At 54.2% G+C, this 54,927-nt stretch carries 45 protein-coding genes; 2 read left to right on the top strand and 43 right to left on the bottom strand.

From position 1 onward, the window contains the following. Nucleotides 1–602 precede the first annotated feature (602 nt). The 6 genes from HMPREF1546_RS00715 to HMPREF1546_RS17950 all read right to left on the bottom strand — a co-directional run bounded on the left by HMPREF1546_RS00715 (nt 603) and on the right by HMPREF1546_RS17950 (nt 5,263). Nucleotides 603–1,265: a FadR/GntR family transcriptional regulator gene (locus HMPREF1546_RS00715; protein WP_021750118.1), complete on the bottom strand. Its 663-nt coding sequence runs from the start codon at nt 1,263–1,265 to the stop codon at nt 603–605. Nucleotides 1,266–1,955: 690 nt separating this feature from the next. Continuing rightward, nucleotides 1,956–2,342 (bottom strand): hypothetical protein, encoded by a 387-nt coding sequence (locus HMPREF1546_RS00710; RefSeq protein ID WP_021750121.1) that lies wholly within the window; start codon nt 2,340–2,342, stop codon nt 1,956–1,958. A 142-nt stretch (nt 2,343–2,484) separates the two neighbouring features. Further along, entirely contained in the window at nt 2,485–3,780 is a 1,296-nt protein-coding gene (locus tag HMPREF1546_RS00705; protein ID WP_021750122.1) for a tyrosine-type recombinase/integrase, read from the bottom strand. A 109-nt stretch (nt 3,781–3,889) separates the two neighbouring features. Beyond that, nucleotides 3,890–4,102 carry a helix-turn-helix domain-containing protein gene (locus HMPREF1546_RS00700; RefSeq protein ID WP_021750123.1) on the bottom strand — a complete coding sequence of 71 codons (213 nt, stop codon included), beginning with the start codon at nt 4,100–4,102 and terminating at the stop codon, nt 3,890–3,892. Nucleotides 4,103–4,587: 485 nt separating this feature from the next. Further along, nucleotides 4,588–4,842, bottom strand: a complete 255-nt coding sequence (locus tag HMPREF1546_RS00695) for a helix-turn-helix domain-containing protein (RefSeq protein WP_021750125.1) — start codon at nt 4,840–4,842, stop codon at nt 4,588–4,590. After that, entirely contained in the window at nt 4,823–5,263 is a 441-nt protein-coding gene (locus HMPREF1546_RS17950) for a sigma-70 family RNA polymerase sigma factor (protein ID WP_036630760.1), read from the bottom strand. Before HMPREF1546_RS17950 ends, HMPREF1546_RS00695 begins: the two co-directional genes overlap by 20 nt. Before the next feature lie 408 nt (nt 5,264–5,671). Between HMPREF1546_RS17950 and HMPREF1546_RS00685 the strand changes: the two genes are divergently transcribed. After that, nucleotides 5,672–6,031 (top strand): helix-turn-helix transcriptional regulator, encoded by a 360-nt coding sequence (locus tag HMPREF1546_RS00685; protein WP_021750127.1) that lies wholly within the window; start codon nt 5,672–5,674, stop codon nt 6,029–6,031. A gap of 115 nt (nt 6,032–6,146) precedes the next feature. Here the strand turns inward: HMPREF1546_RS00685 and HMPREF1546_RS00680 are convergent, their stop codons facing one another. From HMPREF1546_RS00680 to HMPREF1546_RS00490, 37 genes are all read right to left on the bottom strand, one after another. Then, nucleotides 6,147–11,525 carry an S-layer homology domain-containing protein gene (locus tag HMPREF1546_RS00680; protein ID WP_021750128.1) on the bottom strand — a complete coding sequence of 1,793 codons (5,379 nt, stop codon included), beginning with the start codon at nt 11,523–11,525 and terminating at the stop codon, nt 6,147–6,149. Beyond that, on the bottom strand, nt 11,522–11,866 hold the full coding sequence (locus HMPREF1546_RS00675; protein WP_021750129.1) for a hypothetical protein: 345 nt from the start codon (nt 11,864–11,866) through the stop codon (nt 11,522–11,524). Before HMPREF1546_RS00675 ends, HMPREF1546_RS00680 begins: the two co-directional genes overlap by 4 nt. Before the next feature lie 155 nt (nt 11,867–12,021). Continuing rightward, nucleotides 12,022–12,645: a PrsW family glutamic-type intramembrane protease gene (locus tag HMPREF1546_RS00670; RefSeq protein WP_021750130.1), complete on the bottom strand. Its 624-nt coding sequence runs from the start codon at nt 12,643–12,645 to the stop codon at nt 12,022–12,024. Then, nucleotides 12,642–13,268 (bottom strand): hypothetical protein, encoded by a 627-nt coding sequence (locus HMPREF1546_RS00665; RefSeq protein WP_021750131.1) that lies wholly within the window; start codon nt 13,266–13,268, stop codon nt 12,642–12,644. Before HMPREF1546_RS00665 ends, HMPREF1546_RS00670 begins: the two co-directional genes overlap by 4 nt. Beyond that, nucleotides 13,252–13,620: a hypothetical protein gene (locus HMPREF1546_RS00660; protein ID WP_021750132.1), complete on the bottom strand. Its 369-nt coding sequence runs from the start codon at nt 13,618–13,620 to the stop codon at nt 13,252–13,254. The genes HMPREF1546_RS00665 and HMPREF1546_RS00660 overlap by 17 nt, the downstream gene beginning before the upstream one ends. Then, nucleotides 13,607–14,155 carry an RNA polymerase sigma factor gene (locus HMPREF1546_RS00655; protein WP_196059406.1) on the bottom strand — a complete coding sequence of 183 codons (549 nt, stop codon included), beginning with the start codon at nt 14,153–14,155 and terminating at the stop codon, nt 13,607–13,609. Before HMPREF1546_RS00655 ends, HMPREF1546_RS00660 begins: the two co-directional genes overlap by 14 nt. A gap of 107 nt (nt 14,156–14,262) precedes the next feature. Next, entirely contained in the window at nt 14,263–15,468 is a 1,206-nt protein-coding gene (locus HMPREF1546_RS00650; RefSeq protein ID WP_147629888.1) for a C40 family peptidase, read from the bottom strand. 757 nt (nt 15,469–16,225) lie between these two features. Then, nucleotides 16,226–18,580, bottom strand: coding sequence for a VirB4-like conjugal transfer ATPase, CD1110 family (locus tag HMPREF1546_RS00645; protein ID WP_021750135.1), 2,355 nt, complete (start codon nt 18,578–18,580; stop codon nt 16,226–16,228). Then, nucleotides 18,577–18,915, bottom strand: coding sequence for a PrgI family protein (locus tag HMPREF1546_RS00640; RefSeq protein WP_021750136.1), 339 nt, complete (start codon nt 18,913–18,915; stop codon nt 18,577–18,579). The genes HMPREF1546_RS00645 and HMPREF1546_RS00640 overlap by 4 nt, the downstream gene beginning before the upstream one ends. A 295-nt stretch (nt 18,916–19,210) precedes the next feature. Next, on the bottom strand, nt 19,211–20,050 hold the full coding sequence (locus tag HMPREF1546_RS00630) for a hypothetical protein (protein ID WP_021750138.1): 840 nt from the start codon (nt 20,048–20,050) through the stop codon (nt 19,211–19,213). A 67-nt stretch (nt 20,051–20,117) separates the two neighbouring features. Further along, nucleotides 20,118–20,426 (bottom strand): TrbC/VirB2 family protein, encoded by a 309-nt coding sequence (locus HMPREF1546_RS00625; protein ID WP_301546158.1) that lies wholly within the window; start codon nt 20,424–20,426, stop codon nt 20,118–20,120. Continuing rightward, nucleotides 20,416–22,218 (bottom strand): VirD4-like conjugal transfer protein, CD1115 family, encoded by a 1,803-nt coding sequence (locus tag HMPREF1546_RS00620; RefSeq protein WP_021750140.1) that lies wholly within the window; start codon nt 22,216–22,218, stop codon nt 20,416–20,418. The genes HMPREF1546_RS00625 and HMPREF1546_RS00620 overlap by 11 nt, the downstream gene beginning before the upstream one ends. Nucleotides 22,219–22,221: 3 nt before the next feature. Further along, the gene (locus HMPREF1546_RS00615) at nt 22,222–27,396 is read right to left on the bottom strand and encodes a SpaA isopeptide-forming pilin-related protein (protein WP_021750141.1); all 5,175 of its coding nucleotides are present in this window, start codon (nt 27,394–27,396) and stop codon (nt 22,222–22,224) included. A gap of 80 nt (nt 27,397–27,476) precedes the next feature. Continuing rightward, complete coding sequence (locus HMPREF1546_RS00610; RefSeq protein WP_021750142.1) at nt 27,477–28,295, bottom strand: hypothetical protein; 819 nt, start codon at nt 28,293–28,295, stop codon at nt 27,477–27,479. A 63-nt stretch (nt 28,296–28,358) separates the two neighbouring features. Beyond that, a complete protein-coding gene (locus tag HMPREF1546_RS00605) occupies nt 28,359–29,144 on the bottom strand; it encodes a class D sortase (RefSeq protein ID WP_021750143.1) in 786 nt (261 codons plus the stop codon). Then, nucleotides 29,141–30,082, bottom strand: a complete 942-nt coding sequence (locus tag HMPREF1546_RS00600) for a hypothetical protein (RefSeq protein WP_021750144.1) — start codon at nt 30,080–30,082, stop codon at nt 29,141–29,143. The genes HMPREF1546_RS00605 and HMPREF1546_RS00600 overlap by 4 nt, the downstream gene beginning before the upstream one ends. Before the next feature lie 16 nt (nt 30,083–30,098). After that, on the bottom strand, nt 30,099–30,980 hold the full coding sequence (locus tag HMPREF1546_RS00595) for a hypothetical protein (protein WP_021750145.1): 882 nt from the start codon (nt 30,978–30,980) through the stop codon (nt 30,099–30,101). A gap of 29 nt (nt 30,981–31,009) precedes the next feature. After that, on the bottom strand, nt 31,010–31,618 hold the full coding sequence (locus HMPREF1546_RS00590; protein WP_021750146.1) for a PcfB family protein: 609 nt from the start codon (nt 31,616–31,618) through the stop codon (nt 31,010–31,012). Beyond that, nucleotides 31,602–32,942: a relaxase/mobilization nuclease domain-containing protein gene (locus HMPREF1546_RS00585; protein WP_021750147.1), complete on the bottom strand. Its 1,341-nt coding sequence runs from the start codon at nt 32,940–32,942 to the stop codon at nt 31,602–31,604. Before HMPREF1546_RS00585 ends, HMPREF1546_RS00590 begins: the two co-directional genes overlap by 17 nt. A 1-nt stretch (nt 32,943) precedes the next feature. Continuing rightward, on the bottom strand, nt 32,944–33,180 hold the full coding sequence (gene mobC, locus HMPREF1546_RS00580) for a plasmid mobilization relaxosome protein MobC (RefSeq protein ID WP_147629886.1): 237 nt from the start codon (nt 33,178–33,180) through the stop codon (nt 32,944–32,946). Nucleotides 33,181–33,389: 209 nt separating this feature from the next. Then, the gene (locus HMPREF1546_RS00575; RefSeq protein WP_021750149.1) at nt 33,390–34,304 is read right to left on the bottom strand and encodes a DUF3991 and TOPRIM domain-containing protein; all 915 of its coding nucleotides are present in this window, start codon (nt 34,302–34,304) and stop codon (nt 33,390–33,392) included. Between the two features lie 113 nt (nt 34,305–34,417). After that, nucleotides 34,418–35,455, bottom strand: a complete 1,038-nt coding sequence (locus tag HMPREF1546_RS00570; protein ID WP_021750150.1) for a virulence RhuM family protein — start codon at nt 35,453–35,455, stop codon at nt 34,418–34,420. Nucleotides 35,456–35,468: 13 nt separating this feature from the next. Further along, complete coding sequence (locus HMPREF1546_RS00565) at nt 35,469–35,696, bottom strand: antitoxin VbhA family protein (RefSeq protein ID WP_021750151.1); 228 nt, start codon at nt 35,694–35,696, stop codon at nt 35,469–35,471. A gap of 177 nt (nt 35,697–35,873) precedes the next feature. Then, complete coding sequence (locus HMPREF1546_RS00560; protein ID WP_021750152.1) at nt 35,874–36,635, bottom strand: DUF3848 domain-containing protein; 762 nt, start codon at nt 36,633–36,635, stop codon at nt 35,874–35,876. Between the two features lie 13 nt (nt 36,636–36,648). Then, on the bottom strand, nt 36,649–37,056 hold the full coding sequence (locus HMPREF1546_RS00555; protein ID WP_036630765.1) for a hypothetical protein: 408 nt from the start codon (nt 37,054–37,056) through the stop codon (nt 36,649–36,651). Between the two features lie 24 nt (nt 37,057–37,080). After that, on the bottom strand, nt 37,081–44,697 hold the full coding sequence (locus HMPREF1546_RS00550; protein ID WP_198016078.1) for an LPD11 domain-containing protein: 7,617 nt from the start codon (nt 44,695–44,697) through the stop codon (nt 37,081–37,083). A gap of 122 nt (nt 44,698–44,819) precedes the next feature. Further along, the gene (locus HMPREF1546_RS00545; protein WP_051319921.1) at nt 44,820–45,170 is read right to left on the bottom strand and encodes a TnpV protein; all 351 of its coding nucleotides are present in this window, start codon (nt 45,168–45,170) and stop codon (nt 44,820–44,822) included. 843 nt (nt 45,171–46,013) lie between these two features. After that, nucleotides 46,014–46,835 (bottom strand): LPD28 domain-containing protein, encoded by an 822-nt coding sequence (locus tag HMPREF1546_RS00535; RefSeq protein WP_021750155.1) that lies wholly within the window; start codon nt 46,833–46,835, stop codon nt 46,014–46,016. Further along, complete coding sequence (locus HMPREF1546_RS00530; RefSeq protein WP_021750156.1) at nt 46,832–47,479, bottom strand: YodL domain-containing protein; 648 nt, start codon at nt 47,477–47,479, stop codon at nt 46,832–46,834. Before HMPREF1546_RS00530 ends, HMPREF1546_RS00535 begins: the two co-directional genes overlap by 4 nt. Beyond that, nucleotides 47,476–48,261, bottom strand: coding sequence for a hypothetical protein (locus HMPREF1546_RS00525; protein ID WP_021750157.1), 786 nt, complete (start codon nt 48,259–48,261; stop codon nt 47,476–47,478). Before HMPREF1546_RS00525 ends, HMPREF1546_RS00530 begins: the two co-directional genes overlap by 4 nt. Then, complete coding sequence (locus HMPREF1546_RS00520) at nt 48,258–49,091, bottom strand: hypothetical protein (protein WP_021750158.1); 834 nt, start codon at nt 49,089–49,091, stop codon at nt 48,258–48,260. Before HMPREF1546_RS00520 ends, HMPREF1546_RS00525 begins: the two co-directional genes overlap by 4 nt. A 12-nt stretch (nt 49,092–49,103) precedes the next feature. After that, nucleotides 49,104–50,042 carry a ParB/RepB/Spo0J family partition protein gene (locus tag HMPREF1546_RS00515; protein ID WP_021750159.1) on the bottom strand — a complete coding sequence of 313 codons (939 nt, stop codon included), beginning with the start codon at nt 50,040–50,042 and terminating at the stop codon, nt 49,104–49,106. After that, entirely contained in the window at nt 49,999–50,808 is an 810-nt protein-coding gene (locus HMPREF1546_RS00510) for an AAA family ATPase (RefSeq protein WP_036630767.1), read from the bottom strand. The genes HMPREF1546_RS00515 and HMPREF1546_RS00510 overlap by 44 nt, the downstream gene beginning before the upstream one ends. Nucleotides 50,809–50,869: 61 nt before the next feature. Next, entirely contained in the window at nt 50,870–51,811 is a 942-nt protein-coding gene (locus tag HMPREF1546_RS00505) for a DUF6017 domain-containing protein (protein WP_021750161.1), read from the bottom strand. 583 nt (nt 51,812–52,394) lie between these two features. Then, nucleotides 52,395–52,823 (bottom strand): hypothetical protein, encoded by a 429-nt coding sequence (locus HMPREF1546_RS00500; RefSeq protein ID WP_226870598.1) that lies wholly within the window; start codon nt 52,821–52,823, stop codon nt 52,395–52,397. Beyond that, nucleotides 52,754–53,554, bottom strand: a complete 801-nt coding sequence (locus HMPREF1546_RS00495) for a helix-turn-helix domain-containing protein (RefSeq protein ID WP_021750164.1) — start codon at nt 53,552–53,554, stop codon at nt 52,754–52,756. The genes HMPREF1546_RS00500 and HMPREF1546_RS00495 overlap by 70 nt, the downstream gene beginning before the upstream one ends. Before the next feature lie 38 nt (nt 53,555–53,592). Beyond that, on the bottom strand, nt 53,593–54,342 hold the full coding sequence (locus HMPREF1546_RS00490; RefSeq protein ID WP_021750165.1) for an SMI1/KNR4 family protein: 750 nt from the start codon (nt 54,340–54,342) through the stop codon (nt 53,593–53,595). A 356-nt stretch (nt 54,343–54,698) separates the two neighbouring features. On the opposite strand from HMPREF1546_RS00490, the gene HMPREF1546_RS17945 reads away from it, so the two are divergent. Continuing rightward, a partial coding sequence (locus tag HMPREF1546_RS17945; RefSeq protein ID WP_198145317.1) for a cysteine-rich VLP domain-containing protein occupies nt 54,699–54,927 on the top strand: 229 nt, incomplete at its 3' end.

The following is a 54,927-nucleotide window of genomic DNA, read 5'->3' as shown; positions in this document are numbered from 1 at the left end:
ATGCGGGACAGGTGTACCATTATAGGCTGACAGGGTCGTGGCGAAACAGCCTGCCAGAGCTGCTTTGGGCTAGATGGAACCGCTCTGCACCTTTCTTGCCGTCGTTGATGCAGACTTCCACCTGCACAGGTGGTCTTCGCGCATCCGCTGCATCGCTTTTCCCATTCCGGGGGACTGTCAGCTGATGGGAATCCGCTGTCGGATATTCTGTTTACAAGGAGCACTTATCAACTGCCGGCTTCAGCAGTTGGGTTTCTGAAGGAGGCTAAAGTACCCTTCACTATTAAGCCGAGTTCAGAGGGGTGCTGAGAACCAAAAAAATTATTTTTTCATCATCTTTCGGAGTTCTTTCAAAATTTTATGTTTCCGTTTGTTGACCCCTTTCTGGGAAAGGCCAATCTGACGGGCATATTCCCGTTCTGAGAGATTTTCAAAATAAATTGCTTGACGCTTACCATCAAAATAGTAGCGGACTCTCGATATGGAATCGAGAGTCCGCTGTTTTGTAGGGAGAGGATCTTTTTTGGCAAATGCTTTTAGGAAATGAAAATATCGGGGGAATTTTGTGAGGAAGACGGGCAATTTCTTGGACCACGAAGTCCTCATATCTTATAGTCGCGCAGAGCGTGTTTCATGTGTAGTTCCATAGCAAGCTTGGCTCCGTCAGCATCTCTGTTTTGCAGAAACCGCATAATAAGTTGATGATCCAGCAAGCTGTCCTCGGACATGGTCTGCTGGACTTTGTTTTCCCGAAAGGATTGGATCAGGGCTTTGTGCAGCAGTTCCATCAGCTTGACGCTGAATTCGTTGTGTGTGGCCTGTACGATGGCGTTGTGGAACAGTTGGTTCCCCTCCAGATCCTCGTTCTTGGTGTAGCTGTGGTTGTCCACCTGTCTGCCCAGCGCAAGGATCTGTGCCAGTTCCTCGTCCGTTGCCCGCAAAGCCGCATAATAGGCCATCTGAGGCTCCAGCATCAGCCGCAGTTCGTAGAGGTCGCGCAGCTTTAGGTGCATATATTTCAGCGCGTCAAATCCAAAGTCCTCGCTTACGGGCGACTGTTTGGACACATAGGTTCCGCGGCCGATTTGGATCTCCAACACACCCTGACCAACCAGATAGCGGACAGCGGTTCTGACGGTGTTACAACTGACATGCAATTCCTGCGCCAGACCAGCCTCGTTGGGGAGCTTGTCTCCCGGTTGGTACTTTTTCTGCACGGTGATTAGATCAAGCAGTTTGGAAATGGCAATATCGGAAAGTTTCATATCACATCTGCTTTCTACTGGATTTCCTGGATGCCTCTGCCAGAACCCCAGCGATTTACATGAGGCTATTTCTTATTTTACAGGAGAAATTGTTCTTTCACAATTCCTTTTTCGAAAAAAATCCGATTTTTGAAGAAAAAGATATTTTGAAATCCGCATATTGGAATTCGAGAATTTGTGGAATCTGCCATAGAAATATTCATTTACATTGCGGCTTAGGTCAGTTTACAAGGAACTACACGCAGACCACGAAACGGGGGCTGCTGACAACAAATAAAGGCTGAGTATCAAGCACCGAAAAAGTGCGAGATATTCAGCCTGTTTTGTTGTCCGGGGTTTCCAAAGGGGCTTGCCCCTTGGCACACGACTTTGCTTGCAAAGTGTAGTGTGTTATACGCTCTGTCGGCGTTGCTGCGAAAATGAGGTTGCCGCCGGGTCGGGCAAGGGCATTTGAAGCAGCAGGAAAACAGGGCTGTGATTGCGTGTCGTGGAGCCGCAAGCGCAGGGCTGGTTTCGTCAGCAGACAGGGCGTATATGAAAGCCCCCGTTCCTCGTCCCACGCCGGACTTCGGGACAAAATGTCCCGAACTTGTGGACACACTCACAAAAAGCAAACAGATTTTTCTCTCAAAATTGGAATGGGCGGGGAAGCCATTTTAGGGCTTTGCTATCTCCCTGATAAATGAGAAGTTAAGTTTCGTCCATATATATTTTTATCTCGATGTATTCATGATTTCTTGCATAAGCAAACGACGCTGATTTTCTGATATAGTCAAATATATTTTCGTCTAAATCTTCGTCCCATGTTGTTTCGCTGAAAATTTTATTTTCAGCGGTTGGCTTATACAAGATGACTACATGGATTTGATAAAACTCTTCATCATCATTTGAAAACTGTCGAACTAATGAAATTTGAAAAAATGGTTCTTTTGAAAAAGCAGTAAATGTTCCGGTTTCAAATAAAACCATATCTTCTTCAAGCGGTGTGCTGCACATCTGCTCAAAAACATCAACTATTTCTTCCACAGACATTTTATCCGTTATCTTATCTTCTAAAAACTTAATCAAGTTCTCCATTGATTTTCCTCCTGTAAATTCTTATTTGTAAATCATTTTTCTCAAAAGTGCTGAAATTGCTTGCTTTTCAAGGCGTCTGGATGTTTCTCTGCTCTCAATTTCCCTTGTTTTTTCCCTTGTCAGGAAAGAACAAGGGAAAGTCTTATTGCACCTTGTCCAGCAGTTTCGCGGCGTCTCGCTTGGCTTCCTTACTGGCGTGTGCGTAAATATTCATTGTGGTCGTCACATCCGAATGACCAAGAAGCTCCTGCACGTCCTTCGGCGCTGCGCCGTAGGACAGCAGATTGCTGGTGAAGGTGTGGCGAAGCTGATGGAAATGAAAGCTCTCCATACCGTCCACTCTTTTCTTTGCTATCTGACACACATTGGAAACCGTTGCCGGAGACTCATACCTGCCATCCTGCCGCACACAGACAAGGCTGATCGCCTGATAGCCCTCTGGAGGATGCTCCGAAACCGGCAGGCTGTAAACCTCATAGTAGGTGCGGTTCTTTTCTTCAATGGTCAAGTAGTAATTCTGGCTGTATAGCGGTCCACAGGCAAGGCGGTCAAGCATCTGCGTTTTCTTTGCCTCTTTCAAAATCTCCGCCAGTGTGTTGCAGAAATCCACTGAGCGGATCTTTTTGCGCTTCGTGGTGCCAATCTCCGTCCTGTGCCGCGCCGAGTTGTAGCGGATGCTGCGTCTCACCGTCAGCCGCTGCTCCTTCAAATCAATGTCCTGCCAGGTCAGGCTGCAAGCCTCGCCAATGCGAAGTCCGGTGTAGTATGCGATCTGGATAGGCAGAAGGGCGGGGTTTTTCTTTTTGAACAGCATCTCATTCAATTCAAGAAACTGTTCGTAGGAGATCGTCGGGATAATTGGAACATCCTCATCCGTTCCGTCCTCCGAAAACAGGTCATAATCCTCCGTCCTCTTGCGGTACACGATGTACTGCATGGGGTTGAAGGAGAGATACCGCTTAGGGAATACCGCGAAACGGAACGCACCTTGCAGCACGGCGGAGTATTGCCGCATGGAGCCGCTGCTCAGCGCTTTCCTCACCGTGCCGTCCGGCCATTCACCGCCAAGGCTCAACAGGTCCAGATAGCTTTGCAGATGATCCGGTGTGATCTTCTTCAGTTTGCGGTCGGCGATGGGGTGCTTCTTGATGCGTCTGGCTGTGTCGATGTAGGCGGCCACCGTGCCGTTGCTCAGAGAACCGGGCTTCAGTTCCTCCTCAATCCACTTGTCCAGCAGCCCTGCAAGGGTTAGATTTTCGGATTTTGCTACGAATTGCTTTTCCTCATAATCCGCCATGGCCTTGCGGAGCATGGCTTCCGTTTCGCTCTTGCTCTCAGAACCGGGAAACTCCCTCTGAACGCTGTTGCCGCTGGCATCCTCTACATAGAACCGATAGTACCACTTCTTTCCCTTTTTTCTTACAGAACCTTTTGCCATAGTGCTTCTCCTCTCATAGCGGCAAACGGAGCTGTTATGATGTGTTGTCTGCTATTATAGCAGACCTCACATGAACCGGCAAATAAAAAGCTCCGCACTGTCCTGTCCTTCATCTGACCGCACGGACCTGTTCCCGCACCAGAAGATCTGCACCCTGGTTGGCTTCCATGAACTTATGAATGACATCTATGCGGATGATGTATCTGCGCCCGATCCGCAGTACGGGAATCTTCTCCCATTCCACGAGCTTCCGCATGGTGTTTCTGCCAATGCCTGTATAGTCTGCGGCTTCTTCAATCGTTAAGCCGATTTTATCTGTCATGGGGATACCTCCCAAAATAGTAAAAATTATAGGTTGTTATTATCTCGCTATAAATGATGGCAAAACCGGACGGCGGCTGGCAGCCGCCCACGGGAGTCTCACCCCGGCCCATGCTGATGGGTGCGCCGCGCAATGCTTTGAGGGCGTTCAACGCGGGAGTATCGTTAGCTGAACGGAGGTCATGGCCATCTGTGATGCCACACACAGATGCAAACTGGCTGAATCGCTCGCCCAAATCCTCCTTTCCGTGCGGATCATGGCGCGCCATTTGCTGGGCTTTGCTCCGTTTAGGTTCGTTATCCGGTTGCCTATGAAATTTTCAAGGTACAGCAGATCCGCGCTTTCAGGCGCGTGTGATATTTGGCTGTGGATCAGCCGGGAAAGGCTCCTATCGGGTGATAAGAACCTTTCCTCGCGGATGCACGAATGGCCCGTTGCAGAAGCGTGGAAAGGGGGACACGCTCCTGCACGGGCTGCTATGGGTTTTAGGCTGTTTTGTTTACCTTGAAGTCAAGAATCTTGGTAATCAGCTTGGTCCGCATCCTGCATACCTTTTCTTCATCGAGGCAAAGGTGCGGAACACCGTTTTCGTCATACAGGGTTCTGGTTGCCAGAGCCGCAATATAACGCTCATAGTGCTTCAGCACAGCATTGATCGCGTCCACATTGCCGGACGCTGCCGCTTCGATGGTCGAGTAAGGCAGCAGAGATGCAGCGGCATTACTCAGATTGCGCGCCATCTTCAGTAACCTCCATTTCTTTTTTCAATTCCTTGAGGGACTGAGCGCGCTTGTATTGCACGGTACGGCGTACCATGTCCAGCTTGTCCGCAATTTCCTGATCGGTCATATCAAGGAAATACGCAAGCAGAACAATGTCACGCTTATCATCCGGCAGCACCGTCAGGGCATTGGCGAGATTTTCGTTTTCGATTGCCACATCATAGCCCTGCACATGAAAATGCGTCTGCTCGGACGGATACTCGTCCAGCACATACATTTGGCGCTCCTGCTCCTCTGACAGCTCCGAAAGGGATACCTCATGGTTGGAACGCCACGCGATATGACGCTCATAATCGCGGGCTTCTTCGCGCAGAACCTTCCTGCAAAAGCTGTCGAACTGATGTCTAACGGTTTTCTTTTGGGATGGTGTCAGCTCCAAGAGTCGTTCACCTCCTCTCATGCACCGAGAGGTCGGCTTTCTTCCCCTTTCGCTTCTATCCCGAATGGAAGGTGCGGTTTTGGCAAAGTTTCGGCAAAAATTTTCAAAAAAATTTTCCAACGGCACAATGAGCCGATGGAAAAAGAAAATATGGTAATTTAAGCAATACAAAGCGGTGTAGTTGAATACACCGTTTAGAACCGTAAAAGCTATATGATAAATAGCAGTGCTTCTATCAATTTGACTAAGGTCCGCTATCCGCATCGCACCAACAAACGCGGTCTTTTACTGGAAATTCCTTAATTTAGAAATTTGCTTCAAAAGTACATCTCCTTTCCAATGGTGAGTTACAGTACATCATAACGATGCTCTACATACTAATTTAAGTGAGCTGGAGTACACACTAAAATGGTAGTAGAGGTGATGAATGTGTATATTGCGCTCGATCTTCTGGCAAAGGCTGTGAGAGAGGCCAGAGAGGAACGGGGCCTTTCTCAGCGAGAATTAGCCCGCAAGCTAAGCATGAATACAAGAACGATCATGGATTTGGAGATCTGTCGCAGCAATCCGAAGGGCGAAACTATTTTCCTTATCGCCCGTGAGCTGCACATCAGCTTGGATGCCATTGCACACGCTGGTACCCCTCGTCCGAATTCAGTCAGCGCCGATGTACTGGAGTTCTTCTCTGGAAAAGACGATGCTGAATCAAGGGACTACATCGACCTCTGTCGTCAGGTAGAGAAAATGAAGAAAAAGAAAGATCAGTAACGGAGAAGTAGGGGGTTAAACACCCTGCTTCTTTTTTGCTCCAAAAGATAAAAAGGCGGCGGCAAAGGACATGGTGATCCTTTGCCGCCGTTCTTATTGCGGGGTTAGTATACGGTTACTTGCCCTGATAGGCTCTGAAAAGGAAAGTAACGATTTGTGCGCGGGTGCAGCTATTGTCTGGCCCGAACAGGCCATCACCGATGCCGTTGGTAACGCCGTTCTCTACCGCCCATGCCACAGCGTTTGCATAGTAGCTATCGGTAAGAACATCGCTGAACTCTGCCTTGCTATCGACCAGCTTACCAATGGCACGGAACAGGAAAGTCACGCTCTGAGCACGGGTGCAGGTCGCGTCAGGACTGAATTTGCCATCGCCCGTTCCTGTGGTGATACCGTTTTCTACCGCCCATGCAACCGCCTTTGCATAATAGGCATCAGTGGACACATCGGCGAAACTGCTCATAGCCTTGGGTTCGGGCGAACCGGCAGCACGCCACAGGAAGGTAACGATCTGTGCGCGGGTGCAAGGCTGGTTCGGCCCAAAGAGGCCGTTGCCAATACCGCCGGTGATGCCGTTCTTCGCCGCCCACAAAACCGCGTCAGCATAATAGCTGTTGGCGGGAACATCCGTAAAGAAGTCCTGCGCGGTCTTTTCCGGCGCGAAGCTGGCCTTGATTTCCACCTTGTCCGCGGGCATTTTGAAGGTGTAGATTCCATCGCCCTTGTCGGTCAGCCCCAGCGCCTTGCCGTTCCTATCGGTGACAGTCATGCTTTCCAGCTCATAGCCCGCGTCGGGTTTGGTCGTGATGGTCACGGTGTCGCCCTTGGAGGCGTTCTTCGGCCGAACGGTGATGCTCCCGTTTTCCGTGTCAGGCGCGGTGACAGGCCAGCTCGGCTCATCATAGTCACCGGACGAGGAACCGCCGGAGCTGCTCCAGTTCGCCGTGACCGTTACGGCGGAAGCTGGCATAGTAAAGGTCGTTGTCGCGCTGCTCGCGTCTGCGAAAGTAACACCGCTGTTGGAAGTCCAGCCGCTGAACTGATAGCCACTGCGCGTTCCCGCACGGATTGTGACCATCGCACCCTCAGCGTAGCTCCCAGCGCCCGAATCCTGTGCGTAGCTTCCGTTCACCGTAACAGCATACTGCTCCTGCTTGGTAATCAGCGCAAACTGCAAATCTGATTTGCTCCCTGCGGCATCCTGCGCGTAGAGGGAAAGGACACCGCTGTTTTCATACTCCAGTGTACCGTGAATAGTAAAGGTTCCGTCGCTGCTCGCGTAGACCGACTTACCATCATTTCCGTATAGAATCTCGCTTCCCGCGTCCGCCGTTCCGGTGATTTCATACGCACCCGTGGTCATATCGGCATAGAATATCGGATCAGAGAGGGTCAGCACGGGGGCGGTCTTGTCCACGCTCACCAGCAGGAATACGCTGGTCACATCTTTGGCGGTCGAACTGCCCGTGACGCTTGAAATGCCGTCGATTTTGAACATCAGGCTGCCCTCAAAATCAGGGATTGTATAGCTACCATCCTGGCTCGCCGCAATCTCGTTTTCGGTAGTCTTGTCCATTCTTGTAACCTTGAAAGTAGCATTGGAGTTGTCGTCAGCGCAGCTTACCGCCAGCGTATTCGATTCACCGCCGATATAGGCGTGGTACACGCCATTTTCGTCTGCTGTGCAGGTCGTGCCGTTTACAGAGAGTGTCAGTTTCAGCGGCGTATATTCAGGCAGATACACACCCTCATCCGCAGACTCGGTTTCCGCGCTGTAATACTTGCCGCCCTCGTTCTCAGCATCTTCCTTGTATGCCCTCACGCCGACTTTGTAGGCCTCGTTTGCGGACAGGTTTTTAGACTTTGTTGTTTCTTCTCCGCCCACGGTCAGCGCCATATTGATAGAGGTCGTTTCTTTATCAAGGTCATAGCCAAAGCCGGTGTCGATCCATTTGCCTCCGTTTTTCTGATAAATCGTCACGGCATAGCCGGCAGCATCGTCCACCTTATCCCACTTTGCCGTCATGACCTCGTTTCCGGCCAGCTCCAGCGTAACAGTTTGGGGTGCGGTCGGCTGGTTTTGGTTCTGATAGCTTACCTGAGTATTAAACTGCTGATGGTCGATGGCGACAAGGCCGGTCAGGGTTTCCTTTTCGCCGTTCTCGTCGATGCTTTCCACGCTCTTTTCCGTCATCAGGAAAGAGGTCACATAGTATTCGCCCGATGGGGCCAGCGCACCGCTCTGCGGGATCGTGACTGAGATTTTACTTGCATCCGTTACTTCCTGCTCGTCGATCAGATAATCCGCGCCGCCCTCTTCATTGGCAAAATAGGTGCGAAGCACATACTTTGTATTTTCCTCGGCGTATTTGATTTCACCGGACACCTGATTGCTGTTCAAAGACAAAGCCAGTTCTTCAAACGGAGCAATGGAAACGCCTTGGGATTTCTGCGTGTCAAGCGTAAGCGAGCCCGGGTTGACCTGATAAGTCCCGCCCTCTTTCAGCCGCAGGATCGCCACGCGGTAGTCCTTGTTGTCCTTCTTGTTATGTATGATGTCGGTGTCTGCGTTGATGGCGTAGCTGGAATTGATTTCGTAGCTATTACCCAGCCAGTTGATTTGGATCGGGGTGGTTTCACCACTCTTTGTAACAGACAGAGCTTGTTTAATTTCGTCCTCGGTGATGTTCTTGTCAAATGCCAGCAGGATATACGGCGTTTCGTCTGTACCGGCATTTACTGTGATAGTCGTTGAGTTCTCGCCGCTGGCTGCAAGCGCAACGGGCTCCGCCGCAAGCAGCATGGGGACGTCCTCGCCGCTGTCCTCCGACGGCATGGACTGCACCACTGGCTCAACGCCCTTTTCCGACCAGTCCCATTCGGGCAGTCTGCCGAACCATTTGGTTTCAACATCCCAGCCGCCGCCCCTGCGGAAGTTGGTCTCCACGATATTCGGCACAAGCACCCACAGCCGCGCGTCGATGACACCGGCATACACCCCGGTCATCGCGCCCAGGTACACGTCAATTTTTTTGAAAGCGTTTTTCATTCCCTCGTCAACACTGATGTCCTCGATTGGGAACTCCGTCTGTCCGCCCACAATGAGGTCAACGTCCCAACTGCCAAGCTTCCAACCGCCAATCACGGGCACATCGCTTGGGACCTGCACCTTGCTTTTGACAACGGCGTTGGCGCCCACGCCGAGATACAAATGCTTTGTATCATTTTTCGTACCCGTTCCGCCAAACGCGCCCAGCTCGATGGAGGTATCCAGGATAAATACGTCTATCTCAGTGCTTGGCAGATCCAATTCAAGGGTCTCGGAACCGACGAAGTAAATGCCCTTGTAGGGCGTTCCATGATAGGTCCGCTCCTGGCCGTTGAGCTGGAGAGAATAGCCGAAGCTGTCGATGATGGACGCGTTCGTGCCGACGATACTCACATCGCTGGCTGTGAGGGAAATCTCACTGGGGCCGATGACCACGTCGCCTTTCCCCTCGATGAGATGGAGGTAGGTGCCTTTCAGGGTGCCCCGCAGCTTGAGGGGCGGAATGGCAAAGTAGTCGCCGTTCACCGTGGCGGCAAGATCCTTGAAGCCCGCGCCGCCGCCGTTGAGCTGCCCAATGGGCACCGGAGGAATGAGGGGGATGCCGGGGCTTGCCGACACAAAGAAGTACAGCGTATTGGGGAGCAGGCTGCCGTCCTTTTTGCTGCGCACCAGCTCCAGCTCCGCCTCAGTCTCAAAGAGGTCAAAGGCGTTCAGTTCCAGCGTGAACGCATATTTCTCCTTCCCCTTGAAGGTGTTGACCTCGCCCTTGACCTTCGCCAGCTCCAGCGACAGCGTCTTGGCCGTGTCAAAGCTGCCCGTGGCATGGACGCCATTGACCGTAAATTCATTTTTGTCATTTAAGCCGTAGCCCAGCTCTTTCAAGGTGAAGCTCGCCCCTTCAAAGACCGTCTGGAAGCTGATCCCGCCGGCGAACACCAGGTTTCCCGCGGCATCAGCGGTGACCTTTTCCAGCTTCGCCGTGGCATAGGGGATGTCCACATAGATCACGGCGTCGTTCTTTTCGGGGTCGATCTCAAACAAAAAGCCGTCCTGTGTGAGCTTGATTTTCAATTCCTCGCCCGCGCCGCTGTTCGGCTGATAGAACTTGAAGCTGGGCGCATTCAGGCTCAGGCCACTGTGGGTGATTGTTCCGTCCTTGTGAATGACGAGCTCACCGCCATTTCCCCATGTCGCCGTCACAGAGGGCGAGAGCAGCGCCGCCCCGCCGGTAAAGGCAAAGTCCGTGCCGTTTTTGCTCTCATAGTCGCCGCTGATGAGGGCGACGGGATTTCCGTACCGCTGTTTCAGCGCGTTCAGCGCCGCGTCATCGGCAACATATTCCACCGTTACGCCGTCATTCCCGTCAGCAAAGGCAGCAAGCCGCTTGGCGTTGATGGATACTTCCACCTTGTCCGGCTCTGATGGAACATCAGCCGCATTTTTTGTCAGATTGCGGAAGCCCCAGAGAAAGCGTCCTGAATTCGGATAGATCTTGTCACCGCTGAAATAGTAACCAATATCGTTTCTGCACTCCACGCGGGTGCTGCTGGGGTTATTGCCCGGCGTGACGCTGACCGTATCGGGCAGATAGGCTTTGATGGTCTTATTCTTATAGTAGCCCGACAGTCCTACAAAGGGATTTGCCCAGGCGTAGCCGTCCACATAGACCTCGGTGATGTAGTTGTAGCACCAATCCGTCCCCTGTGAGAAAGATTGCCAGGTATCCAAATCATCCACCTTGCTGGTGATGACGGAGCTTTCGGTTGAAATCTCCTCTTCTGCCTCATTCTTGACGACGGTACGGCTCATCTTGATGGCGGGGCCGTCTGTGGCGTTGGCGTGCCCCATACCGCTGAAGCCGTCGAGGGTATAGCCCCACCAAGCACTCATATCGGTAGCCAGGTTGAGGTCGCCGAAGCTGTTGGCGTTGATTTTGATGTTATCAACGGACGTCAGCACGCCCCATGCGTCTGCTGACGACTTATTTTCTCCGCACTGCACCAGTTCATAGTAAACCGCAGTCGTTGCGGAAACAGATTTCCCGGACAGCTCGAATGTCAGAGCATACTCCGCCTTAATGGCCTTTGTGTCGCCGTTCGGCGTTTTCTCCACAAACGATGCGCTTTTCAGACTGAGCGTTGCGGGATGTGTGATTTCTTTCTTGTTGTAACCGATTCCGTTATCATACGTGATGAACTCGCAGTAGGGCTTCTGCTGGCCGGGGCTGTCCGATGCCGCAGTCGGAGCGGTCGTGAGGATGCCGGTCTGCCTGTTCAGCGTCACACGGATATAGTCGTTTTGTAGGACGAGCGAATTATTGTTCGTGCTCGTCTGCACATTTGTACTGCCAGGCGATATAATGTCCCCCACATAGGCGAGGGCCTGAGAGGGTAGAACGCCCAGCAGCAGGCAGAGGGTCAAAAGCAGGGACAGGATTTTTTTCATGTTGCGTCCTCCTTATGTTCTTGTTCTTGTTTCTGTTTTTGCTTCTCCCGTTCATGCAGCCGCATACAGACGACCGTGATCACCACGGCCAGCATAAACGTCGCCACCGCCACCAGCACATATCCGCCCGCGCTCTCATGCAGCAGGATCGCGCCGTACATTCCTGCGGCATCTATCGGCTGGCCCCGTACCGTCCCTACCGTTCCAACCGTTCCCACAAGGGACAGGAACAGCAGGACGCACAGGGCAAACAAACTGCGGATGCTTCGCCGCGCCTGCCTGCGGCGGTGTTCCGCTATTCGCTTTTTTACTATCGCAACACGCTTTTCTGTATCGTACATACACGCAAAACCTCCTCTCTGAAAACTCAGCTTAAAAAGCCTTTCACTTATATAGGTACAAAAACACAGAAAAACTCTCACCCCAAAATCAAATTTTTTCAAAAAAATTTGAGAGCCGCACAAAGGCAGCTCCCAAAAGAGAAAAATCTATTTCATTATGGTGTCAGACGGCGGGCAAGCGACTTTCCCGCTGTCAGAATCAGCACAGGCAGAAGATAGGCGATATACTGCGCCGCGCCGCCGTAGGCAATCAGCAGATTATAGATCGCATGAAAGGTGATGACCGCTCCCAGCAGGCCGCAGGTTCCGGCAATCTTCAACCACATCCGCCGCCACACATACGCAAGCCCTCCTCCGACGATGGCCCCGCAGATGACATGCATCGCTCCCGTTCCGATGCCCCGGAAGAAAATAAAGGAAAAATGTCCGGCCCCGTTTTGAATCAGATAGCAGACATTTTCAAAGGTGGCAAAGGAAAGCGCAGTGATCACGGCGGCGATCTTGATCTGTTCCGCCCTCGGCTCGAATACCAGAAGGTAAAAGAGCAGCGGCAGAAGCTTCATCACTTCCTCCACCACCGGGGCGATCTCCGCAGTTGCGCCAAAGGTGTCCGCCCCATAAAGTGCGGCGAGAAAGGTATTGATGTAAGCGGAGAGCAGACACGCACCCATTCCCGCAAGGCAAAACAGAAAGAACTTTGTCCGCCGCTTTCCCATGCACAGGGCGGCGATCAGTAGGGGCGACGCCATACAGATAAATACATTTTCAATATAGGTCATTCCCGCACCGCCTTTCCTGTGGCTGGCAGCAGGGCGAAGATGCAGAGCGTCAGCAGAAAGTCAAGCCAGCAGTAGGGGCTGGAAATGGAATCCCCCGGCCAGAAGCAGCCGGAAGTCCAAAGAGCATATTCCGCCGCTACATAGCTCAGCACCCCAATGTGAAAATATTGCATATCACGTGCTGTCCCTACCTGCGCCCGAGCATAAGCAAGGCCACGGATCGCATGATAGGAAACAACGATCATCAAACCGCACCAGAGCAGATTGGAGAGGATGTCTCCAAAGGTGCAGTAAAGCACGCACAACGGAACGCCGATCAAGAGGGCGATTAGGGCTTTGCGTGCCGCAAAGCCCCTTTCCTCCGCGGAGGAAAGCGCGTATTGCAGGATGTAAAGAAAAATGACGCTGGCTACCCAGCCAAACTCCGACACATAAAAGACCTGCGGTGTTTCAGAATATAAAAGCAAATACAGCGTCCAGTACAGAGAGCCGAGGGCAAAGCAGCCATAAAAGCAGGTCAGCAGGAAATACGCCTGTGTCCGGCTTTTCAGATACCGGATTCCGCTCAGGCTAAAGCCCAGCAGGGTAACGATGAATTGCAAAAGGTTACTGACAAGTTCCATCCGCATTGTCCCCCTTTTGCTCCTCCGTCTGTTCCTCTTTGTTCAGCAGACGGATTCGGAAACACAAAATCGTCACGCATACGCCGAGAACAAAGGCAAGCAGTCCGATGACGATATATCCCAGCGTGGCGCTGCCGCCGAACATCGTTGCCGCTGTTTCAAAGCCGGAGGAAATTCCTAGCTCGATTTGCTCCACAATACCGGGCATGAACAGGGAAACGCCCACAATCACCGCAAGACACGCTGCCACGCCGGAAACGGCGGCGATCCGTGCCTGCCGCAGCCTTTTTTGATGCTCTTTTTCCGCGATACGCCGTTTTACTTCTGCAATCCGTTCCTCATGGCTCAACATTTGTGATCCCCTCCCGTTCCAATAATCCGCGCAGACGCTCTTTCCCCCGGTATACTATATTAGTAATCTGCTTCACGCTTTTTCCCATGACCTCGGCGGCCTGCAAGTAACTCATGCCCTCGAAATAGGTCAGATAAAGGGCCTCCCGATAGTCCGGGTTTAACTCATCCATGCAGAAATGCAAAATCTGATCCCGTTCCTTTGTTCGGATGACCTCATCCACCAGCGTTTGTCCGTCCGGCTCCTCGGTCAGGTCATCCAGGTTGAAGAAAAGTCGCCGTCTGCTTTTGTGGCGTAAAGCCATGTGCCGCGCCGCTTTATAGAGGTAAGCCTTAAATCCGCCGTCCCGGATACGGGGCTTTTTCGTGAACAGATAGGAAAAGACTTCAATCATCAAGTCCTCCGCCTCGTGAACATCATGCAGATAACCGTTGATGTAGAGGGTCAGCAGATCGCCGTATTTTTTCATCAGAGCTTCAAGTCCAGCTTCATCACCGTGCAGATATTGCCTGTAAAGTTCTTCGTCGGAGATCATGCCGCCCACGCCCCTTTCCGCTGTCACATCGTCATGTATTATATGCGAATCGGGTCGTTTTTTCAAGAGCATTGACAATCAGGCAAAGAACTACATATTCGTTCCAATCACTCCCGCTGTACATAATAATCAGGTCGTCCGACAGAGGTAAAGCCATCTTTGCCGGTGATGACCACATTGTTATAGCCGCTGGCACAGTGGATGATTAAAATATTTCCGTCCTCATCCCAACCGCCCACCATGCCAACATGGTTATCTTCGGGGTAAAAGACAAGATCTCCCGGCTGTGCGTCCTCCCATAAGATTGGGGTGCAGTAGGTATGCTGCATCATCGCTCCGCCCCCGTGACCGATGATGTAGTCCCCGCCTGTGGCGTTGTAAAATACCCAGTCCACGAATCCGCTGCAATCCAGTCCGTAGGGTCGATAGGTCCCGGTAGTGGAGCTGCCTGCCGCCGTGACCTGCCGCAGCTCGCCCCACCGGACGTCCCAGCCGATCACAAGGGATTTTCCTCCCCAAAAATAATTCACCTTGCCGACAAGAGAACAGGCGGTGCGTACCACCGCCTCGCGCTCCGGGGATAGATCTTCCGGCAGATTGCGGATCAGCGCCGCCGTATCCCCGCTGACGGAGTACGCATCCTCGATCAGCTCCCGCAGGAGTTCCCGCTGCTCCAGCAGCTCGTCCAGCGCCGCGATCTGATTGCGGTTGAAATGATACGCGGTTTTCATTTCCTCTGCCGTTTTTGCGGTAATGGTGATATAGAGGTTTCGCTCCGTCCAGCCGCTATCCTCACCGCTGCCGGGATGGTGAATGACCTCAATGCGGTGGGCTATGGTAGTCATATCCCAAAAGACCGCTTTCAGGCGGGCAATGCGGTCGGCATCCATGGTAGCCACGTCCGCGGCGTCCGCATCGTTACTGCCTGCCACCTTCACCGCGAACACCGCCAGCACCTCGATCCAATCGGCAGGCTGGCCGGTCACGGAGATGGAATCATAATCATCTGCCGTTTGCAGGGTTTCCAACCGCTCATTGAACTCATAGTTGACCTGCGCCACCGCAGCGGAGAGCGGCACAACGCCCGCCTCCCGGCTCTCGTTGGAAAAGAGGATGCCGAAGGGGGACGCCACGATTGCCGCCACAAGGATCACCGTCAGTATCAGCACCAGCACCACCGCACCGCCGCCTGCCGACAGGATCGAGCTGACCGCAGACGCCACTCCTTTCCCGATTTCTTTCACTGCCTGGACTGCCACGCTGCCCAGCTTTTTGGAAGCCCTTCCGCCGCTCTGCGCGGATTCCTGAAGCATCTTCCGCTGCGCCTTTCGCTGTGCCGCCGACTTTGCTTTCTGCATGACGCTTTGTGCAGGCTGTACCTTCCGAAAGGCTCGGCTCTTTGGTGCGTGAACGCCGCCCTTGCGGGGTATCCCTCCGTTTTTCGGAGGAGAGCCTTGCTGTTTTGCAGCGCCGGAGGTCTGGAAAGAATCTGCCGCTGCGCGCCCGCTGCCCTTCTGGACAGCCGGGGTGCGGTGTTCCATTGTTCTTTTTTCGGCAAGGTTCCGCCGATAGGCGGCTTTCGCATTTTCCACGGCTTTCTGCCGCCCACGCTCATGCGGGGCGGCAAGCGGCTTCTCTGCACGGTTGGAATACTGCGGAAAATCTTTCGTTATTCCGACGTCATTTCGTGCAGAAGTTGGCGCGGCAAAATCTTCATATCTCAACGGCGTGTCGGTAAAACCGCTTATGGGCGCATCTTCCGAAAATGGCGCTGTTTGGACGATGTTCCCGTTCTGCAAATCATTTTGTTCTCCACTCAATTTTTGCTTTTCCCTGTGGCGCTTTATCATGCGCCGCGAGGTATCCGCCGCTCCTGCCGCACCACGGCGCATATTTTTCTCCACGCGGTCGGTGGCGTAACGCACGGGATCGCGGCTTTCCGGCTCCTTTTCCCGCTGCCGCTTGTCCATGTGCTGTTTCAGAAGGGAATCGGCGTCTTTAGGCGCGGGGTTCTTCAACTTTGCCTTTGGCGTGTCCATGCCGGGTTTGATCTTCAAGTCCCGCATGGCGTCACTCCTCACCGGGCTTGGTTGACATTAGGCGGTACAGTTCTGTATTTTTGGGCAGCTCATTGGCGAAAGGCACGATGGCCCCGCCTACCTTGATGAGCCCGTGTCCGGCAGGGGCGTTATCTACATAGCTCATCTGCGTATCCGATGCACCCAGCAGTCGGGCAAGCTGCTCCCGGTCGGTGGTGGCCTGATTGAGCATCAGCAGGAACTCGGAGTTTGCGAACATCATACGCGCCGTATTGGACAGCAGACATTCCTCCACATTCTGCGTAATGCCGGTGAGTGTCGCACCGTATTTACGGAAGCGCTTCCAGCACTTGTAGAGGAATTCGCTGCTGTAATTGGTAATGCTGTGTCCGCTGCCGCTCCCATTAGCGAAGAACAGATAGATCTCATCGATGTAGACATGGGTGTATTTTCCCTCTCTGCGGTTCTGGATAACGCGGTTATAGATGGCGTCCAGCATCACCAGCAGGCCCACCGATTTCAGATTTTCGCCCAAGTCCTGAATGTCAAAGCAGAGGATACGGCTTTTTGTGTTGATATTGGTCTGGTGGGAAAATACATTCAAACTGCCTACCGTGAACAGCTCCAATGCCAGCGCGATCCGATGCGCCTCCGGGTTGACCTGCTTCATCAGGTCATCATAGAGATTTTTCAGTGTAGGCGGCTGACCTTGGAAATTCTTGATGTACTCCCGGTAGATGTTGCCCACGCTGCGGTCAATGATGGATTTCTCCTGCGGCTCGATCTTGTCCGCGCCCATGAGCTGTTCATACAGCGACATGATAAACTCGGACTTCATCACCAGCGGCTCCTTGCCGTCGCCATACCCCTCGGACAAGTCCAGCGCATTGATGTGACAGCCGTTTGGGTCAGAGGCAGAAATGGTGATGACCTCGCCGCCCAGCGCTCGGACCAGCTCACCATATTCGCGTTCGGGATCGACAATAATAATGTCATGGTCGGTAGAGAGCGCCAACGCTGTCATTTCCTGCTTTGCCGCCATGCTTTTGCCGGAGCCGGAAACGCCGGTAATAAAACCGTTTCCATTCAAGAGATTGCTGCGGTTACAGATGATGAGGTTATGCGATACGGCGTTGACGCCGTAGTAGATACCGCCCGCGTCCTGAATCTCTTGCGATTTGAATGGCATAAGGACGGCGGTACATTCCGTGGTCAGGGTACGGGTGGCGTCAATGCGCTTTAAGCCGAGGGGCAGCACCGTGTTCAGCGCGTCCTCCTGTTGATAGCGCAGAATGTTGAATTGACAGCCCCGTGCCCGCCCAATGGCTTGCAGGGCCTCGGTGTCCTGGTCAAGCTGTTCGAGGTTATCTGCCAAGTGCGTCAGCGTCACCAAAGCCAACATCATGCGCTGGTCGCGGCTCATGAGGTCGTCCATGAATTCCTTCGTTTCGCTCCGCATCTGCTCCAAGTCATAGGGGATATTGGCGGTAAAATTGTTGTTCTGATTCTGCCGCTGCTGCCAGCGGGTAATATCCGATTCCACGGACATGATCCGCTTGCGAATATCGCTCACTGCTTCGTCCATGGCCACGGGAATAATGTCGATGGAAAGCATCATGTTCCGGGGATAGTCCATCAGCTCCGTGATCATCTCATCAGAAATAAAGCTGGCATATTCCCGCAGGAACAGGGTGCGCCCCACATGATTGCCCAACTCATAGTGATTTTTCTGAAAGGAAATACAGTCCGGGGCGATGCAGTCCCGGAAGTCATGCCCTTTGCGTATGGTGTCCTCCAAATTGAAGCGGAATAGCTGTTCCTCGCCGGGACGATAGAAGTCATGCAGAAGCCGCAGGCGGTCATTGACCGTGATCTCCCGAACGCTGGAGGACATACGGGAAAGGCCCGTGGTGAGGTCCGTTCCGACGCGGGAGAAGAACGCGCGGGCTTCCTCCACACTTTTCTTCTCCGCCGAAACGGTGATATACTTCTCCTGAATGAGATTATTGCTCTCCGCCGCCTTGCCCAAAACAAGCGCGTTATACTCGTTGCGGTAGAGGTCACGGTGGTCACCCTGCATGGGCATGAGCAGCGTCCGCCCAAAGTCCTTTTGATTGAGCTGACGGTTAAAGAGCGTGATCTTCGCCGTGGCTCCGATGGGCAGCGAGTTCAGGAAGGAGCAGTAGGTCATAAAGAGTTCCCTCTGCTTTTCCGGGGAGGCCACGGCATAATTGACATCAAAAAAGCGCCAAGTTTTTGAAAACTTGCCGCTTACCTGAAACACGCCGTCTTGATAAATGCGTTTGATGGGAATGGATTTCTGGACGCTGCGGGGAACGAAAAAGGCGTCTCGTTCCGCGCTGCGCCGATGCTTAAAAAGGATCAATGTTTCTTCACCTCGCGTTTCATCGCTTCTTCATAGTAGTTTTCCGCTTTCCAGACACGCTTGCCTGCCATGATGACCTCTGATTTCAGCCATGCCCACAAAAATCGCTCCAGCGTTAGGCCGTTATACTGAAAAAAGCCCGCAGCGGCCACAGGAGCCGCACCGACGATACACACCCAGCTCACCGTTTCCCGATCCAGCACATGGCTCAGGCTGAAATACAGTCCCACCGCAGCGCCCACCGCCAAAACGGAACAGACAAATTGCCGCACGGACAGGCCGAAAAAGAGCGTTTCGCGGTAGGCTCTAATTTCTTTGTTGATTTTGATTTCCATTGAATTCCTCCGTATTGTTTTGCTGTCTGTGATATGATACGATTAGAAAAATAGTGAAAGGTCGATATGCTCTATGGCATACAATGAACAGCTCTGGCAGGACGCCAAAAAGAAATGCCGCCTGACGGATGATGACATTGCCCGTGCAAAGCGGCTGGGGCTGAATCCCCGCAGTCTTATTAAGAGTATTCCCAGCAAAAGTGAGCCGTGGAAAGCGCCGGTCAGCGTGTGGCTTTGTGAAATGGAAGAAAAGCGTAACCGGAAGGCCGCTCGGCGCAAGGCCAGAAAAGCACAGTCATAATCCCAGCATTTCCTTTGCAATATGGTCGGCGGACTTCACCAATCCTACCAGCACCAGCAGGTTGAATATGACCTCGCCTAAATAGCTCCACACCTGCGTCACCACGGACGCGCTGCTATCCACCACCGGCGTACCGCTGGAGGAAAAGGCTGAAAAGATGATGCAGGCCAGAACGATCACCGCCCCTTCCATGCACACGCCCACATAGCTTCTGAGGAACGCTTTCCCAAAATGGGATGTCCCTTCTCCCGCAAAGGACGCCAGTGCCACCGGGGACAGCGCGGCATACATATAGATCTTAAAAAATCGCCCATAGACGGTGAGGATCATAATGAATGCCAGCACCGTAATAAACAGGCTCCCCAGCAGCGTCACCAGCCAGAGCGGGATACTCTGCCAGAAGCCTACATCCCCAATGGCGTCTGCGATCTCCTGCGGCAGCGCCACGGATGCGCCGGTCAAGCCGCCGATGCTGCCCGCCGCCGTTGCCACAATGCCGCTGCACACATCAAATATATTTGCCAGCAGGTCCATGCCGTAGGTGATACCCAGCTTTGCCAGCACAAAATAGATAAAGTGCCGCAGCAAGTGCTCCGGCCTTTGAAAGTCCCGAAAGCCGGAGGCGCTGCGAAAGATACCGATGGCAAAGAACAGCACCAGCAGCCCGTAGCCGATGGCCTGCATTCCGCCGTTGATGGTCACAATGGTCTGCCAGATGGTGCCGCCCTTGAAGGTCTGGGGCGATTCCGTCAGCAGCGACCACATTTCCGTCATTTTACTGTTCCAAACGCCAAAGGCGTTAGTCAGGTTTTCTACGATCCAGTTGTTATCCAAATGAAAATCACCTCCCGCAAGGGAGCCGGGAGATCCGCCGCAAGGCAGTATCTCCCGGCTCTTTTCATTAGATCGCGCCGATGGCGGTCAGAATCTCCTTCGCAAAGGCGATCATTAAGCCACCAAACAGGCAGAGGAAGCCCTGCGTTCTCTGGCTGGCGTCATGGGACTGGATCGACATACCCACCTGCACGATGCCCCAGCCGAGAATGATCACGCCCAGCGCCTTGATAATGCTGAAAATAAAATCGGAAAGGTTATTTACAATATCCAGCGGATCGCCGCCTGCCGCCAGCGCGGATGTTGTGCAGCAAAGGCAGAGGACGGCAGCACCAGCCGCCGTCCAATAACGCCGCTTCCACTTGTCAGGCTTCATCATGTTGTTTTTCTTCTGTCTGTTCATGTTCGTTTTCCTCCATATCAATAAATTCGTAATCGTCCAGTGATTTGAACGCATAGGGCAGGTCAGGCAGCGCATAATCCGGCGCGCCCTGCGGTTTGTGGATGTATGGCTTTGCCTTGCCGTCCGAGGTCAGTTTGATGTTGGGATGGCGCTTAAGGTTATATTTTCGGTCGATCACCGGGTTCTCGCCGCGGATGAATAAAATCGCTTTATTGGTGTCCAATTTGCGCACTTCATCAATGGTCATCAGGTCGCGGCCCGTCTGCTGGTAGTTCGTGGTGCTGGAGCCGTTTCTACCCTTGGTCAGTCCCCGTGTGCGGGTAGCCAGCGTCTCCCTGCCCAGCAGCTTCACGATAAATTCCAGCGAAGCGGGTTCGTTGCCGCCGCCAAGGAATAAAAGCGTGTCGCAGTTGCCGATGATGCTTTCGTGTTCCTTTTCGTACAGCGCCTTGATCTGCTGCACATTCTGCACGATGATGTTCAAGCCAATGTTGTAGCTGCGGCAGGTAGCGAGGATCTTCGGATAGCTCTCCGGCTGGGCGACATTGGCCCATTCGTCCTGAAGCACCCGCACGGGAATGGGCAGCCGCCCGTTGTATTTCAGGTCCGCGCGGCGGTACAACTCCTGAAAGCATTGCGTATAAAGCATACCCACAAGGTAATTCATGCTGCTGTCATTGACGGGGATGACGCAGAAGATGGCACGCTTGCGCTCGCCAAGACTGCCGAAGTCCATCTCGTCCATTGAGGTCATGGCGGCGTACTGCGGAATATTGAAGGCCGCCAGCCGGACGGCAGCCGTCACAAGAATGGATTTTGCGGTCTTACCGGCCGCTTGCTTGAAAACCTTATATTGCTTTACCGCAACATGGGCGGGCTGCTCCTCCTCTAAGGCCCGGAACAGCATATCCAGAGGACTGCGGTACTGCTCGTCCTCCTCCCGCACATCGGCAAAATTCATCATGTAGAGCATGGTTTCAAAGTTCTGCTCATCCTGCGGCGCTTCATGGATGAGGTAGAGCATGAGTGCGGAATCCAGCGCAACCTCAGCCTTTTCCCAGAAGGGGTCATTGCTGGAGGCGTTACGGGGCGTAGTGTTCTTGATGAGGTTGTCGATGAGGGACAGCACATCCTTTTCCTCCCGCACATAGACGAAGGGATTGTAGCAGTCGGACTGTTCGGGGTCGATGAGATTGAATACCCGCACTTCATAGCCGAGAGATAACAACAGACCGCCTGCGGCTCTCAGCAGTTCCCCTTTGGGGTCCGTGACCAGATAGGAGCAGTTGGCCGAATATAGGCCCGGTTTACAAAAGTAGCGGGTCTTGCCGCTGCCGGAGCCGCCAATAACCAGGATGTTCATGTTGCGCTGGGTGATATAGCCGTCCATGCCCAGCCGGACGCGCTGGGTCAGAATGATGTTGGCATCCTTATGCTGATGATCCATATACTTCCGGTTCAGTTCCTTGGGATTGCCCCATTTGGCGCTGCCGTACTCCTCGCCTGGTCGCCGGTTCTCCCGGCTGGAGTAGTAGAGTGCAATGCCGCAGCCGTAGAGCAGCAGACCCACCAGCATACATTTCAGCGTGTAGGGCGTCCAGTCAATGGAAAAGGGGCGCTCCAGCACTTGACTGAAACGCCCCATCCACTGAAAGAGGTTCATACCGTCCTCATAGGCATAGGCAGCGATTGCCGCCAGCCAGAGAATCAACGGGGAAAGCGCCGCCCACACAGGGGCGGCGCTGCGAAAGTCATTCTGCCGCAAGGCTTAGTACCCCGTCTTGGGCAGCTTCACCGTTGTTTTGGTGTAGACGGTGGTGAGCCAGCGGGAGACTGCCTGAATCCACTGCCCATTGTAAAGACCGCCCACATCCGCCACATTCACAATGCCGGAGTTGTTGGCAAGGCCGCTGCGAGCAGTGGCGTAGATGTACGGCGCTTCCACCTGCGCAAAGCCCGCCTTTACATTTCCAAACACAAACATGACTTCGGTAACACGCTCATTGGCAGCAAGGCCGAGGACAGCAGGGCGGGCGTCCAGCACATAAACCTTGCTGGTGGAGAGATTATCCGCCAAAGTGCGGTAGTCCCCGGAGAGGTTGGTCTTATAGACCACCTTGTAGGAAAGCGGCTGGTTGTAGCTGCCGGTGACGATTTTGCTCAGCGTCACCTGCGCAGGAAGCTGATCGCGCCAATAGAAGGAGTCGAGGGCAACGTTGGAGCTGTTCTTGATCTGTGAGAACACGTAGCGAATCGGCTGACCGGGGACAGCCTGCACAGGGCCGGTTTTCTTAATGGATACGCCGGTGGCAACGCTGGTATTCTGCACTTCAAAGGTGACGATCTGTCCGTTGAACTCCAGATAGGCGGTCATCACTGTGGGGTTGATGGAGTAATTCGCTGGCGCTTTGATCTCGCGGACGGTATAGCGGGACAGGGGCAGCGTCTTGGAAACAGCACGTCCGTTGCGGTCGGACTTGATGGTGTCCACCACATTGCCCGCTTTATCGTAGATCTCAAACACCGCGCCCTCCAGCGGCGTCCCGGCAGGCAGGCCGTTGGTGGCGTTATCGTCTGCGGATTTCTTGATGATCTGGATCTGACCGCACTCCGCGGTATTGCTCCACTCAATTTCTGTGGTGGAGCCGTAACGGACATAGATCGTTTTCAGTTCAGGGTCAAGCACATAACCGTCTGCCGCCTTGATCTCACGCAGATAGTAGCGGCCATCGGCCAGTCCCTCGTCGGCGTAGATGTAGCCGTCCTGATCGGTCACATACTCCCCGATGGGATTGCGATTGCTGTCGTACAGCAGGAACACCGCACCATAGATGCCCTTGCCGGTGGCTTTGTCCACTTTGTGGAGCAAAATGCGGAAGGATTTGTGGTTGGTGATCTCCAGCGTGGCCGTCTGGCCGTCCTTGATCTCAATGCGGTGGGGCGTGGTATCCAGCAGGTAGCCGGACGCAGCCTTCAGCTCCGTCACGGTGTACCAGCCGCGCTCCACTTCAGGAAGCTGAATGACGCCGTTACGGTCTGTGGTGTAGCTGCCGATGATCTCGCCGTTCATCTTACGCACCTCAAACTGAACGCCGGAGATGCGCTTGCCGCTGTCCTCATCACTCTTGATGAGGATAAGCCCGCCGATGGGTTTGTTGGTAAAGGTGAGCGTCTGCGTGTCGTTGGTGTTGACCACCACGGTCTGCGGGGTGCTGTCCAGTACATAGCCGGGGATCGTTGCGGTTTCCGTCACCACATAGGTGTCGGGAGCCAGCCCAGAGAGAATGATTTTACCGTTTTCGTCGGTGTAATAGAGTCCGTTGGAGCTGATCTGTCCCTCAGCGTCCGCGACAAACTGGCCGGAGGAAGTGGTAACGGTAAAAGTCACGCCTTTCAGTGCCTTGCCGGTCACAGCGTCCTTCTTTACAATGATGAGCGATCCTTTCGGCGCGTTGCGGAACTCCAGCGTCACGGTCTGGCCCGCCTTGATGGTGGCCGTCTGCGGTGTGTCATCCAGCACATAGCCGTTCTTGGCGCGGGTCTCTTTCACCACCAGCGTCGTGCCGGGGTTGATATTGCTGATCGTGAAGCTGCCCGCGCTATCCGTCACGAATTTGCCGTTGGCGTCACCCACCACCGTTCCGTCCGCAGTGGTGACGAAAAACTCCACATCCGAGAGGGGCGCATGGGTCACGCTGTCGATCTTTTTCACTAACAAGCTGCCTTTAGGACTGTTGCCGAAGTAGAACTGCACCACATCCTGCTGCTTGCCGCTGATATAGGCGGTCTGGGGTGCGGTGTCAATGACATGGCCGCTGTCGCTGGCAAGCTCCTCCACAATGTAAGTGCCTTCTTTCAGGCCGGTAACGGTAAAGCTGCCGTTGGCAGAAGTCTTGTAAGTGCCGATGACCGTACCGCCCGTCCCGCTGGTGCCGCCGAGGTACTTCACTTGGAATACAGCGTTGCTCACCGCTTCGCCGGTGACAGAATCATACTTCCACACCACCAGCGCGGAAAGGGGAACATTTTCAAAGGTCAGCACTTTGCCGGTGCCGGACTTGATGTAGACCTCCTGCGTGGCCTCCTTGATGGCGTACCCCGTGGGCGGCTCCTGCTCCGTTACCTTGTACCAGCCGTCCCGCAAACCGGTGAGCTGGAACTGACCGTTCTCGCCGGTGTAGTAGGTGCCGAGGTCGTTGATCTCACCGCTGCCGGTGTTGTTGCTGGCGTAGGTAACATGGAACTTTGCACCCTGCAAGGGATCACCGGTCACACTGTCCACCTTTTTGACGGTCAGCGCGGGCTTCTGATGATTTTCAAAATAAACGGTGTGGTCGCGGTTAGGGTAGAGGGTGGCAAGCTGAGAGGGCGCGTCCAGCAGATACGGCGACGGCACGGATTTTTCGCTGATTTCATACACGCCGGGGAGCAAGTTCTTCAGCTCCGCCTTGCCCTCGCTGTCTGTCTTGATCTGATCGACGCTGTGGCCGTCTGCGGCGCGGACTTCAAACACAGTGTCCGCAATCGGCTCGCCGGTGTCGGCGTCGTGCTTATATACGATGAGATTGGGGCGCTTCTGGTTTTCGATGGTCAGGGTGCTGGTTCGGCCTGCGAACAGCTCCATGTGATACTCCCGCAGGTCGAGGATGTGAGAGGAATCCGTGGCGGTTTCCCGCACGGAGTACACGCCGGGCTCCAAATCGGCAATCAGAATTTCGCCCTGCTCGTTGGTGGTGCGGTCGAGATAATGCGTCCCGTCCTCGATCTTGGCAATACGGAAATGAACATTTTTCAGGCGGCTCCCGTCCGAGCTGGTCTTAATGATCTGCAAGGAGGGCTTGATGGTATTGGTGAATACGAACTGTGCGTCCTCGTTGGGGGCAAGCTGGATGATGCGCTGGGCCTGGTCGATGATATAGCCCTCACAGGCTTTTTCCGTTACCACATAAGCGCCGGTGGGGAGCTTGGAAAGGTCAATTTCGCCGTTCCGGTCGGTGGTAAATTCCTTGGGGCCGTAATCACCAGCCACGGACTTAATTTCAAAAACTGCGTTGGGAATGACCTTGCTGGGGTCGGTACTGTCTACCTTGATGAGCCGCATACCGGGCTTCACATCGTTGAAGAACAGCAGTTCCTTGATGCCGTTCCCTGCGGTCAGCTCCACCTCCTGCGGCGTGGTATCGAGGATGTGACCGTCGCTGCCGGTATCCACCTCCACGGCGCGGTAGGTGCCGGGGGCAGCGTCCGTCAAGAGAATTTCGCCAAACTCGTCCGTCTTAAATTTGCCGAGAGAAACGCTGTCACGGAAAATCTCGAAGGTGACATTGGGCATGGCAACCATGTTCTTGCGGTCATATTTGATGATCCGCAGACCGGGCAGCTCCTTGTTCACGAGAGAAAAGGTCGTGGTTTCGCCGGTGGCTACGGCAGCCGTATAGGTGGCGTCGTCCTTCAGCCAGCCGGAGGGGGCGGTGATTTCGCGGATTTCATACGCACCGGGCTTGATCTCATCGAAAATGGCATAGCCCGCAAAATTGGTTTCAGCGGTGTAGGTCACGCCGCTCTCGATGTGCTTGATCTGCACCATGGCACCGGGCAGGTGCGCCCCGGTGTCGGACAGCTTTTCCACGCGAAGGGTGCCGTAAGGCTCATTCCAACAGGTCAGCTCCGCCACCTTGCCGTACTCCACCCTGATATTCTGTGCGGGCGTATCACTGAGCAGGTGATCCAAAGGCGCGACACGCTCGTACACGGTGTAGTTGCCCGCCAGCGTCAGGGGGATGGTCACGGTGCCGTCTGAGCCGGTGGCGAAGGTGCCGACGGTGGCTCCGTCGGGATCGACCACCTCAAAAATGGCACCGCCGAGAGGGGTATCTGTACCCTCTTCCAGCTTGATGATCTTCAGACCGGTGTCGGGCGCTTCGGGCTTTTCCCCATCGCTGAAATTACTGTATGCGGACAGTCTCATTGTGGTAGTGGGGTCGGTGTCGCACATATAATTCTGGAGCTGGCCGTATTTGCTGACCTCCGCGCAGGTGGCATAGAACACAGCGTATTTGTAAACATCGGTGGTAAAAGAAAGCTGGACACTGCCGGTCTTGCCTGCCACCGCAGAGGCGGGGTACAGCACCTTGAACTTGCCAGCATAGCCGTCCCCGGTGCCGGAGGTGGTGATGGTGGTAATATCCTTATTGTCCATGTCCACGATCCGCGTTCCGGCAGGGACAGAGGCGGGATCAGAAAAACTGACACGGATGGCGTAGTTGCATACCCATGTATCCGAATGGACGGTGAATACCTGCTGTTTGTATTGCTGGCCATTGACGGTAACAGCATAAGCGGTATCACGGTCAGCCGTGGCGGTGACGCGGGGCGAGTACACCTTGCTCCAAGCTGTGCCGCGCACATAGATGTCCTTGGCAACGGCAAGGATAGCCTGCGCCCGCTGCAATTCCGTGCCGGTCAGGTTGGGGTTGACCTTCAGGTTATTGATGTTCCAGTTGGGAAGCAGATAGCACCACAGCGCCATCTTGGTCGCATAGTAGGCGTGGTACTTGTTCTCCAGCTTCAGCTCCGAAAGGCCGCGGGTAGGATAGCCGCTGGCGATGATACCCATGACCTTTGGATCGCTGCCCTTTTCCTTGGCGATGTATTTGATGCTCTCGCCGGGGCCTACCGTCTGCGGCACACCTGTTGTATTCGGATTGACGCAGTAGGCAGGAATCTCCTTGTTTTTTCCGTTGGCATCCACATGGTTGAAATAGGTGTAGATCAGCTCACGGATTCGCCCGTTGATGGAGAGGTAAGAGAGCTTCTTCTCTCCGTTGTAGATATTGACCTCGCCCAGGGCTTCCTCCTCACTGCTGGCGGCAAGGGCCGTGGCCGGGAGCATTCCCAACACCATGACCACCAACAGCAGCATGGAGATCAATCGTTTTTTCATAGTACGTTCCTCCTGAATTTTTTGGATATAAAAAAGGCGGTATGCTTTTCACATACCGCCTGCGTGTGGATATGAATTTTTCAGCTCACATGGATGCTGTACTCCGTGTACTGGAATACGCCGTTTTTGTAGACATTCCATGCCTCCAGAGAGTAAGTCCCCGGAGGACAGGAATTAAACAACTCGGTGATCTGCTCCGAGCGCCACGGCCAAAAGCTCTGCGGTGTAACCTCTGCGGGAATGGTCAGGTTGATCTTCACCTTGTCATTCCCGCTGGGAAATTTCACCGGCTGGCCGTTCTGCCATGTTTCGGGGTTGTCCCCGATGGCATTATACAAGGTGTAGAGCATACGGCGCGTTTCATAGAGATTACGCTGGAATAGGTAGTCCTGCCCGCCGCTGGTGAAGTGACGCGCCTCCGCTCTCGGCATTTCCGGTTGGGGCAGCTTGCTCCAATCACAGGTGGCGGTGGGCAGCTCTCCCAGCGGTGCGCTGGAAAAAGCGTTTTTATCCCAGCGGGACACATCGGTGATGGTGTAGTCGGTCCCGTCGTCGCAGCGGATCACATCACCCACCCTGGGAACATACCGGGAACCGTCTGTGGGTGCTGCGGCAGTCTGCTGGGGTGCGGTTCCGGTGTAGGGCTTTCCGTTTTCCACCTGCACACAGCCGTTGTCGCTGTCCCAATAAACATTGAAACCGACCTGTTCGCCAATGTCCCGCAGCTTCACATAGTTGTTGCCGTTGATGACATAGGCTTCCATCTGCGCTTCTTTTCCATCTACGACAATGCGATGGTGACTGCGCTCTGCCATGATCCCGGCAGCAAAGGCCGTGGTAGTGACGCCAGCCAACAGCAGGCAGGTAAGAAAACCGGCTGCAAAACTTCCTCGCTTCATTGTCTGTACCTCCTATGTTTTGATAGATACAGCATAGCGCGGCTTATTTCTGTTGTCAAAAAATCAACTGGCCTTTGCCTGCACACACCAGCGGTAATCCGGCTGGTTCATCACGCAGGTGACAAGGGTGATGATATTTTCCGTGCTGTCGCTCAGAACACTGGTATCGTCCACGCCGATCTTACTGACAGAGTACACCTCATAGCTGCGTGTGCCGAGCTGGGTAGTCAGCTTGATGGTGTCCCCAAGGTCAAGGGTGTGAATTTTGCCAAAGTGATTGTTGACGCCGCGATTATGGCCCGCAATCGCCACATTGCCTTCCCAAATGGAGGTGCTGGCAAAATGGCCTGCGCCCTTGCGGAGTGCGTCTGCGTCTGTCCCTTGATACACCTTGACAGACAGACCGAGGGTGGGGATTTTCAGCGTACCGAGATAGCCGCCGCTGTAATAGAGGTCTTTCGTGACCGCGGTGTACTTTACCGGCGTGTAGGAGCCGGTATTTCCACCAGCGGTGCTGCTGGAAGCGGAGGGCGGCAGGACGGTCACACCGCCTGTGCCGCTGGTCGTTCCCGCGACTGAACTGCTCACAAGGTTTGGCGTCAGCAGCTCCCCAGCGTTTAGTGTGTAGCTGGTCGGACTTCCGAAAGCAGGTGGGATATAGGCGGCGTTTTTGCTGCGGTCGGTATTTGCAGGCTTATCCATCGTGACATAAATGGTATCGTCCGAGGTGGGGCGTCCGAACACACCTGCGTCCGGGCCGTCAAAGTGATACTCCAATGCCGATGCAGGCATGGAAAAAGCCGCCAGCATACAGCAGGCGGCCAGCAGCGTGGTCAGATATTTTTTCATGCGGCGTACCCTCTTTTCTTATTGATGTAGTGGCGATAGCCCTTATAACCGGCATAGCCGCAGCCGCCCAGCGCCGCAGCGCCCACGGGGATCAGCAGCCAAAGCCAGTTAAAATCAACTCCGCTCTTTGCCGATGCCGCAGCACCGACGCTGGAAAAAACGGCAGTGTAGACCACCGTATCACAGCTTGTACGGGTGATGTCACCCTTATAGTCTGCCGTGACGGTGTAGCCGGTGGCATACTTGCTGGTGGCGGTGCCGGTGTAGCTTGCCACAGCAGTGTAGCGAATGGGAATGTCGTAGCCGTCCGTGGGATCGACCGCCGCCTCCTGCCAGCTTACATCGGCAAGGGTCAGGGTGCGGCCATTTTCGTTCACGGACTTGGGGACAAGGGACACATCCGCGTCGGAGAGGTTGGGATAGGTGCGCTCTGCCGTCACCGTGCGGCTGCTGGTTCCATAGCCTACCGCCTCCACCTGAATGGTGGTGTGGTCAAGGGACAGGACACCCTCATAGCCGTCCTCGGTCTTTATCTCCAGCTTCGGCTCCAGCATTTTCAGAATTTCCGCCATGTCCTTGGTCTTGCTCTCCAGCGTGACCACCTCGATATGCTCCCGCGTGTCCGTTTCTGTCTGGTCATTTTTCAGCAAATCAAGGAGCGTATAGGTGCGGCCCTCGCGCTCAAAGTCAGCGGTGGGGATCGTGGTGGGATCGTCCTTTGCGGTCAGGTAATAGACCTTTTCCAAACGGTAGACACCGTTTTCCTCGCTGGCCCTGACCTCGGCGGGATAGGCGGAAATGCCGGGTAGCGTATCTGCGGCAGAGATCATTGTGGATACCGTATCGGCTTCTGTCATGGGCTCTGCGGCCAGCGCCGCGACGCTCATGCTGCACAGCATCAGCGCCGTGCAGAGTGCAAACGCAAGTTTCTTTTTCACATTACGCCTCCCTTTCTTAACGAACGGGCCGGTTCTGCTCCGGCTGCTTTCGCTCCTGCGGAGAGATCTCACGCTGAATATCATTTTGCAGCTTGCGGAAATACTTTTGCAGGCTGTCCACCACGCCGCGGCGATCCTGCACCTCCATACCGTCAAACACCTGCCCCACGCGGCTCACATCGGGCTGCGGGGTCTCCACGCCGAAATTGCGGCAGAGCATATAGCTGACGCTCTCGGCGTCCATGGCGCAGTCCTCGCGGGTATAGTAGGGATAGCGTCCGTGGTCATGGATACCGGCGTGGACAATCTCACGGGAGAGCGCCGCAAAGATCTTGCTATCGATCAGGCGGCTGGATACCGTAATGCTCTGCGTTTTAGGATCATAAACGGCGTCCTGATACATGGTGCTGCTGGTGACCACGGGAACGGGGGAGCTGTCCAGCAATCGGCGCAGGGCGGCATCCATTTCCGGCGTATTGTCTTTCAGGCTCAGCGCCGGAACACCGGCCTTGCCGTGGGTCTGGGAAATGTCGAACACACGCCCGATCTTATAGCCGTGATGCTCCCTTCCGTCCTTCACATAGGTGTCTGACACACGGATCTTCATGCCGTTCTCGTCACGGTTGACGCTGCGCCCCAGCCGGTTCCACACCTCCAGACTGTTGATGTAGGTGATCTCCGGGTTCTGCGCCATCGCCAGCATCACATTGGATGCGCTGTATCGCGGGTTGATGGCCTGCGTGTCCAGATAGTGGAGGTATGCGCCGGGTTCGCTGGTGACGTGCATGACCGCATCGTCGGATAGCTGCCCCAATTCCTCGCGCTCCGCTGTTTTCTTTGCCTTCCAGTCCTCGTCCCTCTGCTGCTTCTGCTGGATCAAATCGTCTAACTTTGCCATGTTCGTTTCTCCTTCTCAAAATCAATTTATTACCGCGTAGGCATAGCCTTTTGAATGGCTTCCCGCACGGTGTCCTTGGTGGGAGCTGTGCCATCCCGTTCTGCCGCGGCTTGCAGTGCCATCAGGCGGCTGCGGACAGAGGGGCGGGCGTCAGCCTTCTCCGTAGCCGGTTCCGTAGACGCTCTCGCACCAGTCCCGCGCTCCTTGGAGCTGTTCTCGGACGGAGCGCGGGCGTTCTCTTTTTTTGCGGCAGTATCCTCCTTCACCGGGGCGGGATAACCCATGCGTTCAAAAATGCGGTTGATCTGCTTGGCATCCCTTGCCTTCGCCATGATCTCCACCGTGCCGGTCTTTTCCACCTTGTTGACGATGGGGTAAAACAGGACGCCATAGCGTTTGGCTTCCATCTGAAAGCCCTTCAAGTCCTCCTGCTTGACGGAAAAGATCGTCAGCTCCTCGCCGTCGTGGATCAGGCGCTTGAGGTTGGTTTTACCGGCGAGCTTCTGATTGTCGTTGGCAAGGGCAATCAGAAGGGCGGCAAGATTTTTCGCCCCCAGCCCTGCCAGCTTGAGGGCGCTCTCGGTGATCTGGATACCCTCACGCACCATCAGGTCAGCGGTTTCACCGTTGGTACTCATGCTCGTGTTCCTCCTTGTTCTTTAGATTTTTCTGCCGTTCAGCCTGCGCCTGCTGGCACTGCTGGGATACCCTCGGAATGTCTGCCTGTATCCTGCGGCACAGACGCAGTTCCCGGCGTTTCTCCCGCAGGGCGGCAGTCTGCTGTTGGATCTCCGCGCTGTACTTGGCTTGTGCTTCTTCATCGCTGGTGTTCCTCCTTTCCTGATAAAGTGGTTTTCTCTGTTCCTCCAGCAAGCGGATGTCCCACTCCAGCACACGGATGCGCTGCTCCAGCTCCGTCTCGGTAGTGATTCCTCTTGATAAAAGGTATTTGAATTGCTGCTCATACCGCTCCAAATGAATGACCTCCCGCTTGACGGAAAAGGGCAGCTTGGGCGGCGGCTTTTTCCGCCTTCCCCCACGCAGCAGGTAGAGGTAGCGGAGATAGAGCGCATGAAAGCCTGTGATCTTCTTTTTTCGGACGGTGGACAGCTTACCCTTCACGCGGTAACGCTTGACGGTATGGGTGACGGTCGGCGGGGTCATGCCGCCGTGCCGCTGGCGGGAGAGCCGCAGCAGAATATCCGCTTCGGTGTAGCCCTCGCCCAGACTGTCCAGCCGGATCGCCCGCTTTGCGCCGGGGGGCTTGACCGTGGTGTATTTCCGATTGGGGCTGCGGCGTACCTCGTAACCGTTCTTTCGCAGCAGCATGAGAAAGGTATCGTAGGTGTAGGCTTGGTGGATGATGGCGTCAATGTCGGCGCGGATCACGCCGCGCACGGTGGGCTTGCCGCCCTGCTCTGCCTTCCACTCGGCGTAATGCTTGCCCTTGCCCTGCGGGGCGATGACGGATAGGTCGTTTTCCCGGCACAGTGCGTCTGAGGTACCGCGCACATCGTTGTAGTAGCTCTCCGGGCTGGAATGATACTTGTGGCCGTCCGTGCGGGAGACAGAATTGACCACGATGTGATTATGGGGATGGGCCTTGTCCAAATGGGTCCCGATGACGGCTTCAAAATCCTCACCAAATAATCGCCGCGCAAACTCGCATCCGATCTCATGGGCCTGCTCCGGCGTCACCTCGCCGGGTGCAAAGGATTGGATGAAGTGGTAGCCGAGAACGCCGCCCGTCTTTTTGTATTTCTTTTTCGTTTTCTGCATGGCAGCAAAGGCGGTTTCGGCAGACCGGCAGTTCAGCGTGGTCACAAAGCGCACAGTATCGGTTTTCTCTGGGTCAGCGGTGTAGACGATCCGCTCGTCCAGCTCGGTCTTTTCCCCATTGACGGCGTACTTCACGCGGTCGTCCAGCCTTGCGCGGATGGCGAATACCTTGGTGTATGCCATGTCACAGCCGCTCCGCGATGTTCCAGATCGTTTCCTGCGCCGCCGTGATCGCTGCGATGTCCTCACCGCTGGCAAAGCCGCGGGCGTTGACCGCGCGGGCGATCTGATTGATGTTATTGCCGATGGCGGCAAGCTGGCGGCGTATTTCAGCGTATTCGTTGGGTGGCCTTGGCCGCATTTTTTCACCGGCGATCAATGTGCGAAGATAGACCTCCATGGGGAAACCGGAAATTGCCACCTGCTCCTTCAGATGCCGGTGTTCCGTTTCGTTCAAACGGAGAAGAATAGAGATAGATCGTTTTCTGATAATAGATTCCTCCTTGAAATAGGATGGGGTCTTAGGGGGCTTGCTCCCCTAACAAGCGCATTTGGATAGCCAAATGCTATGCTTGCGACTGCAAAGCAGCCGCAGGCCGCTTGCAGTCCTAAACCAGCCGAAAAAGAAAATCAGCGCGCCTCACCGCCACGGGTCTTTACCCTGCCGCTGATTCCTTTCACAAGCCGGAGCTGGTCGTTGTAGTCCTTTCCGCGCCGTGGTGGGTTGTCGATGACCTCATACTCGGAAAGTTTCTTTTGAATGGCTGCGGATGCCGCCCGTCCCGGCCCGTCGTTATCCAGACACAGCACGATCCGCGCCACGCCGGGATTGTCCTTCAGGTATTGCTCCAGCGCCGCAGGGAATCGGATCGAGCCATCCTTCCGCGGCTGATAGATGCCGGAGAGGGACAGTGTATTGGCGGCGCGCCAATCCTGCCCGCGCAGCTTCAGCAGCGTCAGGTAAGAAAGGGCGTCTATGGCGGATTCAAACACGCAGAGGGTTTTGCCACCGGCGCAAAGGGGAACGGCAAAGGAAAACCGCTTATCGCTGCCGGAGACTTCACCGGCGAAGGTGGTTTCTGAGAGCGTCCCACGCAGTGCGCCGTAGGCAGGGATTCCATATTTGTAGCCCACAAATACGCAGTTATGATGCTCTGCATCCTCGTAAAGCTGCCCGTGCTTGATGCAGTGGTTGATAATTTCCGCATCAATGCCGCGGCTCCGAAGATATGCAAAAACACGCCGGGTGTCGGCGTGTTTGGGTGGAAGGGTAAATTCAGTTTTCGGGAGCGGTGCGGTTGGCTCTGATTTGGTCGGCACACGGGGCGGTTCCCCAAGGATACGCTGCACGGCATCCAAAAAGGAAACACCCTCCACTGTTGTCAGATAGTCCAGTGCAGTTATGCCGCCGATACCCCGCGACCACCAGCACCATTTTCCATTGGAGATTTTCAGGCTGTCGTGGGTGCGGGTGGCATAGGTATCTCCGCCGATATGTACCAGTTCCTCCGGCTCAAACCGCCGCAGATAGGTCAATAGGTCCATCTCGCGGGCGGCGGCAAGCTGGTCTTTTGATAGATAGGGTATGGGGAATCACCTCCGGGTATCAGAAAAGCCGTCTGCATTTCTGCAAACGGCTTCTGAGTAATATGAATCGCTTATTGATCGCTCTTTTTCAGCAATTTTTGCTCAGCGCTTTCCAATGCGGCAATGTAGTCCTTTTCACCTCTGGATAATTCGACAGACTGAAGTTCTTTGTATTTTCGGTATTCTTCCTTGGCTTTCTTCTCCGCTGCGGCTGCGCTGATTTTTCCTGCATGAGTCAATATCTCATGTTTAGAGAGCTTGAGGAATCCATCCAGCGTGTCGATCCAGTCTGACATATACATAGGAATGCGTCGGCGGGCCTGCATCTCTGCGAGATCAAGGTAAGCCGATACAATGTCATTAAGTGCCAGTAGCTCGTCCTCGGTACAGTAATTTTTAGCAACGAGGGCATCGCTCTGGGTAGGATGACTTCCGGAAAATGAGCGCAACCCCATGTTGGGCTTGCTGCTGTCTGCGCTGTAAAAAATCTTTTCTGCCGCCGTCTGACCGTGAGCGGCCCAGTGCATTTTGTTCTGGACGGTTTTGAAGAAAAGGACGGAGGCTTCTGTCCGCGGGTCATAATCCACGCTGGTGGCGTAAATGTCCAGGACTTTGCGCCAGAACACCTTTTCGGAGGAACGGATGTCGCGGATGCGATCCATCAGCTCATCAAAATAGTTGCCGCCGCCAGCTTGCTTCAGAAGCTCATCGTTCATGGCAAAGCCCTTAATGAGGTATTCTTTCAGCACGGAATTGGCCCAAATTCGGAATTGGGTGCCGCGCAGCGACTTCACGCGATAGCCCACAGAGATGATGACATCCAAATTGTAATATTTTGTAGGATAGTTTTTCCCGTCAGCGGCAGTTGTCAAGGATTCCTTGACAACTGAATTTGACTGAAGTTCTCCTTCTTTGAAGCAATTTGAAATATGCAGACTGATATTCTGCTTTGTGGTCTGGAACAACTCTGCCATCTGCGCCTGCGTTAGCCAGACGGTTTCATCCTCCATGCGAACATCAATCCTGGTCAGACCGTCCTCGGTCTGATACATGATGATCTCCGTCTTTTCAGGATGGATGCTGTTTTTACTGATTGCTAAATCATCCATGCACCGATTCCTCCTATTGTTCTTGACTAAACATAGTTTCATGAGCAGAATACCCCTGCACTGCCAACTTGCGATGGGAGGCCAGCAGAGCCTCTTTCATTTGCTCACCAGTCAAATCGCCGTTTGCCCCGCACTGTGAGAGCATCTTGGCATATTTAGAAACGGGAACGCCTTCAATGGCATTCAAAGCATCTGCCAGCTTTACCGCCTGAATTCTGCGTTCTTTTGCTGCTATCGACATTTCAGCGTCTCTCCTATTCTTTCAAGCATTATAACACACAAAATCCGTTTTAGAAAGCCCTTATGGTCAGCGCCTCAGAAAACTCACGGGCACCGCTCCAATGCAGCCTTATTTCAGAAATACAACCACTTTCTGAAATAAAGCCGTTTTGTCATTTGCCTTATTTCAAAAACGATTTTATCGTTCCGGCGTGTTCTTTTTCACCGTCTTTCGATCCACACTGCGCTCCGGCTTAGCCAGTTCTTCCATTGCCGCATTGATCACGCACGAGTGATTGTCCACAGCGTAAATGTCCGTATGCCCGCCCATCTGCTTCTGGAGCGCCGCAAAGCGGCCTGCGGCCTGACGCGCCGGTGGGTAGAATCGCTCATCTCCCGTGCGCTGCCGCATGGTGCAGGCCAGCACGAACATACAGCGATCCTTGCCGTAGGTGTTTATCCACTCCTTCAAAAAAGCAGGCAGCTTTCCATCGTTGTAGGCGTTGGTTGCGCCCTTCTCAAAGGTTCCCGCACAGGTCAGCGTCCGATCCCGGCTGGCCATCCACTCAAAGACCTCTCCGCGAGCCATGGCTTCCGAACGGGTGTTAGGGTATATGGGCTGAGCGGGATCTCGATATTTTTCTTCGACTCTTTTCCGAAGAATATCATCCGCACAGCACGCAATGCTGTCTCGAAAGGCATCCATCTCATCCGTATCGCGGGAGAGCCAGTCTGTATAAAGCTGTGACAGGGGATGCTCAAACTCGTTCAGCACCGTAAGCTGCCGCTCGGAGAGGCTTGTTTCATCCTCAAAAAGCATCAGCAGGTTGTCCCGGCAGGCAATTTCATAGGCATGAGAAATGATCTCATCCACAGGCTTTGCTTTCAGATCGGTCAGAAACGTCTCGTTTTCTGCGGACATACGCTCATAGAGTTTATTTTCCAACTGTTCCTTTGTCATGGTAAACCTCCCTTCATCTCGCCAGCCCCGCCCGCATCCGGTGGGCGTAATTGGCGACGCTGTATCGTTTCATATAGGCGTTTTCGCTGGGGGCCGGACTGTCAAAGTCCAGCCCCTCCATACGGGGATCGTCGGTGCCGTCCAGCACCGCCTCCACCGGGATCACGCGAAGCCTGCCGGAGCATTTCAGCTCGCCGCCAAATACCCCTGCGGCACAGTGGAATCCGCGGTCGCCGCACACCCAAAGCAGCTTCTTCCCGGCAGGAATATCTCCAAAGGGCTGCTTCAAAACAATAACGGAATGTGGTTCCGCACCGGCCACCTCATAGTAGCCGGACTGCTCCGCCTTTTCGTATGCCTGGATCAATTTCTTGAATTTGTGCTGCGGCTCGATGTAGAACCAGCTTTCCTGATAACCCATAATCTCCTCCATTTTCTATTGGTTTTACCGCTCCAACTGCGGTCTGCGGCGCTCCGGCGGTCTTTGATCCTCGTCTGGTTCGGTGTCTACGATCTCCGGCTCCTTGTGGTCTAAATTCAGCAGGGAATTCAATTCCTCCAGCCGTGCCGTTTTGGTGTTCAGCTCCGCCTCGCGTGGAAACGGCTTTTGTACTTCTGTCTTTGCAGTTTCCAGCTGCGTTTGCAGATTGGAAAGCTGCTCCCGGCAAGCCTGCTCCTTGATAGGCAGGCCCTCCAGCGCATTGTCCATGCGCTGCAAATTGCCGAACACATCGGTTCCCAGCGTAACGGTATGGCGGAGCTGCCCAATCATGGTCAGGCGGTACTCCCGCGCGAAGGTATCAAAGGACAGCTCCAGCGTCAGGCCGCGATAACTGCCGACCTGTGTCGCCTCCGGGGAGAGCATCGTCTGGCACATGGTCAGCAGCGCCGCGCCCGCCTCCTTCTTGTCGGCATGAGTGACGCCCGCCAGCGTAAGCGGAGAGAAGCCGTCCCCATTGGGATGGGTATTCTCCTTGACCGTGGCAATATCCGCGCCATACCCGGCGATTCGCGCCTGCGTTTCCGCGATTTGCTTGGGAAAGCCCTTGCTGATGGCGTCCTCAAGCGCGTATTTCTGAGAAAGATGGTTGGCTTTCAGCAGCTTCAGCTTGGACACCTCAATGTCCAAGTCCATCTTCTCCTTGATCATGGGGTTGCCGCTGGCCAGTGCCTTGATCTCGGCATAAGAAAGCGCCTGCTCATCCACATCTTCGGCGGAGCGAACAGGCGATTTGCTGGTCATGATTTGGCTGATAAATTTCTGCTTGCTCTCCACAAGCTGGTAAAGGTAGGCGTCGAAGGTGCCCTCGGTGACATAGCTGTAAATGTCCACCTCCGGATTTTCGTTGCCCTGCCGGATAATGCGCCCCTCACGCTGCTGAAGGTCGGACGGACGCCACGGGCAATCCAGATGGTGCAAAGCGACGAGCTTTTGCTGGCAGTTGGTGCCAGCGCCCATGCGCTGGGTGCTGCCCAGCAGGATACGCACCTGACCGCTCCACACCTTGCCGAACAGGTCTTTCTTCTGAGTTTCGCTCTTGGCGTTGTGGATGAATGCGATCTCGTTTTCGGGAATACCCAATTCCAGCAATTTTGCGTGAATATCATCATAAACGCTGAAGGTGCCGTCATCCTTCGGGGTGGACAGGTCGCAAAAAATCATTTGCGTGGAGTGCTGGTCTGCGGTGCGCTGCCAGATCTCAAACACATTCTCCGCGCACTTGGCGGCTTTGCTGTTGGGATCGCTGGGGAGCATGGGGTTGACGAGCCGCTGATCCAGCGCCAGCTTGCGGCCATCATTGGTGATAAGCAGCATATTGTCCACGCTGCTGTCCACCTGCCGGTTGCGGACCTTCTCGGCGCGCTCCGCCAGCGACGCCACGATCTCTTTCTGATACTCGGAGGGTTTCAGGGCGATGTTGTGGTAATGTGCCTCCGGCACGGGCAGCTTGAGCATATCCGCCGTCTGAATGTCCGCCACATTTTTGAATACGCTCATCAGCTCCGGCAGGTTATAAAACTTGGCGAAGCGCGTCTTGGCCCGGTAACCGGTGCCCTCGGGAGACAGCTCGATGGCGGTGACGGTCTCGCCGTAGTTCGCCGCCCATGCGTCAAAGTGCTGCAAGCCCTGTTCCTCCAGCGCCGACATCTGCAAATACCGCTGTATGGTGTAAAGCTCCACCATACTGTTGGAAATGGGGGTGCCGGTGGCAAAGACAATGCCGCGCCCTCCGGTGATCTCGTCCAAATAGCGGCACTTCATAAAGAGGTCTGAGCTTTTCTGCGCCTCGGTCTGGGCAATGCCTCCCACATTCCGCATTTTCGTATACAAAAAAAGGTTCTTAAAATAATGCGATTCGTCAATGAAAATACGGTCAACACCCAATTCCTCAAAGGTAACCACATCGTCCTTGCGGCTCTGGTCATTCAGCTTGTCGATCTTGGCTTGCAGGCCCTTCTTGGTTTTCTCCATCTGTTTGATGGTGAACTTCTCCGCTTTTTCTCGCTTGGCATCGGAAATCCCCACCATGATCTCGTCGATCTGCTGTTCCAGAATGACCCGCTGGCGCTCCACACTCATGGGGATCTTCTCAAACTGGCTATGCCCGATAATAATGGCATCGTAGTCGCCGGTGGCGATGCGCCCACAGAATTTCTTGCGGTTTTTGGTTTCAAAATCCTTACGGGTAGCGACAAGGATGTTCGCTGCCGGATAGAGCTGCAAAAACTCAGTGGCCCACTGCTCTGTCAGGTGGTTGGGCACCACAAAGAGAGATTTTTGACACAGGCCCAGCCGCTTTGACTCCATCGCCGCCGCGACCATTTCAAATGTCTTGCCGGCACCGACAACGTGTGCCAACAGCGTATTTCCACCGTAGAGAATGTGGGCGATGGCGTTGACCTGATGCTTGCGGAGCGTGATCTCCGGGTTCATGCCGCTGAAATTGATGTGGCTGCCATCATACTCACGGGGGCGGTTGGAATTGAACAGGACATTATAGGTCTTACAGATGGCTTCGCGCCGGTCAGGGTCTTTCCAGATCCATTCGGCAAAAGCGTCTTTAATGAGTTCCTGCTTGCTCTGGGCGATGGCGGTTTCCTTCTTGTTCAGAACGGCAATTCTGCGCCCTTCCTCATCGTATTGGTAATCAAAAATGCGGACATCCTTCAGGTTAAGTGTCGTTTCGATGATCTCATAGGCATTGATGCGCTGTGTGCCGTAGGTACTGATGGCCTTCACGTTGCCGCGATCCTTGCTTTTACCTTCGATACGCCATTCACCGGTGATGCCGGAATAGTGGACCTCCATGCCCCATTGCGCGCTGCGGGGTGTCCCCAGCGTTTCAAAGATAAACCGGCGGACATATTCGGTGTCCAGCCATGTAGCGCCCAGCCGGACGGAGATCTCGCTGGCGGTGAGGTCGGTGGGCTGCACCTGCGCGAGCGCATCAGCGTTGATCTGATACTGCGGGTCCTGTTCCGCCTTGCCTTGGGCAACCGCCAATTTCTGACGCACATTGCCGGAGAGGTATTCATCTGCGGGCAGGTATTTCTCATGCCCATCGTTCTCGCCGGTGTAAGCGGGGTTTAGGAACACCACGCCGGTCAGTTCAGAAAACAGCGTCTCCTCGTCCTTGCCGGTGAGCCTGCCCATATAGTCCATATCCACGTGGGCCTTTTCGCCAATGGACAGCGCCAGCGCCTCCACCGCTGTATCTACCTTTTCGGCGGGTTTGTGACTGCGGATGGTGCGCTTGGTGAACAGGTCCGCCTTTCTTTTCAGGTTCCGGTCCTCGTCCAGAATTTCCAGTGAACACAGCAGGAAGTAGGAGCTGTCCTGGTCAAACGCGATGGCGTTACCGCGGGAATTGATGAGTCCGTATTTTCTGGTGAAGGCGTCGTAGAGGGTATTCAGCTTGGCTTGTTGCGCCTTGATTTCTTCATCGGGATAGTCCTCGGTCTGGTATTCCAACAGCGTCCGCACACAGTCCCGCAGCTCGATCATGCCGCGGATTCTGCTCTCTGCCGTCTTGGATACCTCCACCGGGTTCATGCGGCTGTTTTCCCGGTAGTAGATCTGACCGTCCACCAGTGTATAGGAGAAGTTGCGGACGGCAGGATCGGCTTCGATAGAATGATCCTCACCCTCCAATTCCTCCTCCCGGTCATAAGCGGTAATTTCACCGTGGACATTCTGAACGGCCTCCGCCAGCAGTGCTTCCAACGGCTGCTCCGGGTACGGCTCACAGGTGGGCGTGGGGCCGAACGGCCCGGACACCATCTTCATCTCGCCCAGCACCATGTCGGGGTGGTCGATGAAGTAGCTGTTCATCTGGATGCCGTCCTCGTTGGTGGCAAGGTGTACCCATTCGGGTTCTATATCCACCATGCGCTCACGCTTTTGGAGGAACAGAATGTCTGAAACCACCTCCGTACCTGCCGCGGCCTTGAACGCATTGTTGGGCAGCCGGATGGCCCCCAGCAGTTCCGCTCGCTGCGCGGTGTATTTTCGCGCGCTGGCGGTGCGCTTGTCCATGGTGTAGCTGGAGGTCACAACGGCGATAACGCCGCCCGGTCTGACTTGGTCCAGCGCCTTGGCGATGAAATACTCGTGGATGGGGAAATTCAGTCGGTCATAGCGTTTGTCCGGCACATGGAACTGGCCGAAGGGGACATTGCCGATGGCAACATCAAAAAAGTTATCCGGGAAAGCGGTTTTCTCATAGCCCTGCACCGCAATACTGCTTTTCTGATAAAGCTGGCGGGCGATGCGTCCGGAGAGATTATCCAGCTCCACGCCGTAGAGCTTGCTGCCGCTCATGCTTTCCGGCAGCATACCGAGAAAATTGCCGATACCGCAGGCTGGCTCCAGAATGTTGCCCTGCGTGAAGCCCATCTGCCCCAGGGCGGCATAGATGCCGCGGATGACCACAGGCGGCGTAAAGAACGCCGTAAGCGTGGATTCGCGGGCGGCGGCGTATTCGGCATCGGTAAGCTGTTCTTTCAGTTCAGCGTAACGAGGATTTTTTTCGTCAAAGAAGTCCGCCAGACCGCCCCAGCCCACATACTGCGCCAGCACCGTCTGTTCCTCTGCGGTGGCGCTGCGGTTCTCCGCCTCCACGGTTTTCAGGGTACGGATCGCGTCCAGATTGCGCTGAAAACGCTCCAGCGGCGCGCCCTCTCCGATGTGGTCATCGGTGATGCGGTAGTTCCGGCCATCCGCGTCCAGCGGATAGGCAAGCGCATTTTGCTTTTTCGGCGAGGTGAGTACCGCAGGCGGCTCGTCCGTCTGCGGCTGCGGCGGGGCCAGCGCAGCTGGGTCCGCCTGCTCCACAATTTTCCGAACAAAGGAGATCGGTTCCGTGCGGAAGATGGGAAAGCCCGTTCCGGCCTCAAAGGTCACGTCCCGAAGGGATACCCTTTGCGTATGATCGTCTACGCTGTCCACTTCAAACTGCCGTCCATCTATGGTCAGGCGTGTACCGATGGAGAGCGGTTCGGGGACTTCCGGTTCCATGGGCATTACGGGCTCCGGTGGCGTTGGCATGGTTTCCTCGGAGGGTGTCGCAGCTTCCCGCACCAACGCCGCTGTCGGCTCATTGGGTACGGTCGGTGTCAGTTGCCCATCGTGCCGGTGATTGAACAGGCTGAACTCACCGTTTACATAGGCATAAAGTTGAAAATGAGTTTCATGGACAAATTCATAGTGGCGGTCATCTTTTTGCATTTCACCCAACCGGGCATTCAATGCGTCCATGAGCCACATGGCAGTGGACCTATCCTGCAATTCTTCTTCAATCAGCGGTACTGCCTGATAATAATCCATACCCATGTAATAGGGACGCGGCACATTATCCGGTGCATTGTACAGACTGGAGTAAATGGCCCGCGCCACCTGTCTCCGCTCATATTCCGGGATCTTTGCGATGGCATCCTCGCCGGGGAATCGTTTCTGCGCGATCAGGCGCTCATACTCCTTGACCACATTGGGGATGGTCAGATGGACGGTATCATATTTCTTGAAATTATAGTCGCGCTCATACTCCAGCCCTTTTGATGTTTTCGTGTGCTGGTATCCGGCACGGCCACCGCCACTGTACTCGCCAAAGCTGCCCTTGATGAATTTTTGGTGTTCCTCCGGCGTGTGGGGATAGCAGAAGTGAGAATATACGGCCAGTCGGCTATCCAGATGGTCACAGAGGAAAAAACCGTCGATCTCGTCCTGCGTGATGAACATTTTGCATTGCCGCAGGAAATCAGGCTGGGCGTTAAAGTGCCGCTCCGGGTAGGAGAGGCCATCCAGCACAACACCGATGCGGTGGGTGTTGTAAGCGGATAGTCGCCAGCGCATAATGTCGCGGTCTTGGGCATAAGCGTCAAGGAAGGCATGATATTCCTGCGCCAGCGTTTGCAGCCCACCCTCAGTTTTTGCAAACGCCACCATGTCCTCGTCCAGCTCCGGGTAGCCCTTTTGCTGGTCATGGATCGCCAATGTCTGTGGGAAAAGGCCCTGCGCGCGGCCTTCTTCATTCAGGTCACGGGCCGTCATCAAAAGCGCGTCCATTGCTTCGTGCAGCACCTTGTCCGGGGCCTGCGCCAGTTCGGACGTGGAGAGATAAGTCCCCGCCTCCAGCAGTTCCAGAATACGAGCCGACGCCTGTTCCCATGTGACCACGGTTTTGCTGTACCCGGTGCGGACGCTGTCACCTTGGGCGAGGCGGATGCCATCCTCCAGAAACCATACGGCGTATTTGCGGCCTTCGTATTCAATGCCGCGCCCGTTCGCCCTGCCAAACTCCCGGCGCAGAAATGATATATTTTCCGATTCTGGCCGCTCCCGCATATAAAATACGGCGATGCGCTCCGCACTGTTGGGTTCATTGCCGCCCGTGCAGAGCGCCAGATCAATGACCTCCTGCGGCACCGTGCGGGCCGGGGCCAGAATGCCGGTGGCTGTGTCTGCCGGAGCCTCGTACACCGGGGCGTCGCCGCCCATGTCGAATAGGGCAAGCTGCTCCGCGACGATTGGGGCATTTTGCAGGCCCAGCTTAATTTTGTACTCGCCGCGCTCGATCAGGCCCTCGGTCATTTCGGTGATGACCGGCCATGAAAAAACGGACTCTGAGGTGCGGGAGAGGTAGCTGCCCTCCCACATCAAAAGTCCGTCTTTCTCGGCGTGGTAACCTGTCCGAACACCGTCGGTCAGGACTTCCACCCATATATCGTTGTAGCTGTTTTTTAAGAACTCTGTGCGCTCCGCAAGGCTCTTGTGTGCCTGAAAGTATTCAAAGATCTCCTGCCGCTTGTGCTTGCGCCCGCCGTCATCCAGCAGATTCGCTTCAATGAGGTGCATATCCAGAAAGGCGGGCAGCTCTGCGGTATTTTGCTGTGCGGTATCATGCTCCAGTGCAAAGGCTGCTGCCTGTTCCTGCGCCTTTTCGTCCGGGTAATCACCGTAGACACGGAGGCACTGGTGTGTTTCGGCGTCATAGACGGCAGCGCCGTCATAGGCAAAACCATCTTCCTCCATTGTACCGGCAACATAGCCCTGCGCCGCGGCCTCCGCTTCTTCCAGCGTTTGATAGTCCAGCTTATCGTCAAAGCCGTTTTCAAAATGGTGATAGGCTGCAACCTGATAGGGTGCGGCCATCTGCGCGGCATATCGATCAATGGCTTCTGTGGTCAGCCATTCCGGTTTTTCCGGGAGGGCGTCATACAACTCCCGCATTTTTTTGATCTGCGCGTAAACGCTGCCTGCCCACAGGTGCTTTTCACTCCGGCCACCAGCGCCGAGGAAGTAGTCGCAGTCGGCGCGCAGACGGTCCAGCAGCGCGTAGTCCCCACTGCGATCCGCCGAGTCCCCGCCAGCCAGCTTGGGATAGGTCTCGCCCAAAAGTTCCTGATGCAGCCTGGTATGGAATGCGGGCATATCGTAATAGAGCTTGGCAAGCCGCAGATCGCCGCTTTCGCTGACGATGCGCCGGATCGCCTCCGCCCCCTCCAAGAATGCGTTCTCCCGGTCTGAATTGCGGCAGGCGTTTCCAAACGTCGCATCTTTCATCAGGGCGTCGCCCACGGTTTGTTTGTACTGTGCAAACAGCTCCTTTACCGTGGGTTGAGGGGAGGCGGCAGAGGAAAAGGCAGGAAGCTCATCACTTCCTGCCTTTGCGTTTTCTTCTTGATTTAGCTGTAGATCAGGTCGTTCAGCACCAGCTCCTCCGCGCTGTGCTTGAGGTTGTTCATCAGGCCCGTCCAGCGCAGCGGATCGGTCGCTTTCAGCTCCTCCGTCACGCCCTCGGCCTGCGCCATCTGCGTCACGGTCTGCTCCACCATCTTCCGCGCGGTCTGCTCGATTTCCGCCAAATGCTCCGTCAGCTTGCCGCTGGTCTTGAGATTGGTGTAAAGCACCCTGCGGCGCTTTTTCAGGTACTCTCTCCGCAGCTCCGCGTACTTGCCCAGATGCACCTCCGGTACGCTGGGCATCATCAAATTCGGCACCTGAAAGCCGTTCTGCATCCTGTAAGTGATCTCCATGCTGCTCGCTCCTTTCATGGGGTGTTTTGTGTTGTTCTGTGCGGTCATCATAACCGATTCTCGCGCGGTTTGCAAAAAACTGATCCCGCTGAGCCTGCATGACTGTGCGGCTGATCTCCCGCAATCCCATCTCCGCAATGTCGCTGGTAGCGATGCCCAGGGCATTGATGGTGGGCGGCGTGTTGAATTCGTAAACATGGGCGAACTCATCGGGTGAAAAATAGTCATCTGCCCGCAGGCCGAGGCGGGTCAGCAGCATATACGCCACGCTGACCTCCAGCGCGTCCCGATAGAACACCTCTAAACTGAGGTCGTCCAACTCTTCCAGCAGGCTGTCCTCGCGGCAGTCGCGGAGATCTTGCAGGTAGTCTGTGATGTTATCTGCCACGGCATTGTGGCAGGCAGAGCGCACCGCGTCCGCCAGATTTTCTTTTTCGGACAGGTTGCCGAAGGTGGCCTCCAGCGTTTCGATGACCTCCGGCTCAAAGGCCGGGTGCATCGTCCAGATGGGTAGCGGACGGGCAAAACGGGACGCATGGGTGTCGGAAACATCAAAATAGAGCTTCAAGCAGTTTTGCCCGTCATCGCCAAATACGGCGATGCTCTTGGCCCCACGATTGACCCAGCGGCCAAACTGACGGTTCCAGCGCTCCATCTCAAGGACCGCCGTGGCGTCCGGGCGCTGGGCGTAGATTAGAATCTGATCATCGAAGGGACATTTGTAGTTATAGCAGGCCGCGCGGAGAAAGCCCGTCCAGCTTTGATAGCTGCCGGTGACGCTCTGCACAGTCTGGTCATATAGCTCCGTAATAAGCTGAAATTTTGTAGGCAAGTTGGCACCTCCTATCTCTCCGGCTCCGCCCGCTTTTTTACTGCAAGCCGGTCATTCTTTTGCTGTTCTTTTTGGGCCTTTTCAAATGGCTTCCGCTGATAGCAATAAATATAAAACTGGTAATCACCTTTAACTGGCGTACAGCGGAGCATATACACATACCGCTGTGTTTTCGCCATGAATCCGCAAGAGGGAAGCAACGCACCCTTGATGGCGCAGATCTGCTCATACCGGTTGCAGTAGCGTTTCATGCTGTCAAAGTCCCGCAGCGGGGAGCCCGGCTGCTCCCGCAGCCAGTTTACGGTACGGTCAATGTCGGCCTTAAACTCCGGCGTGTTCAGCGCATCCTGCTGGTGGGGCCACCATGTTGTATAAAACTGCTTGCCGCTGCCAAAATCACCCCGCAGGTGTCCCACGCAACCTACGGTCTTGTCCTGTTCCTCGCTACGAGAGAAATAGAGAGCGTGCAGTGCAGGCTCATTGACGCTGTAAAAGTCAATGACATCCTTATCACTGGCGGGATATTTCTCCTGAAATTCCGCAAGGGTGCGACACTCACCATCCAGAAAGGAAAGGTTGCCGCTCTCCAGCGGAATCCACCCATCAATGGGAAGCTGGAATGGCTCACGGGTGAGAACGGTGCCATAGAAGTTGACCATGAGACTCCGTGACAGTTCTATCGGCTCACCCCAATCTGCATCGCCATGGCGCAGCTCGTAGCGATATACACCCTCCGGCACGGTGGTTCGGTCAATGCGGCATTCCGTAAACAATGCCGGTCGGTCAAAAATCGTGACCTCCTGATAGGTCACCTTCTGTGCGTCATAGTTCATCTGGCTTCACCTCGTTCTTTGTGTTTCTTTTGCACTCTCTGTTGTGCCAAAAACTCCGGGATCTCCTTGAAACCGATGGTATCTGCGTAGTAGGCAGTTTTCTTTCCACCCTGCGTCAGTACCACGATGTCGCTTACGGACAGGGAACGCATCCGACGGGCAAAGGGGCGGCGGTCGCTGTTGTGCTTTGCCCAAAGATGCTCCAGCGAGTTTTCCTTTGCGAACATACCGGCGTAAGAACGCTGATAATCAGCGTTCTGGAGTTTTCCCTTTGCCTCTGCATAAGGCCGGAAACAGTAGTCTACATCAGCGATTGCAGGGATTTGGTAGATTTCATAGGTGCCGATCTCGGCGCTGATTTTCGGCGTTCTGGGAACATAGGTATTGCCGCTGCGTTCCTGCATTTCTGCAAACTCACAAATATGATAGGCGGAGTTGCCGACGCAGACATGGCAATCGTCAATGTACTTACAGGGCAAAACCATCTTTTCACCGTCAAAGCGGGTAATGACGATGCTTTCCCCGTCTTTGATGGTAAAGAGCGTGTGGTATTCACTATCGATGAAGCGGATCATGCGCTCATCCTTGTTAGGGTTTGGAAAGGCGATAACGCCCATGATATTTACGGGTTCTCGGTCTGTCATCTGGCTTCACCTCTATCTTTTTTCGGCTCAGTACGCTTTTTTTCATATTCTCTCAGCTTTTCTTTCGCCCAATCCGGTATCTTTTCTGGATTGGCTACGCCAAGGATGTCGGAAGCGTCCCAACGGCAACGCTCACCGGAATACAGCTCCTGAAAGAAAACCGCACGTCCACGGGAACCGGGCGTACAGCCGAAGCCACTTATTGCAAAACCGAGTTGGCAGTCTGCGGTGCGGTATTCCGGGGCAAGACTGCTGGAGCGGACAACGATCAGTTTGCCTTGAAAGGATTCCTCTGATTGGGGAAGGCAGTCCTCTGCACCCAAAACCACCTGCGGAATATTGCGGGCCGCACGGAACTCTTTTACCTTTTCCAACTGCATCTGCAAGCGTTCTATAAAAGTATTCGCAATCTCAAGATAGTCCTTGCTGGCAACTGCTTCTGGATATATCTTTTCTCCAAGGAAACTGTACTGTTCATAGCAGGTCATATAGGTTCCGTCCATCGGATGAAAACCCATGAGCAAAACACGCCCACCCATGCGGATCTCCTGCATGATCTCGTAATCACCGACCTTGCGTTGTTTTGGTGCCTTTTGCTCTCCGTATCCAAGCCGCTCCGCTTTATCCCGTAAGATAAGGTCTTTGAGGTATGCACCCTTTTCTGGCTGCTGTTCAAACCAATCTCGGACTTCTCCATCACCAAGGGAAAGCTGGAAAGTAAATCTCATGATTTTGCTGCGATATTCGTCATTCTTTTCTTTTCGTTTCTGATAGTTCGTCATCTGGCCTCACCTTGTTCTTTCTTCAGCGCGGTGTGCTGGTGTTCTTGCTGCGTTATATAATCTCTCTGCTTTTTGTACTCATTTCCGGCCCGTTCACAGAAGTCCTCGATGCAAGAAGCACGGTCAGAGCGGTAATGCCCCCAAAAGAAGTTGGGCGGGCCGTCCCCGTCGTTTTTGCAGTTGCGCTGCCATGTGACAAAGGGGGCAGGGGCTTTTTCACATTCGCCCATGACAAACTCGGCACTGCCGACGCGGACGCGGGCGGTGATGTGGTATTCCTGATTGACCATTTCCCCCACTACATAGCTGCCGTGTTCTAACTGGACGGTGCAGCTCCCGTTTTGTGCAAAAATCGCTGTCACCGGCATGACCGGTACTCCACATACCATATCCGGCAGCATGATGAACTGCGACCTTTGGCCCATCAGCTCTTGCGGCAGTTTGTCCACGGGCAGATAAAAGTGCTGTTTGCCCATGATCTCATAGCACAGTAAGAAACTGCTGACGGGATAGTACACGCTCATGATTGGGTCTTTGATATGGCCTTGGACGATGTTGGAGTTTATATATTTGGCGTTGTCCAGATACCATTGCGGGTTCGCGCCCGGTGTGTTCCAGCCGAACATGGAACCTGCCAGCATGGCGGCCTCCTGAATGTCCGTGATACCGCGCCGCGCATTATGGCTGCTGGCGATCTCGCGGTTTTCCTCCCGGCTGCCGGTGTCCCACTCAGAGGGATAATAGCCGCGCTCACCATGCCGGATGATAATAAGCTGACCGCTGGACGGCAGAATGGAAAAGCAGGCATCGGGTAATTCATTTCGTCGCATAGCTGCACCTCCTCATCGTGCCTGTTCCTGCTGGCGCTTGCGGTGCCAGCCCTCCAGCAGCTTGATGATGACATCCTCCATCTGTTTTGGGGTGTAGCTGGAGGGGAAGTATTTTTGCAGGCGGTCGTTGCGGATGGTGACCTTGCGCTCCAACGGCTTTTCCTCCCGCATGATGAGGTCGATGATGTTATTCTCCAGCTTGCCCTCGCCGCTGAACTGCTTGAGCCGCTGGGCCTGTCCAAGCGACGGGGATACTTCGTCACGCTCCATGACCAGCAGGAGGTAGGTCTGTTCTTTTTCGGACAGGTGGGAGAGGAAATCCGCCGCAGGAACGAACTTGAGCGTTCCTGCGTCCACCGCGTCCAATAGCGGAGGAATCAGCTTATTTAGACGCACATAACGCTGAATTTGCATACGGCTTTCGTTGACCTGCTCTGCCAAAAGTTCGACAGAAAAGCGCCCTTGAAAATTCTGCCCAACTTGGGCAGAATTTTTAGAAGGCCGTCCAGCCTGCCGCTTCATGGCGTCCAGCTTCAGCTTGTAGGCTTTGGCTTTCTCGCTGGGCAGCAAGTCCTCGCGGTTGATGTTGTAGTCCACAACAAGAATGTCCGCTTCCTCGTCGCTGTAATTGCGGACGATGACGGGGCGGGTATCCAATCCCACGGCCTTCGCGCAGTAATCGCGTCGGTGACCGGAAATGATCTCATACCCGCTGCCCTCGCGGGGGCGAACGATCAACGGCTCAGCGATGCCGATATGCTCGATGCTGTCCATGAGCCGCACCAAATCAGGCGTGGGGCGTTCGATGGTGTACGGCTGGCGGGAGTATGGGAAAACCTCTGCGGCTGGGACGATCTGAATCCGCTCCTGCCGGTCGGCCTCACGCTCCGCGTCCGTTTTGAACAGGTCATCGTACCGGGTCAGTTCGATGCCGCTTAATTTGCTTGCCAAGGCTCAACACCTCCCTCGTCAGATTTTCATACGCCAGCGCCGCCTTGCCGCTGCGGTCGTGGTCGTAAATGCTTTTGTTTTCCACGCTGATCTCCGCTGCCTTGATGGAACGGGGAATTTCACTTGCGAACACATGGCCGCCGTAGGTCTTACGGACGAGCGCGTTGATCTCCCGTGCCAATGTGGTACGGCTGTCCACCATGGTCAGCACAATGCCGTCCACCTCCAGCTTCGGGTTGAGCTGCCGTTTCACGCGGGTGATGGTTCGCAAAAGCTGTTCCAGTCCTTTGGCTGGAAGATACTGCGCCTGCACAGGGATAATCACGCTGTCCGCCGCAGTCAGGGCGTTGATGGTCAGCATACCGAGGGACGGCATACAGTCGATGAGCGCGTAGTCATAGCGATCTGCTACTGTGGACAGATATTGCCGCAGTACCGTTTCCCGGCTCATGGTGTTGACCAGCGTGACCTCCAGTGCCGACAGCTCGATATTGGCGGGGACAAGGTGGACGCCGGACAGATGATGCAAGATGCCCTCACCGGGGGCGATGGGCTGCTCCGCGATGATTTTCTCCATCAGGGTGGAGAGCGTGGGGGATAATTCGTCAGGCTGCGGCCAGCCCAACATCTGCGTGAGATTGCCTTGTGCATCGGCGTCGATCAGCAGGACTTTTTTACCTTGCCGAGAAAGGCCAATGCCGAGGCTGGCAGCTGTGGTGGTCTTACCCACGCCGCCCTTCTGATTTGCCAGTGCGATTGTTTTCACGGGTTCGATGCTCCTTTCAGTCGTAAAATGGGTTTCAAAAAAGCAGAGTTGTTCGCTCTGCCTATCCGCTGTCATGGAAGTCGTGATTCACTTTGGCGCGGTAGTAGCTGCCGCAGGTAGCTGGGGCGTTGAACAGCATCTCCAGCAGATAGGCTTTGATGTTGCGAATGTCCGCGGTGCTCTCCCGCAGGCAGTCCAGCACATACTCGATGTGGGAGGAATCCAGCTTCAGAAAACGCTCCTTCACTAACGCCGTATAAAGCTGCTTTCCGCCGATCCGCATGAAGCTACCCTGTGTGCAGAGGACCTCCAGCATGAGGTCCGCGATCTCGTCGATGTCGTCGTAGGGATGCTGCCGGCGCAGGTGGTCGTACTCGATATTTTCCCGAATCTCTTTTCGGTATTCCTCGATCACCTCCTCCGGCTGCGCGCCCGGATGGATAGATGAATCAGTATTACTCAACTCAGTATTATTCTTATCAGTCTTATTACACTCGGTTTTTCCGAGGTCTTGACTTCTGATTTTCCGAGGTCCAGACTTCGGTTTTTCAGAACTCTTGACTTCGGTTTTTCCGAAGTCTGGATTTCGGCAGCTCGGAGGCTCCGGTTCCGGTGTATCCTCGCCTGGTTCGTCCTCTATACCCATGAAGCGGAGAACATAGATTTTCGCCGGTCTGCCCAGCCCCTGCTTGACCCGCCTTATGAGGCCCACGCCTTTGGCGCTGTCCAGCTCCGCGAACAGCTTGACCGCCTTATCCGTCTTGCAGCAGAGCTGTTCACACGCCTCCTCCAGCGTAAAATAGATATATACATGGCCGTCATCGTCCATCCAGCCGTTTCTCATGGACAGGCTCATGCGGTCCAGCATGAGGCCGTACAGCAGCTTCGCGTCGGTGGAGAGCCGTCGAAAGTACGGCTCGGTGATCAGGAGCTTGGGGATGCGGAAAAAGGCGTATTGCTCGGCGTCCATGCCGAGATGGTACGCAAAGATCGCCTGCGGCATATCTGACACCTCCGTTCTGCCACAGATTTTATCTATCTCTCAACGGCGGTCTGTGGTATAGTAAAAGGGAGCATTGACACGCAATGCTCCCTTACCGTAACCGGACCTGCCGGTGGATTCTTATTCAGTTTGACTTAACACATCACTGTCAGCCGTTTGTCAAATAATTGTGTTTCCCGCATGGGGTTTTCCCTTGATTTTGCCCTTATCAGCTCACGCGGTCAAGGGTAACAGCGTATAAAGGAAGATAATTTTGGGTGGTTTTGATTTCTCAATAAACCAAGTGATTTCAATGCTTTGCGCCGATTTTGACGGTTGCTTATAACCGCTAATAACGGGTGAAAGATTTGGGCGGTGCGAATTCAAGTTTATTGTTCTCTACTTCCGTCCCCGCTGTGGATTTGGATTTTTCAGCAAATCTGACTTATCAGTTCTTAGAAATGGGCGGGAAGCCATTTTAGGGCTTTCCCGCCTTGATTGCCCATTAGCAAAGACGGGCGGGGCTGTCAACGGCGGCGCATGAAATGCGCCGTTCATCTTGACCGTTGACTGGCTCGACTGGCTTTGCTATCTCCCCAACAAGTTATTGTTTGTTGTTTTCCCAATTATCTAAACGGGCTTGCATAGTTTCTCGCCATTCTTCACTTGGACAAGCAGTAATCAATTTTCGATACTCTTCACTTGATGGTGCTTCTATCAAATAAGACTCTACCAATTTTAGCAAATCCCACTCTACTCCATACATTCCACCTTCGGGAAAAATGTCAATCAATACGCCTACTTCTTCTCTTGTCAATGGCGTTTTTACATTGGAGAGCAATTCGTCATACATGTTGATGGTTTCTTCTGTAGGGTCATCTTTCACTGCGTCTGGCATTTGACCGAGAAGTTTCAATTTTATAATTGCCTCCTGCACCTTTACTCCCTCCAATTTCTCGTTCTCTATTTTCTCCCCCGCTGCGGGTTTGGATTTTTCAGCAAGTCCGACTTCTGTGCAATCTTTTTCAGCCACTTCTTTTCTTCCTCGGACAGCTTTTTCAAATTCAGCTTGAGCCGCTTACAGATAAACGCCAAAGCCGCTTGCTCTGGGTCGCTGTCTGGACTGGCAGTTTCCTCGGCGGTCTGCAAGAAATCTTCCAGCGGATTGTCCTCCGGAACGCTGAAAAAATCGTCCTTATGGGCTTCCCGCAGGTCAAGGGCTATCTTGTTTATGTCTTGCTGTATCACATAGCGGCAAAAGCTGTCATCGTCAATATGGGCGGCGACAAGCTGCCTTAACTGCGGGTCGGACAAGCCGGGATTGTGCTGCTTCATAATGGTTGCGCTCATAATATCCACAATGGCATTTGCGCTCTGTACCTGCTTGACTGCCGTTCCGTTCACATAGATTTCAAGGTCAGCCATCAGCCGGGGGAAATCCGGGTGTACCGCCAGCTCACACAAGAGGGAATTATCCACCCGCCCACTTTTCAATAGTTCAATCATATCATCACTCAAGCGCAGGTCTGCAAGATCGGCGTTTGGGTGATTTTTTGTTTTAGAGCGTCCCAGCAGGTAATCAACGGTCACTTCATAAACCTTTGCCAGCTGGATAAGGGCATGGTGGCTGATGTCTTTGAGATTGTCTCCCTCATAATTGCCTAAAGCAGATTTGGAAAGATGAGTTTCCTCCGCAAGCTGTTCCAGCGTCAGCCCTCGTTCCACACGCAGGTCTTTCAATCGTTCCTGTATGGATAGTTCCATGCTCCCCCTCCTTGTCTGCTTGATAGTCAAAAATATTTTTAATTTTCTCGCAGATAATTCACTAACTCTTTTTCTAACAATTCATACATGGTATTCCGCAAAAATTTTACTTTGTCTTGCTCATGGGCATAGTACCAGACAGTTTCTTCGCCGGGGCGAAGTAGGAGTAAATCTCCGTCAGCCTCTTTCCAAAATTCGCCTAGTACACAATAATGCTCCTCGTGAATAGTTAGATTAAAGAGCTGGGATAAGCTGATACTCAAACCTGTAGATACATTAACTCCCTCAGTTATGAGAAAAAATTCCCGAACTTGTGTTGGGAGAATAAATCCTAATTTCTTTTCTATCTCTACAATCTTCTCCACAGTTGCAGCAGATTTTATTTCATCAGAGGAGTCCAAGACTTTTGCCAACATTTTTGAGAACTTAGGGTATTGAGTAAACCATTCGGGGTGCTGTGCCTTGAATTTCTTTTGCTTTTCCCGTTGTACTCGTTTCTGTTCCTTACAGTAAGCGTCCAATTCCTCCAGATACCGTTCTTGATAGAGATTGCTAATTTCAAACGCTATTCCGTTCTTCTCCAGAATAGTGATGGCTCCCTTTTGGCTACCAAATACTGGTACCCAAGAAAATCCATGCGACCGGGGTTTTAACTTCAAAAACTCGCCGTGGTTCAATAGTTTTTCCACTTCGGATTCGTGTTCGTTCCACCATCCCCACCAACTCTCAGGATTTTCCCTGCCCTCTACTAAATTTAAGCACTTTGAAAATAACTCCAACTTATCCATCTCTATCACCTCGCATTATTCTTTTTCTATTCTACCACAATTCCGAGAGCGTGGAAATAGGCAGTTTTTTTGGCGGATTTCCTACCTTTCGGATATACGGGACGGGCGGTCATTTAGGTGTAGACTTAGGGTAGTTCATCGATGAGCTGCACCTTGAAAACCAAATGACCGTCCGAAAAGGAATACCCCGGCAGGGGAAGCACCGCAAGGAGCCAACTTCTGGACACTTTGTCCAGAGGTCACTTCGGGACAACTTGTCCCGAAGCTGTGGGGAGCGTGCCAACGCCGGAACACGCCGCAGGAATGGGGCAGGAAGCCTTTTCGGAGAGAACGGCTAAGGAAAAATGGAGGGACGCATGAAAGATAATCCATATAAACGCCTACCACCGTTGGAGCGCAAGCCGGACGGTACCCTCTGCCACATGACCCCGGCACAGAGGAAGCAGGCAAACGCCCTGATCCGCCGGGAGTGCTGCTGTTATGAGGACGGCAATTGCATCGTTCTTGACGATGGGGACACCTGCGCCTGCCCGCAGACGGCTTCTTTCTCGGTCTGCTGTAAGTGGTTCCGCTGGGCGGTCTTGC

Origin of the sequence: Oscillibacter sp. KLE 1745, from assembly GCF_000469445.2 — a bacterium.
Classification (GTDB): Bacteria; Bacillota; Clostridia; order Oscillospirales; family Oscillospiraceae; genus Oscillibacter; species Oscillibacter welbionis.
Note: the sequence above shows the minus strand (reverse complement) of the source record. Positions and strands in the feature narration are given on the sequence as shown.

Coding starts and splice junctions, on each gene's coding strand:
- HMPREF1546_RS00715 (WP_021750118.1), bottom strand. CDS start 1,265: ATGAAACTTTCCGATATTGCCATTTCCAAACTGCTTGATCTAATCACC.
- HMPREF1546_RS00710 (WP_021750121.1), bottom strand. CDS start 2,342: ATGGAGAACTTGATTAAGTTTTTAGAAGATAAGATAACGGATAAAATG.
- HMPREF1546_RS00705 (WP_021750122.1), bottom strand. CDS start 3,780: ATGGCAAAAGGTTCTGTAAGAAAAAAGGGAAAGAAGTGGTACTATCGG.
- HMPREF1546_RS00700 (WP_021750123.1), bottom strand. CDS start 4,102: ATGACAGATAAAATCGGCTTAACGATTGAAGAAGCCGCAGACTATACA.
- HMPREF1546_RS00695 (WP_021750125.1), bottom strand. CDS start 4,842: ATGGCGCGCAATCTGAGTAATGCCGCTGCATCTCTGCTGCCTTACTCG.
- HMPREF1546_RS00685 (WP_021750127.1), top strand. CDS start 5,672: ATGGTAGTAGAGGTGATGAATGTGTATATTGCGCTCGATCTTCTGGCA.
- HMPREF1546_RS00680 (WP_021750128.1), bottom strand. CDS start 11,525: ATGAAAAAAATCCTGTCCCTGCTTTTGACCCTCTGCCTGCTGCTGGGC.
- HMPREF1546_RS00675 (WP_021750129.1), bottom strand. CDS start 11,866: ATGTACGATACAGAAAAGCGTGTTGCGATAGTAAAAAAGCGAATAGCG.
- HMPREF1546_RS00670 (WP_021750130.1), bottom strand. CDS start 12,645: ATGACCTATATTGAAAATGTATTTATCTGTATGGCGTCGCCCCTACTG.
- HMPREF1546_RS00665 (WP_021750131.1), bottom strand. CDS start 13,268: ATGGAACTTGTCAGTAACCTTTTGCAATTCATCGTTACCCTGCTGGGC.
- HMPREF1546_RS00660 (WP_021750132.1), bottom strand. CDS start 13,620: ATGTTGAGCCATGAGGAACGGATTGCAGAAGTAAAACGGCGTATCGCG.
- HMPREF1546_RS00655 (WP_196059406.1), bottom strand. CDS start 14,155: ATGATCTCCGACGAAGAACTTTACAGGCAATATCTGCACGGTGATGAA.
- HMPREF1546_RS00650 (WP_147629888.1), bottom strand. CDS start 15,468: ATGCTTCAGGAATCCGCGCAGAGCGGCGGAAGGGCTTCCAAAAAGCTG.
- HMPREF1546_RS00640 (WP_021750136.1), bottom strand. CDS start 18,915: ATGGAAATCAAAATCAACAAAGAAATTAGAGCCTACCGCGAAACGCTC.
- HMPREF1546_RS00625 (WP_301546158.1), bottom strand. CDS start 20,426: ATGAAGCCTGACAAGTGGAAGCGGCGTTATTGGACGGCGGCTGGTGCT.
- HMPREF1546_RS00615 (WP_021750141.1), bottom strand. CDS start 27,396: ATGAAAAAACGATTGATCTCCATGCTGCTGTTGGTGGTCATGGTGTTG.
- HMPREF1546_RS00610 (WP_021750142.1), bottom strand. CDS start 28,295: ATGAAGCGAGGAAGTTTTGCAGCCGGTTTTCTTACCTGCCTGCTGTTG.
- HMPREF1546_RS00605 (WP_021750143.1), bottom strand. CDS start 29,144: ATGAAAAAATATCTGACCACGCTGCTGGCCGCCTGCTGTATGCTGGCG.
- HMPREF1546_RS00595 (WP_021750145.1), bottom strand. CDS start 30,980: ATGGCAAAGTTAGACGATTTGATCCAGCAGAAGCAGCAGAGGGACGAG.
- HMPREF1546_RS00590 (WP_021750146.1), bottom strand. CDS start 31,618: ATGAGTACCAACGGTGAAACCGCTGACCTGATGGTGCGTGAGGGTATC.
- HMPREF1546_RS00585 (WP_021750147.1), bottom strand. CDS start 32,942: ATGGCATACACCAAGGTATTCGCCATCCGCGCAAGGCTGGACGACCGC.
- HMPREF1546_RS00575 (WP_021750149.1), bottom strand. CDS start 34,304: ATGGACCTATTGACCTATCTGCGGCGGTTTGAGCCGGAGGAACTGGTA.
- HMPREF1546_RS00570 (WP_021750150.1), bottom strand. CDS start 35,455: ATGGATGATTTAGCAATCAGTAAAAACAGCATCCATCCTGAAAAGACG.
- HMPREF1546_RS00565 (WP_021750151.1), bottom strand. CDS start 35,696: ATGTCGATAGCAGCAAAAGAACGCAGAATTCAGGCGGTAAAGCTGGCA.
- HMPREF1546_RS00560 (WP_021750152.1), bottom strand. CDS start 36,635: ATGACAAAGGAACAGTTGGAAAATAAACTCTATGAGCGTATGTCCGCA.
- HMPREF1546_RS00555 (WP_036630765.1), bottom strand. CDS start 37,056: ATGGGTTATCAGGAAAGCTGGTTCTACATCGAGCCGCAGCACAAATTC.
- HMPREF1546_RS00550 (WP_198016078.1), bottom strand. CDS start 44,697: ATGAAAGATGCGACGTTTGGAAACGCCTGCCGCAATTCAGACCGGGAG.
- HMPREF1546_RS00545 (WP_051319921.1), bottom strand. CDS start 45,170: ATGGAGATCACTTACAGGATGCAGAACGGCTTTCAGGTGCCGAATTTG.
- HMPREF1546_RS00535 (WP_021750155.1), bottom strand. CDS start 46,835: ATGAACTATGACGCACAGAAGGTGACCTATCAGGAGGTCACGATTTTT.
- HMPREF1546_RS00530 (WP_021750156.1), bottom strand. CDS start 47,479: ATGACAGACCGAGAACCCGTAAATATCATGGGCGTTATCGCCTTTCCA.
- HMPREF1546_RS00525 (WP_021750157.1), bottom strand. CDS start 48,261: ATGACGAACTATCAGAAACGAAAAGAAAAGAATGACGAATATCGCAGC.
- HMPREF1546_RS00520 (WP_021750158.1), bottom strand. CDS start 49,091: ATGCGACGAAATGAATTACCCGATGCCTGCTTTTCCATTCTGCCGTCC.
- HMPREF1546_RS00505 (WP_021750161.1), bottom strand. CDS start 51,811: ATGCCGCAGGCGATCTTTGCGTACCATCTCGGCATGGACGCCGAGCAA.
- HMPREF1546_RS00495 (WP_021750164.1), bottom strand. CDS start 53,554: ATGGAACTATCCATACAGGAACGATTGAAAGACCTGCGTGTGGAACGA.
- HMPREF1546_RS00490 (WP_021750165.1), bottom strand. CDS start 54,342: ATGGATAAGTTGGAGTTATTTTCAAAGTGCTTAAATTTAGTAGAGGGC.